The organism is Rhizobium sp. WYJ-E13 (genome assembly GCF_018987265.1).
Taxonomy (GTDB): Bacteria; Pseudomonadota; Alphaproteobacteria; order Rhizobiales; family Rhizobiaceae; genus Rhizobium.
The window spans coordinates 2,633,419-2,688,653 of record NZ_CP076853.1; the positions used below are offsets into that span (position 1 = coordinate 2,633,419).

At 60.0% G+C, this 55,235-nt stretch carries 60 protein-coding genes (2 of these 60 only partly in view); 37 read left to right on the forward strand and 23 right to left on the reverse strand.

The features are described 5' to 3' along the window. On the reverse strand, positions 1-272 hold the 5' portion of the coding sequence (locus KQ933_RS13290) for a neutral zinc metallopeptidase (protein ID WP_216755324.1). It extends 658 nt beyond the left edge of the window; 272 of the gene's 930 nt are visible here — the first part of the coding sequence; its start codon is at positions 270-272; its stop codon lies off the left edge, out of view. A gap of 85 nt (positions 273-357) precedes the next feature. After that, positions 358-846, reverse strand: coding sequence for a DUF2306 domain-containing protein (locus KQ933_RS13295; protein WP_216755325.1), 489 nt, complete (start codon positions 844-846; stop codon positions 358-360). Between the two features lie 85 nt (positions 847-931). On the opposite strand from KQ933_RS13295, the gene KQ933_RS13300 reads away from it, so the two are divergent. From KQ933_RS13300 to KQ933_RS13315, 4 genes are all read left to right on the forward strand, one after another. Next, complete coding sequence (locus KQ933_RS13300) at positions 932-1,699, forward strand: LytTR family DNA-binding domain-containing protein (protein ID WP_216755326.1); 768 nt, start codon at positions 932-934, stop codon at positions 1,697-1,699. Positions 1,700-1,776: 77 nt separating this feature from the next. Next, on the forward strand, positions 1,777-2,805 hold the full coding sequence (locus KQ933_RS13305; RefSeq protein WP_216755327.1) for a zinc-dependent alcohol dehydrogenase family protein: 1,029 nt from the start codon (positions 1,777-1,779) through the stop codon (positions 2,803-2,805). A gap of 173 nt (positions 2,806-2,978) precedes the next feature. Next, positions 2,979-6,464, forward strand: coding sequence for a carbamoyl-phosphate synthase large subunit (gene carB, locus KQ933_RS13310; protein ID WP_216755328.1), 3,486 nt, complete (start codon positions 2,979-2,981; stop codon positions 6,462-6,464). A gap of 122 nt (positions 6,465-6,586) precedes the next feature. Then, positions 6,587-7,777, forward strand: a complete 1,191-nt coding sequence (locus KQ933_RS13315) for a DUF2235 domain-containing protein (protein ID WP_216755329.1) — start codon at positions 6,587-6,589, stop codon at positions 7,775-7,777. Between the two features lie 14 nt (positions 7,778-7,791). On the opposite strand, the gene KQ933_RS13320 is transcribed toward KQ933_RS13315, so the two are convergent. After that, positions 7,792-9,237, reverse strand: a complete 1,446-nt coding sequence (locus tag KQ933_RS13320; RefSeq protein WP_216758906.1) for a UdgX family uracil-DNA binding protein — start codon at positions 9,235-9,237, stop codon at positions 7,792-7,794. Beyond that, entirely contained in the window at positions 9,237-10,469 is a 1,233-nt protein-coding gene (locus KQ933_RS13325; RefSeq protein ID WP_216758907.1) for a putative DNA modification/repair radical SAM protein, read from the reverse strand. Before KQ933_RS13325 ends, KQ933_RS13320 begins: the two co-directional genes overlap by 1 nt. A gap of 250 nt (positions 10,470-10,719) precedes the next feature. Between KQ933_RS13325 and greA the strand changes: the two genes are divergently transcribed. Genes greA through KQ933_RS13340 form a run of 3 tightly spaced genes read left to right on the forward strand, consistent with a single transcriptional unit; the run spans position 10,720 to position 13,124 of the window. Beyond that, positions 10,720-11,196, forward strand: a complete 477-nt coding sequence (gene greA, locus KQ933_RS13330; protein ID WP_183731439.1) for a transcription elongation factor GreA — start codon at positions 10,720-10,722, stop codon at positions 11,194-11,196. A 31-nt stretch (positions 11,197-11,227) separates the two neighbouring features. Then, on the forward strand, positions 11,228-12,277 hold the full coding sequence (locus KQ933_RS13335) for a glycosyltransferase family 4 protein (protein ID WP_216755330.1): 1,050 nt from the start codon (positions 11,228-11,230) through the stop codon (positions 12,275-12,277). Between the two features lie 52 nt (positions 12,278-12,329). Next, complete coding sequence (locus KQ933_RS13340) at positions 12,330-13,124, forward strand: hypothetical protein (RefSeq protein ID WP_216755331.1); 795 nt, start codon at positions 12,330-12,332, stop codon at positions 13,122-13,124. Between the two features lies 1 nt (position 13,125). Here the strand turns inward: KQ933_RS13340 and KQ933_RS13345 are convergent, their stop codons facing one another. Then, positions 13,126-13,593, reverse strand: a complete 468-nt coding sequence (locus KQ933_RS13345) for an Lrp/AsnC family transcriptional regulator (protein WP_007824299.1) — start codon at positions 13,591-13,593, stop codon at positions 13,126-13,128. A gap of 230 nt (positions 13,594-13,823) precedes the next feature. Between KQ933_RS13345 and trxB the strand changes: the two genes are divergently transcribed. Together trxB and KQ933_RS13355 are read left to right on the forward strand one after the other, a co-directional pair. Next, positions 13,824-14,798 (forward strand): thioredoxin-disulfide reductase, encoded by a 975-nt coding sequence (gene trxB / locus KQ933_RS13350; RefSeq protein ID WP_216755332.1) that lies wholly within the window; start codon positions 13,824-13,826, stop codon positions 14,796-14,798. Positions 14,799-14,820: 22 nt separating this feature from the next. Next, on the forward strand, positions 14,821-15,717 hold the full coding sequence (locus KQ933_RS13355; protein ID WP_183731448.1) for a LysR family transcriptional regulator VtlR: 897 nt from the start codon (positions 14,821-14,823) through the stop codon (positions 15,715-15,717). A gap of 28 nt (positions 15,718-15,745) precedes the next feature. Here KQ933_RS13355 and KQ933_RS13360 read toward each other — a convergent pair whose 3' ends face one another. Beyond that, positions 15,746-16,138 carry a hypothetical protein gene (locus KQ933_RS13360; protein WP_216755333.1) on the reverse strand — a complete coding sequence of 131 codons (393 nt, stop codon included), beginning with the start codon at positions 16,136-16,138 and terminating at the stop codon, positions 15,746-15,748. Positions 16,139-16,291: 153 nt separating this feature from the next. On the opposite strand from KQ933_RS13360, the gene KQ933_RS13365 reads away from it, so the two are divergent. From KQ933_RS13365 to KQ933_RS13380, 4 genes are all read left to right on the forward strand, one after another. After that, on the forward strand, positions 16,292-16,585 hold the full coding sequence (locus tag KQ933_RS13365) for a helix-turn-helix transcriptional regulator (RefSeq protein ID WP_113325116.1): 294 nt from the start codon (positions 16,292-16,294) through the stop codon (positions 16,583-16,585). A 3-nt stretch (positions 16,586-16,588) separates the two neighbouring features. Further along, entirely contained in the window at positions 16,589-17,755 is a 1,167-nt protein-coding gene (locus KQ933_RS13370; RefSeq protein WP_216755334.1) for an MFS transporter, read from the forward strand. A gap of 24 nt (positions 17,756-17,779) precedes the next feature. Further along, complete coding sequence (locus tag KQ933_RS13375) at positions 17,780-18,904, forward strand: alkene reductase (RefSeq protein WP_216755335.1); 1,125 nt, start codon at positions 17,780-17,782, stop codon at positions 18,902-18,904. Positions 18,905-18,977: 73 nt separating this feature from the next. After that, positions 18,978-19,775: an aminoglycoside phosphotransferase family protein gene (locus KQ933_RS13380; protein ID WP_216755336.1), complete on the forward strand. Its 798-nt coding sequence runs from the start codon at positions 18,978-18,980 to the stop codon at positions 19,773-19,775. Here KQ933_RS13380 and KQ933_RS13385 read toward each other — a convergent pair. Next, the gene (locus KQ933_RS13385; protein ID WP_216755337.1) at positions 19,772-20,791 is read right to left on the reverse strand and encodes an NAD(P)H-binding protein; all 1,020 of its coding nucleotides are present in this window, start codon (positions 20,789-20,791) and stop codon (positions 19,772-19,774) included. The genes KQ933_RS13380 and KQ933_RS13385 overlap by 4 nt on opposite strands. 89 nt (positions 20,792-20,880) lie before the next feature. Between KQ933_RS13385 and KQ933_RS13390 the strand changes: the two genes are divergently transcribed. Continuing rightward, positions 20,881-21,789 carry a LysR family transcriptional regulator gene (locus tag KQ933_RS13390; protein ID WP_216755338.1) on the forward strand — a complete coding sequence of 303 codons (909 nt, stop codon included), beginning with the start codon at positions 20,881-20,883 and terminating at the stop codon, positions 21,787-21,789. Positions 21,790-21,825: 36 nt separating this feature from the next. Here KQ933_RS13390 and KQ933_RS13395 read toward each other — a convergent pair whose 3' ends face one another. Then, the gene (locus tag KQ933_RS13395) at positions 21,826-22,107 is read right to left on the reverse strand and encodes a DUF2188 domain-containing protein (RefSeq protein WP_007824317.1); all 282 of its coding nucleotides are present in this window, start codon (positions 22,105-22,107) and stop codon (positions 21,826-21,828) included. A 232-nt stretch (positions 22,108-22,339) separates the two neighbouring features. Here KQ933_RS13395 and KQ933_RS13400 point away from each other — a divergent pair, with 232 nt between their 5' ends. After that, positions 22,340-23,440: a calcium:proton antiporter gene (locus tag KQ933_RS13400; protein ID WP_216758908.1), complete on the forward strand. Its 1,101-nt coding sequence runs from the start codon at positions 22,340-22,342 to the stop codon at positions 23,438-23,440. A 124-nt stretch (positions 23,441-23,564) separates the two neighbouring features. Here KQ933_RS13400 and KQ933_RS13405 read toward each other — a convergent pair whose 3' ends face one another. Continuing rightward, a complete protein-coding gene (locus KQ933_RS13405) occupies positions 23,565-24,767 on the reverse strand; it encodes a pyridoxal phosphate-dependent aminotransferase (protein WP_216755339.1) in 1,203 nt (400 codons plus the stop codon). A 385-nt stretch (positions 24,768-25,152) separates the two neighbouring features. Here KQ933_RS13405 and KQ933_RS13410 point away from each other — a divergent pair, with 385 nt between their 5' ends. The 3 genes from KQ933_RS13410 (at position 25,153) to KQ933_RS13420 (ending at position 27,038) form a co-directional block, all read left to right on the forward strand. Continuing rightward, on the forward strand, positions 25,153-25,452 hold the full coding sequence (locus KQ933_RS13410) for a hypothetical protein (RefSeq protein WP_216755340.1): 300 nt from the start codon (positions 25,153-25,155) through the stop codon (positions 25,450-25,452). Then, on the forward strand, positions 25,442-25,774 hold the full coding sequence (locus KQ933_RS13415; RefSeq protein WP_216755341.1) for a sortase: 333 nt from the start codon (positions 25,442-25,444) through the stop codon (positions 25,772-25,774). Before KQ933_RS13410 ends, KQ933_RS13415 begins: the two co-directional genes overlap by 11 nt. Before the next feature lie 109 nt (positions 25,775-25,883). Then, a complete protein-coding gene (locus KQ933_RS13420; RefSeq protein WP_216755342.1) occupies positions 25,884-27,038 on the forward strand; it encodes a PQQ-dependent sugar dehydrogenase in 1,155 nt (384 codons plus the stop codon). Here the strand turns inward: KQ933_RS13420 and KQ933_RS13425 are convergent. Together KQ933_RS13425 and KQ933_RS13430 are read right to left on the reverse strand one after the other, a co-directional pair. Next, on the reverse strand, positions 27,035-27,484 hold the full coding sequence (locus tag KQ933_RS13425; RefSeq protein ID WP_216755343.1) for a DUF3052 domain-containing protein: 450 nt from the start codon (positions 27,482-27,484) through the stop codon (positions 27,035-27,037). The genes KQ933_RS13420 and KQ933_RS13425 overlap by 4 nt on opposite strands. Then, on the reverse strand, positions 27,457-28,143 hold the full coding sequence (locus KQ933_RS13430) for a DUF1176 domain-containing protein (protein WP_216755344.1): 687 nt from the start codon (positions 28,141-28,143) through the stop codon (positions 27,457-27,459). The genes KQ933_RS13425 and KQ933_RS13430 overlap by 28 nt, the downstream gene beginning before the upstream one ends. Between KQ933_RS13430 and KQ933_RS13435 the strand changes: the two genes are divergently transcribed. From KQ933_RS13435 to KQ933_RS13445, 3 genes are all read left to right on the forward strand, one after another. After that, positions 28,129-29,019 carry a DMT family transporter gene (locus tag KQ933_RS13435; RefSeq protein ID WP_216755345.1) on the forward strand — a complete coding sequence of 297 codons (891 nt, stop codon included), beginning with the start codon at positions 28,129-28,131 and terminating at the stop codon, positions 29,017-29,019. The genes KQ933_RS13430 and KQ933_RS13435 overlap by 15 nt on opposite strands. A gap of 488 nt (positions 29,020-29,507) precedes the next feature. After that, on the forward strand, positions 29,508-29,723 hold the full coding sequence (locus tag KQ933_RS13440) for a cold-shock protein (protein WP_007824341.1): 216 nt from the start codon (positions 29,508-29,510) through the stop codon (positions 29,721-29,723). A gap of 144 nt (positions 29,724-29,867) precedes the next feature. Further along, positions 29,868-30,341 carry a BA14K family protein gene (locus tag KQ933_RS13445; protein ID WP_216755346.1) on the forward strand — a complete coding sequence of 158 codons (474 nt, stop codon included), beginning with the start codon at positions 29,868-29,870 and terminating at the stop codon, positions 30,339-30,341. Between the two features lie 63 nt (positions 30,342-30,404). On the opposite strand, the gene KQ933_RS13450 is transcribed toward KQ933_RS13445, so the two are convergent. Next, positions 30,405-31,277, reverse strand: coding sequence for an oxidoreductase (locus KQ933_RS13450; protein WP_216755347.1), 873 nt, complete (start codon positions 31,275-31,277; stop codon positions 30,405-30,407). Between the two features lie 97 nt (positions 31,278-31,374). On the opposite strand from KQ933_RS13450, the gene KQ933_RS13455 reads away from it, so the two are divergent. Next, a complete protein-coding gene (locus tag KQ933_RS13455; protein WP_253958238.1) occupies positions 31,375-31,755 on the forward strand; it encodes a helix-turn-helix domain-containing protein in 381 nt (126 codons plus the stop codon). On the opposite strand, the gene KQ933_RS13460 is transcribed toward KQ933_RS13455, so the two are convergent. Genes KQ933_RS13460 through KQ933_RS13470 form a run of 3 tightly spaced genes read right to left on the reverse strand, consistent with a single transcriptional unit; the run spans position 31,752 to position 34,347 of the window. Further along, on the reverse strand, positions 31,752-33,128 hold the full coding sequence (locus tag KQ933_RS13460) for an ATP-binding protein (protein WP_216755348.1): 1,377 nt from the start codon (positions 33,126-33,128) through the stop codon (positions 31,752-31,754). The two genes, KQ933_RS13455 and KQ933_RS13460, sit on opposite strands and share 4 nt — an antisense overlap. 25 nt (positions 33,129-33,153) lie before the next feature. After that, complete coding sequence (locus tag KQ933_RS13465; protein ID WP_216755349.1) at positions 33,154-33,855, reverse strand: response regulator; 702 nt, start codon at positions 33,853-33,855, stop codon at positions 33,154-33,156. Further along, on the reverse strand, positions 33,856-34,347 hold the full coding sequence (locus KQ933_RS13470) for a MarR family winged helix-turn-helix transcriptional regulator (RefSeq protein WP_216755350.1): 492 nt from the start codon (positions 34,345-34,347) through the stop codon (positions 33,856-33,858). A 750-nt stretch (positions 34,348-35,097) separates the two neighbouring features. Between KQ933_RS13470 and KQ933_RS13475 the strand changes: the two genes are divergently transcribed. Next, positions 35,098-35,430 (forward strand): hypothetical protein, encoded by a 333-nt coding sequence (locus tag KQ933_RS13475; RefSeq protein ID WP_216755351.1) that lies wholly within the window; start codon positions 35,098-35,100, stop codon positions 35,428-35,430. A gap of 82 nt (positions 35,431-35,512) precedes the next feature. Here KQ933_RS13475 and KQ933_RS13480 read toward each other — a convergent pair whose 3' ends face one another. Beyond that, complete coding sequence (locus tag KQ933_RS13480; protein ID WP_216755352.1) at positions 35,513-35,779, reverse strand: hypothetical protein; 267 nt, start codon at positions 35,777-35,779, stop codon at positions 35,513-35,515. Between the two features lie 294 nt (positions 35,780-36,073). Further along, positions 36,074-36,691 carry a DUF1236 domain-containing protein gene (locus KQ933_RS13485; protein WP_216755353.1) on the reverse strand — a complete coding sequence of 206 codons (618 nt, stop codon included), beginning with the start codon at positions 36,689-36,691 and terminating at the stop codon, positions 36,074-36,076. 279 nt (positions 36,692-36,970) lie between these two features. On the opposite strand from KQ933_RS13485, the gene KQ933_RS13490 reads away from it, so the two are divergent. Together KQ933_RS13490 and KQ933_RS13495 are read left to right on the forward strand one after the other, a co-directional pair. Then, positions 36,971-37,615, forward strand: a complete 645-nt coding sequence (locus KQ933_RS13490; protein ID WP_216755354.1) for an MBL fold metallo-hydrolase — start codon at positions 36,971-36,973, stop codon at positions 37,613-37,615. A gap of 2 nt (positions 37,616-37,617) precedes the next feature. Continuing rightward, a complete protein-coding gene (locus KQ933_RS13495; protein ID WP_216755355.1) occupies positions 37,618-38,187 on the forward strand; it encodes a DUF1349 domain-containing protein in 570 nt (189 codons plus the stop codon). Positions 38,188-38,232: 45 nt separating this feature from the next. Here KQ933_RS13495 and KQ933_RS13500 read toward each other — a convergent pair whose 3' ends face one another. The 4 genes from KQ933_RS13500 to KQ933_RS13515 form a co-directional block, all read right to left on the reverse strand. After that, positions 38,233-38,574: a tRNA-binding protein gene (locus tag KQ933_RS13500; RefSeq protein ID WP_216755356.1), complete on the reverse strand. Its 342-nt coding sequence runs from the start codon at positions 38,572-38,574 to the stop codon at positions 38,233-38,235. A 9-nt stretch (positions 38,575-38,583) separates the two neighbouring features. Further along, positions 38,584-39,411 carry a pyrroline-5-carboxylate reductase gene (gene proC, locus KQ933_RS13505; protein WP_216755357.1) on the reverse strand — a complete coding sequence of 276 codons (828 nt, stop codon included), beginning with the start codon at positions 39,409-39,411 and terminating at the stop codon, positions 38,584-38,586. A gap of 3 nt (positions 39,412-39,414) precedes the next feature. Continuing rightward, complete coding sequence (locus KQ933_RS13510) at positions 39,415-39,915, reverse strand: YbjN domain-containing protein (RefSeq protein WP_007824374.1); 501 nt, start codon at positions 39,913-39,915, stop codon at positions 39,415-39,417. A 402-nt stretch (positions 39,916-40,317) separates the two neighbouring features. Further along, positions 40,318-40,578, reverse strand: a complete 261-nt coding sequence (locus KQ933_RS13515; RefSeq protein ID WP_183731544.1) for an accessory factor UbiK family protein — start codon at positions 40,576-40,578, stop codon at positions 40,318-40,320. A 193-nt stretch (positions 40,579-40,771) separates the two neighbouring features. Here KQ933_RS13515 and lgt point away from each other — a divergent pair, with 193 nt between their 5' ends. The 6 genes from lgt to KQ933_RS13545 all read left to right on the forward strand — a co-directional run bounded on the left by lgt (position 40,772) and on the right by KQ933_RS13545 (position 46,783). Next, complete coding sequence (lgt, locus tag KQ933_RS13520) at positions 40,772-41,623, forward strand: prolipoprotein diacylglyceryl transferase (RefSeq protein ID WP_216755358.1); 852 nt, start codon at positions 40,772-40,774, stop codon at positions 41,621-41,623. Between the two features lie 19 nt (positions 41,624-41,642). After that, positions 41,643-42,743: a class I SAM-dependent methyltransferase gene (locus KQ933_RS13525; protein WP_216755359.1), complete on the forward strand. Its 1,101-nt coding sequence runs from the start codon at positions 41,643-41,645 to the stop codon at positions 42,741-42,743. A 104-nt stretch (positions 42,744-42,847) separates the two neighbouring features. Further along, positions 42,848-43,642, forward strand: coding sequence for a peptidoglycan editing factor PgeF (pgeF, locus tag KQ933_RS13530; protein ID WP_216755360.1), 795 nt, complete (start codon positions 42,848-42,850; stop codon positions 43,640-43,642). 5 nt (positions 43,643-43,647) lie between these two features. After that, entirely contained in the window at positions 43,648-44,799 is a 1,152-nt protein-coding gene (locus tag KQ933_RS13535) for a Xaa-Pro peptidase family protein (protein WP_216755361.1), read from the forward strand. Positions 44,800-44,902: 103 nt separating this feature from the next. Next, entirely contained in the window at positions 44,903-45,745 is an 843-nt protein-coding gene (locus tag KQ933_RS13540) for a hypothetical protein (RefSeq protein ID WP_216755362.1), read from the forward strand. 105 nt (positions 45,746-45,850) lie between these two features. Then, entirely contained in the window at positions 45,851-46,783 is a 933-nt protein-coding gene (locus tag KQ933_RS13545) for a ribose-phosphate pyrophosphokinase (RefSeq protein WP_183731561.1), read from the forward strand. 325 nt (positions 46,784-47,108) lie between these two features. On the opposite strand, the gene KQ933_RS13550 is transcribed toward KQ933_RS13545, so the two are convergent. Then, on the reverse strand, positions 47,109-48,680 hold the full coding sequence (locus tag KQ933_RS13550) for a hypothetical protein (protein ID WP_216755363.1): 1,572 nt from the start codon (positions 48,678-48,680) through the stop codon (positions 47,109-47,111). A 647-nt stretch (positions 48,681-49,327) separates the two neighbouring features. Between KQ933_RS13550 and KQ933_RS13560 the strand changes: the two genes are divergently transcribed. From KQ933_RS13560 to KQ933_RS13580, 5 genes are all read left to right on the forward strand, one after another. Next, on the forward strand, positions 49,328-49,939 hold the full coding sequence (locus tag KQ933_RS13560) for a 50S ribosomal protein L25/general stress protein Ctc (RefSeq protein ID WP_216755364.1): 612 nt from the start codon (positions 49,328-49,330) through the stop codon (positions 49,937-49,939). Positions 49,940-50,124: 185 nt separating this feature from the next. Then, the gene (locus tag KQ933_RS13565) at positions 50,125-52,482 is read left to right on the forward strand and encodes an EAL domain-containing protein (protein WP_216755365.1); all 2,358 of its coding nucleotides are present in this window, start codon (positions 50,125-50,127) and stop codon (positions 52,480-52,482) included. 26 nt (positions 52,483-52,508) lie between these two features. Continuing rightward, complete coding sequence (locus KQ933_RS13570; RefSeq protein ID WP_216755366.1) at positions 52,509-53,228, forward strand: ABC transporter substrate-binding protein; 720 nt, start codon at positions 52,509-52,511, stop codon at positions 53,226-53,228. Positions 53,229-53,334: 106 nt separating this feature from the next. Beyond that, the gene (pth, locus tag KQ933_RS13575) at positions 53,335-54,039 is read left to right on the forward strand and encodes an aminoacyl-tRNA hydrolase (RefSeq protein WP_216755367.1); all 705 of its coding nucleotides are present in this window, start codon (positions 53,335-53,337) and stop codon (positions 54,037-54,039) included. A 5-nt stretch (positions 54,040-54,044) separates the two neighbouring features. Further along, complete coding sequence (locus KQ933_RS13580) at positions 54,045-54,500, forward strand: GNAT family N-acetyltransferase (protein ID WP_216755368.1); 456 nt, start codon at positions 54,045-54,047, stop codon at positions 54,498-54,500. A 24-nt stretch (positions 54,501-54,524) separates the two neighbouring features. Here KQ933_RS13580 and clpS read toward each other — a convergent pair whose 3' ends face one another. Continuing rightward, the gene (gene clpS / locus KQ933_RS13585) at positions 54,525-54,836 is read right to left on the reverse strand and encodes an ATP-dependent Clp protease adapter ClpS (protein WP_183731588.1); all 312 of its coding nucleotides are present in this window, start codon (positions 54,834-54,836) and stop codon (positions 54,525-54,527) included. A 227-nt stretch (positions 54,837-55,063) separates the two neighbouring features. Here clpS and ychF point away from each other — a divergent pair, with 227 nt between their 5' ends. Beyond that, a protein-coding gene (gene ychF / locus KQ933_RS13590) for a redox-regulated ATPase YchF (protein ID WP_216755369.1) crosses the window boundary here: on the forward strand, positions 55,064-55,235 show its start. 932 nt of this gene lie beyond the right edge of the window; 172 of the gene's 1,104 nt are visible here — the first part of the coding sequence; it begins with the start codon at positions 55,064-55,066; its stop codon lies beyond the right edge, outside the window.

Consider the following 55,235-nt stretch of genomic DNA (forward strand, 5'->3'; position numbering starts at 1 on the left):
GATTCACTTTGCGTGTAGCCACCCCCGCCCGTCGAGCCGCCGCCATCCATCACCTGTATCAGATCGATGCCCATCGCCTTGAAGATCAGGTAGATGACGACGAGGAAGATGATCGTGCCGATGCTGAGCCCACCGCCGCGACGGCCAACGCCGCCGCCCGATGGAAAGCTGAAGCCGCCACCGCGGCCGAATGGATTGCGTCCCATACCACCGGATGGGTCGCTACGGCGATCCTCGACATTGTCGGACTGACGCCGGCCTTTCCATTCCATGATCGATCTCCCCGGCGATGCGCCTCATGCATGCTCTTAGGAGTCAGTTATATATCCGGTGCGAAGGCAAATTCCAGCCGCCTCATCACGCCGCCCGGCTGCGGCGCGGCCGAAATCGGATGGCGCCAACGATCGCAGCGGCGACCAGCCCGAGCATCGCTGCGGCTAGCCAACTGTTGCCGGAGAAGGCGACAGCACTCATCAACCGGCCCGGCAACAGCGTGGCAAGGCCGGCAACGACGATGCCGCCGAAATACATGCCGAGCACTGCCCGCTTGTGACCGCGGATATCGTGCCGCCGCGCAGCCACTATGGCCCGCCAGCTTCCAGCCAGCACCGCGATGGAAAGAAGGTGGATCGGACTGAAGCCATAAAACAGATTGATCTGGTGAATGAAGAAGCTCGAGAGCGCCGTCATGACCATCAGCGCCATCCAGATCTTGCCGAGTAGCCGGTGCCTTGGCGTGCCCTTCGGCCGGGCGATCAGATAGGCGCCAAGGATTGCTGCCGGCACAACGGCGAGGACGTGGATCTGAATGGCAAGAGGTGCATTGAACAGTGGGTCGAGGGTCATGGTCGGCTCCGGTTGAAATCGCCCCCTGTTTCCGGCATGACTGCATTCCTCTCAACAAAGATGGCGTAAACGGCGAGGAAACTTCGTGGATCACCCATCCTTGCAATCCACGCTTCGCGAATTGCAGCTCTTCTGGCGCTCTTCGCGCTTCTGGGGAACTTTCCTCGCCGTTGTCCTGATCTTTGTAGTGACCGGTCCCTACGGTACGATGGACAGCATGCCGGCCGGTAAGCGCCTCGCCTATTGGCTAATCCTGCATGCCGTCGCATGGTCGATCGCCATCCTGTTTTCGGTGCTGGCCGATGCCCTGCTTCGCAAGGTGCTCAATCGGATGTTTTGGCGCATGATGATCGGCTCGCTGATCGCCGCTTTACCGATCGGCTTTGCGATCGGTCTCGTCGACTATGCCTTCATCGGCGATCCGGTCTCGCTTGGCAGCCTCTACAGGGTCGTCTTCGCGCTGCCGCTCTGCGCACTCTTCTGCTTCCTGACCTATCTCACGATGCATCGCCAGATCGAACAGGCAACAGCAGAGATACCCCCATCGACCTCGATTCTCGACCGGCTGAAGCTGCACAATCGCGGCGCCCTGCTGCGCCTCTCCGTGCAGGATCATTATACCGAGGTCGTCACCAGCCGCGGCCGCGAACTGGTACTGCTACGTTTTTCCGATGCGCTCCGGGAGATCGGCGCAACGCCGGGACTTCAAGTCCACAGGTCGCACTGGGTCGCCGACGCCCATGTCGAGGCCATCAAACGCGACAACGGCAAGATCCTCATCCTCACTCGCGACGGCACACAGATCCCGGTCAGCCGCAGTTTTGCCGAGGAAGCGCGCCGCCGTTTCGGCTGAAGAAATGCCGGTAATTGCTTGACGCGACTCCCGCTTTCCCGCTTCCTGACGGCGAGGAGACCTGGAGGAGTATGCCGATGAAAGCCGTGCGCCTGGAAGCGACGGGAAAACTGTTCCTGCGCGAGGTCGAAAAGCCTATTCCCGGACCGGGCGACCTGCTTGTCCGTATCGAAGCCTGCGGCATCTGCGGCACCGACCGGCATCTCTTGCTCGGCGAATTCCCCTCCCATCCACCGGTGACGCTCGGCCACGAATTTACCGGCATCATCGAAGCCGTCGGCGCCGACGTCATCGGCTTTCGTCCCGGCATGCGTGTGACGGGTGATCCCAACATCGCCTGCGGCCGCTGTGAGCAATGCCATGATGGCCGCGTCAATCTCTGCCGCAACTTGCGGGCAATTGGCATTCACAGCGATGGCGGTTTCGCCGACTATGTCATCCTCCCGCAGAAACAGGCCTTCGCCCTGCCGCTCGAGCTCGATCCGCTGCACGGTGCCTTTTGCGAGCCGCTCGCCTGCTGCCTGCACGGCGTCGATCTCGCCAACATCAAGACAGGCGCTTCCGTCATTGTGCTTGGCGGCGGGGTGATCGGCCTGCTGACCATCCAGCTTGCCCGGCTTGCCGGCGCGACACGTATTCTCCTTGTCACCCGCAATGCCGAAAAACGGGCACTTGCCGAAAGCTTCGGTGCCACCGCCACCTTCGATCCGTCACGGGCGGATGTCGTCAGCGGAATCACCGGCGCGGATGGCTTGCTGCCCGGCGGCGCCGATATCGTCTTCGAATGCGCCGGCGTGCCGGAAACCATGGTGCAGGCGCCGAAGCTTGCCAAACGCGGCGGTACTGCCGTCATCCTCGGCGTCATGCCGCAAGGCGCAAGAATCGAGATCGAACCCTTCGACCTGTTGTTCCGGGAGGTGAACCTCGTCAGCTCCTTTCTCAACCCGTTCACCCATCAGCGCGCCGCCGATCTCATTGCCTCGGGTGCGATCAAGGTTGAGCCACTGATTTCCCGTCGGATCACGCTCGAACAGGCACCGGAAGCGATTGCCAATCCTGCTTTTGGGGGCGAGATTCGAACGCTTGTGATACCTGCCAGGCAATAGGCTTCCAAAGGCCGGTCCGAATTCCTGTCGATTCCGTGATTTATGGGGTTCCGTTTGCAAAAACATTTGCCTATAAGCCGCTTCTAGCCTGAAAAGACCCTCAATGCGCGACCCGACCCGGTGACCTCCCACCCTGGCCGGCTTTTTGCGCAGCCAGACAATGGATATCGCCCATGCCGAAGCGCCAAGACATCAAATCGATCCTCATCATCGGCGCGGGACCGATCGTCATTGGCCAGGCTTGCGAATTCGACTATTCCGGCACCCAGGCCTGCAAGGCGCTGAAGGAGGAAGGCTACCGCGTCATCCTCGTCAATTCCAACCCGGCGACGATCATGACCGATCCGGGTTTGGCCGATGCAACCTATGTCGAGCCGATCACCCCTGAAGTCGTCGCCAAGATCATCGCCAAGGAGCGCCCGGACGCGCTGCTGCCGACCATGGGCGGCCAGACGGCGCTGAACACCGCCCTCTCCTTGAAGCGCATGGGCGTGCTCGACCGCTACAATGTCGAGATGATCGGCGCCAAGCCTGCCGCGATCGACAAGGCCGAAGACCGCGCCCTCTTCCGCGAGGCGATGGCCAAGATCGGCCTCGAAACCCCGCGCTCGATGCTGGCAAACGCCACCGACATCAAAGATACCGACCGCAAGACGCATGAGGCCGAACGCGCCAAGCTGCGCGAAAGCCTCTCCGGCGCCGACCTCGACAAGGCGCTCGACGAACTCGAAAACCAGTGGAACCTCGGCGAGAGCGACCGCAAGCAGCGCTACATGAGCCATGCGATGGCGATCGCCGCCCAGGCGCTCGACCATGTCGGCCTGCCGGCCATCATCCGCCCGTCCTTCACGCTCGGCGGCACCGGCGGCGGCATTGCCTATAACCGCTCGGAATTCTTCGAGATCGTCGGCGGCGGCCTCGATGCCTCGCCGACCACCGAAGTGCTCGTCGAAGAATCCGTTCTCGGCTGGAAGGAATATGAGATGGAGGTCGTCCGCGACAAGGCGGATAACTGCATCATCATCTGCTCCATCGAAAACATCGATCCGATGGGTGTCCATACCGGCGACTCGATCACCGTTGCCCCGGCGCTGACGCTGACGGACAAGGAATACCAGATCATGCGCAACGCCTCGATCGCGGTGCTGCGCGAGATCGGCGTCGAGACCGGCGGCTCGAACGTGCAGTTCGCCGTCAACCCGAAGGACGGCCGCCTCGTCGTCATCGAAATGAACCCGCGCGTGTCGCGCTCGTCTGCACTGGCTTCGAAGGCCACCGGCTTCCCGATCGCCAAGATCGCCGCCAAGCTTGCGATCGGCTATACGCTCGACGAACTCGAAAACGACATTACCGGCGGCGCGACGCCGGCGTCGTTCGAACCGTCGATCGACTATGTCGTCACCAAGATCCCGCGCTTCGCTTTTGAGAAATTCCCCGGCGCCTCGCCGGTGCTGACCACGGCCATGAAGTCGGTCGGCGAAGTCATGGCGATCGGTCGCACCTTCGCCGAATCGCTGCAGAAAGCGCTGCGCGGCCTCGAAACCGGCCTGACCGGCCTCGATGAAATCGAAATCCCCGACTCCGAGGAAGGCGAATCCAGCCACAACGCCATCCGCGCCGCAATTGGCACGCCGACCCCGGATCGCCTGCGCATGGTCGCCCAGGCACTGCGCATGGGCCTCAGCATCGAAGAGGTGCACGAAGGCTGCAAGATCGATCCGTGGTTCATCGCCCAGCTCAAGAACATCGTCGATATGGAAGCCCGCATCCGCGAGCACGGCCTACCTGACGATGCCACCAATCTGCGCATGCTGAAGGCCATGGGCTTCTCCGACGCCCGCCTTGCCACACTGACCGGCAAGCGCCCGAAGGAAGTGGCCGAGCTTCGCAACGGCCTGAACGTCCGCCCGGTCTTCAAGCGTATCGATACCTGCGCTGCCGAATTCGCCTCGCCGACCGCTTATATGTACTCCACCTACGAGACACCCTTCGTCGGCACTGCGCGCTCTGAAGCTCTCGTGTCCGACCGCAAGAAGGTCGTCATCCTCGGCGGCGGCCCGAACCGTATCGGCCAGGGCATTGAGTTCGACTATTGCTGCTGCCACGCCGCCTTCGCGCTGAAGGATGCCGGCTATGAAGCGATCATGATCAACTGCAACCCGGAAACGGTCTCGACCGACTACGACACGTCAGATCGCCTCTATTTCGAGCCACTGACGGCCGAAGATGTGATTGAAATCCTGCGCGCAGAGCAGGAAAAGGGCGAAGTCGTCGGCGTCATCGTCCAGTTTGGCGGCCAGACACCGCTGAAGCTTGCAGAAGCCTTGGAAAAGAACGGCATCCCGATCCTCGGCACCGCGCCCGATATGATCGACCTCGCTGAAGACCGCGACCGCTTCCAGAAGCTGCTGATGAAGCTCGATCTCAACCAGCCGAACAACGGCATCGCCTACTCAGTCGAGCAGGCCCGTCTCGTCGCGGCTGAAATCGGCTTCCCGCTGGTCGTTCGCCCGTCCTACGTGCTCGGCGGTCGCGCCATGCAGATCCTGCATTCCGAAGGCCAGCTCCAGACCTATTTGCTCGATACCGTTCCGGAACTGGTGCCCGAAGATATCAAGGCGCGTTACCCGAACGACAAGACCGGCCAGATCAACACCCTGCTCGGCAAGAACCCGCTGCTGTTCGACAGCTATCTCAGCCACGCCATCGAAGTGGATGTCGACTGCCTGTCCGACGGCACGGACGTCTATGTCGCCGGAATCATGGAACATATCGAGGAAGCCGGTATCCATTCGGGCGATAGTGCCTGCTCGCTGCCACCCCGCACGCTCTCCCGCGAAATGCTCGACGAGCTGGAACGCCAGGCCAAGGCGATGGCGAAAGCGCTCAATGTCGGCGGCCTGATGAACGTACAGTTCGCCATCAAGGACGACACTGTCTACGTTCTCGAAGTCAACCCGCGCGCTTCCCGTACCGTGCCCTTCGTCGCCAAGACCATCGGCGCGCCGATCGCCAAGATCGCCGCGCGCGTCATGGCCGGCGAGAAGCTCGATGCGACCTTCGCAGCCTATGGCGAAAAGCCCGACCCGCGTGCCCTCAAGCACATCGCCGTCAAGGAAGCTGTCTTCCCCTTCGCCCGCTTCCCCGGCGTCGATACGCTGCTCGGACCGGAAATGCGCTCCACCGGCGAAGTCATCGGCCTCGACACCGATTTCGCGCTGGCCTTCGCCAAGTCGCAACTCGGCGCCGGCGTCGAACTGCCGCGTGAAGGCACGGTCTTCGTCTCCGTGCGCGACGCCGACAAGCCGCGCGTCCTGCCGGCAATCCGCATGCTGGTCGAGCAAGGCTTCAAGGTGCTGGCGACCGGTGGCACGGCCCGCTTCCTCGCAGAAAACGGCATCGAAGCGACCAAGATCAACAAGGTTCTGGAAGGCCGTCCGCACATCGAGGATGCCATCCGCAACCGCCAGGTCCAGCTCGTCATCAACACGACCGACGGCAACAAGGCGATCTCGGATTCGAAGTCGCTGCGCCGCGCCACGCTGATGCAGAAGGTACCCTACTACACCACGATGGCCGGCGCCGAAGCCGCCGCCCAGGCCATCAAGGCGCTCAAGGCCGGCAATCTCGAAGTCCGCCCGCTGCAGAGCTACTTCTGATCCCAAGCGAAGGGGCCTCGCCTCTTCGCCCTTACCTCGGCGTCCCAGCAAAACTGCGACCCAAAATTGCAGACATGGATACTTGGTGTTAGCCTGCTCCCCGGCCGTATCGGGGAAGCAGCATGTCGAAGAATATCGTCATTCTGTTCGACGGCACGTCGAACGAGATAACTGCAGACCGCACCAATATTTTGCGTCTGTTCGGAACGCTGAAGCGCTCCGACGAACAGATCGTCTATTACGACCCCGGCGTCGGTACGCTGGGTGCGGCAGATGCCTGGTCGCCCTTCTACCGCAAGTCTATCGAGGTCTGGGGCCTTACCACTGGTTGGGGTCTCGATGAAAATGTCAAAGGTGCCTACCGCTTCCTCGTCGAAAATTACGATGCCGGCACGCCCGACGATCACGGAGGCCATCCCGACCGGGACCGCATCTGTATTTTCGGTTTCAGCCGCGGCGCCTACACGGCCCGCGTTCTCGCAGGTTTTATCCATGCCTTTGGGCTGTGCAGCAAATATCACCTGAACCTGCTCGATTACGCCTACAGAACCTATAAAGGCATTCCCGAACAGGAGCAGCGCGCCGATGGCGGAGATCCGTCATCGGCCTTCAAGAGCATGCGGCTCTATGAGCGCATGCTGCGCAACGACCGTCCGCCGATCAAACTGCTCGGCCTCTTCGATACCGTTGCTTCGGTCATCGAAAAGGGCAAAGGGCGCATTCAGTTCAAGACGCATCCTTTCACCCGAAAGAATCCCAGCGTCGAATTTGTGCGCCACGCAATGGCAATCGACGAGCGAAGAACCATGTTCCAGCCGGAAGTGTGGACGCCGGATCAGGACTATCGCGGCAATCCCTTCAAGCCCGCGACCGCAAAGCAGGATTTCAAGGAGGTCTGGTTTGCCGGTGTCCACGGCGATATCGGCGGCGGTTACCCGGAGGCTGAGAGCGCCCAGATCAAGATACCGCTTGACTGGATGATCCGCGAAACGGGGCCTGCAGGCCTGCTCTACGTTTCGCGTACAATCAACAACATCGTCCTTGGCAAGAGCGACAAGTACTATGTCGAACTCAATGCGGCCGCACCACTGCATGACTCAATGAGCGCAGGCTGGAAACTGCTCGAATATATTCCGCGGCGCGTGCCGGAAAACTCCTGGCGCAAGCGCGGCGACAGAAGGGGCATTTATCTGCCCCGCGAAGACAGGCGTTTCATCCCCGATGGCGCAAACCTGCATGAATCCGTGAGGGTGCGCATGGTGACCGGATATAATCCGCCGAACCTGCCGAAAAATCCGGTCTTCGTTTCCTGAATCGAATTCTGTACTCAGGCAGCCAGAGCCTTGATCTGATTCATGTCTTGCCGGAAACGAGCAAGCTCATGCGCCTTCCTGTCTTCGTCCGGGATTCGCAGCAGATAGGAAGGATGCACCGTCACAAAAAGCAGGCGTCCCTCCTCCATGGCGATCGGCCGACCGCGGACATCCCCCAGCTTCTGCTTCTCCCCGGTGAGCGAATAGAAGGCGGTCGCACCCATCGCCACGATCAGCCTCGGCTTGACGAGATCGAGTTCAAGCTTCAGCCACCAGCGGCATTGCTGCACTTCCCCCAAATTGGGCTTCTGGTGAATGCGGCGCTTACCGCGCGGCGCGTACTTGAAGTGCTTGACGGCATTGGTGACATAAAGCCGCGATCGATCGATGCCAGCCTGCGCAATCGCCTCGTCGAAAACCTTTCCGGCCGGACCGACAAAGGGACGACCGGCAAGATCTTCCTGATCGCCCGGCTGCTCTGCGACGACCATGATCTCGGCATTATGCGGTCCCTCGCCGAAGATGGTCTGCGTCGCCCTGGCATGCAGCGGACAGCGGCAGCAGACAGCGGCCTCCTCGCGCAATGCATTAAGCGTTCCGGCCGGCGCCATTTCCGGAGCCGGCACGCGGGCAGCTGCCTCCTTTATGCGGTTGTGGTAGGGAAGCGGCATCGTCGCCTCACGCTCGGCCATGGCAAGCACCTTGGCTTCCGCATCGGCTATCAGGCCGGGGATGAGATCGGCTTCCGGCAGGTTCTTCCAGTATTTTTTCGGCATCTCGGCCTGCATGGCCTTCACCTTCAACCGCGCTGGGTTGAAGATGCTGGCATAATAAGTGCGCCAGAGATCGTCGGTCGCATCGCTGATATCAGGCTTCTCGCAAGGTACGTTGCTCGTCGTCAGCCGCTCGCCATCCCAGGCGGCCGATCCCTTCGGCGTTGCGATCAGCCAGTCCATGTCGGTGAAGCGGCGCTGGAAAAAGGGCGCCTTGCGCGCGACGATGTAGTGATCCGGCTCAAACCAGGCGATGAATTTCCGCCGCTCCCCGGCAGGTGCCGCCACTTCCTTGAAGCGCACGAAGGCCGTCATCTTGTGAGCGTCGCGATACACGCTCTTCTGCATCAGCCGAAGACGCGAGACCTCTTCGTCGGATGCCAGATCCAGCAGATTCCGATTTTCCAGCAGCCGCCAGAGCAGACTGTAAAGCAGCGAAAAGCGCTTGGCATCGCTATGACAGATCACTACCTCGGCCAACGCCATGAAGGCCGGCGGAACGCTCATCGGCCTGGCGCCGGCGGGAGGATCGGGCGGCAAGGCATCGCGCTGGAAAGCAAAGCCCGGCTCGCTGCTCTTTTCCTGCCAGTCGATTTCGTCAGGCAGAATTCCGGCCGCGGCAAGGGCGCGGGCAGCCTTGCGCCATTCCTCGAAATCCCCCCTGCCCTCCAGAACGACGCGGCGCATCATAGCAGCGACAATTGTTCGGGTTGCGGTTCGAACATGGCGCGCAGATCCGGCCGATCGACAAGGCGACGCGGCGTCCAGCCCTCGGCAGTGATGAAGGCCTGCACCTTGCGAAGGGAGACACCAAGCCGCGGCAGATCCTCAAGCCGCAACCGGCGCTGCCGCCTCTCAGTTAGGATAGCCTTCACCGTTTTGGTACCGAGCCCCGGTACGCGCAGGAGCTTCTCGCGATCGGCGCGATTGATATCGACAGGGAAGTTTTCGCGATGGCCGAGCGCCCAGGCAAGCTTGGGATCGAGATTAAGATCCAGCATGCCGCCCTGCTGCGCCGAGGTAATCTCGTCGATGCCGAAACCATAAAAGCGATAGAGCCAATCCGCCTGATAGAGCCGATGCTCGCGCATCAGCGGCGGCTTGATGAGCGGCAGGTTTTTCGAACTGTCAGGGATCGGGCTGAAGGCTGAATAATAGACACGTTTGAGACCATAGCTGCTGTAAAGCTGACCGCTGGTCGACAGGATGGTCGCATCATTGGCGCCGTCAGCGCCGACGATCATCTGCGTGCTCTGGCCGGCCGGCACGAAGCGCTTGCGCCGCTTGGTCTGCAGCGTCGGCTCTTCTGCCGCTTCGATCTTCAGCCTGAGATCGCCCATCGAGCGGCGGATGCTGGCGGGCTTTTTCTCCGGCGCAAAACGGCTGATGCCGCTATCGGTCGGCAGCTCGATATTGAGCGACAGGCGATCGGCATAGAGTCCCGCCTCCTCGATCAGATGTGGAGACGCCTCCGGAATGGATTTCAGGTGGATATAGCCGCGAAAATGATGCGTGGCGCGCAGTTCGCGCACGATGCGTACCATCTCCTCCATCGTATGGTCGGAAGAGCGGATAATGCCCGAGGAGAGGAACAGGCCCTCGATATAGTTGCGCCGATAGAATTCCAGCGTCAGCCAGACGACTTCCTCCGGCGTGAAGCGGGCGCGCTCGACATTGCTGGACGAGCGGTTGATGCAATAGGCGCAATCGTAGATGCAGAAATTGGTGAGCAGGATTTTGAGCAGCGAAATGCATCGTCCATCCGGCGCATAAGCATGGCAGATGCCTGAGCCTTCGGTCGAGCCGAGCCCACCGGAGGCAGACGAATCCCGTTTGACCGTGCCGCTGGAGGCGCAGGATGCATCATATTTGGCGGCATCGGATAGGATCGCCAACCGTTCTTTAAGCGACTTCTTCATCATCTTGTTCACTAAATGTTCACGGTGGCAAAATCAAGACCGAGCAATGAGCCTCCCTGCAACTTCCCTTCAAAAGCAGGCACTTCTGCTGATCATAAAAAGCGCCGATACGAATTTTATGGAAATTGCGCGTGCCGATCTGCTATAAGCAACGAACTAGGTTTGTAACACGGTTCCGAAGTTCCCCTTCGGGACCTGTTTTCTTTTGTGTCTGCGCGAACTGCGGATGCGGGGAGAGAAGGACGAAAAAATGGTTGATAAGGTACCGATGACACAGGGTGGTTTCGTCAAGTTGCAGGAAGAACTGCGCTGGCGTCAGCAGGAGGAGCGCCCGCGAATCATCGAGGCAATTGCGGAAGCGCGCGCCCATGGCGACCTCTCCGAAAATGCCGAGTACCATGCTGCCAAGGAAGCGCAGAGCCACAATGAAGGCCGCATTACCGAGCTCGAAGACCTGACGGCGCGTGCCGAAATCATCGACCTCTCCAAGATGTCGGGCGACAAGATCAAGTTCGGCGCCAAGGTGAAGCTCATCGACGAGGACACCGAAGAGGAAAAGACCTACCAGATCGTCGGCGATCAGGAAGCCGACGTGAAGCAGGGCCGCATCTCCATCTCCTCCCCGATCGCCCGCGCGCTGATCGGCAAGGAAGTCGGCGATTCCATCGAAGTCAATGCGCCCGGCGGTTCGAAAGCCTACGAAATCCTTTCCGTTTCCTGGGGCTGATCGCCTTCGCCTCTCTCAGCAAGAGCAGCCAGTGCCGGATATCAGCGACGTCGAGATCATCGCGCCCAACCTGAAACGCCGGCTCTCCGGCGTCACGTCGACAATCGTCCAGCTCATCCCCTGCCAGATCCGGCTGGGGATCAGGATCGCCGCACTCGGCCCCGGCCTGCCGCCGGAACTTCCCCGTTTGAAATGGCCGCAGCTTGCCGGCCTCTGGCGTCCGCCGGCCGGCCGGCGCCGCCGCATCTGGCACGCGCGCCGCAACAATGAGATGGCGGCAGGCATCCTCATGCGCCACGTGCTGCGCGTGCCGCTGAAGCTCGTCTTCACCTCGGCCGCCCAACGCCACCATACTTCCTATACGCGTTGGCTGATCCGCCGAATGGATGCGGTGATCGCCACCAGCAGCCGTTCCGGCTCCTTCCTCAAGGTGCCGCACACGGTCATCCAGCACGGCATCGATCTTACCCTCTTCCACCCGCCTGAAGGGCCTGACGATACGATCACTGCCACCGGCCTGCCCGGCCGCTACCTTGTCGGCTGCTTCGGCCGCGTGCGCCATCAGAAGGGCACCGACCTTTTCGTCCAGGCGATGATCGCACTCCTGCCGCAGCATCCGGACTGGACGGCCGTCATTTCCGGCCGCGTCACGCCGGAGCACACGGCATTCGCCGACAAGCTGAAGGCCGATATCGCCGCAGCCGGTCTGACTGACCGCATCGTCTTCATCGGCGAGGTGCCAGATATCAAGGTCTGGTATCGCCGCTTGACGCTTTACATCGCCCCCTCCCGCAATGAAGGCTTCGGCCTGACACCGCTGGAGGCGATGGCTTCGAAAACGGCAGTCGTGGCATCTGACGCCGGTGCCTATGCCGAAATGATCGTGCCCGGCGAAAACGGCATCATCGTGCCCCCCGGCGATGGCGAGGCGCTGACGGCAGCCATCGTCACCTATCTTACCGATCCTGCGCTCGCCATCGCACAGGGCGAGACGGCTCTCCGGCACGTGCGGGAAAATTTCGCACTGGAAAAGGAAGCGACGGCGATCAACCGGATTTACCAGCAACTTCTCGGCGCGTAAGTCGTTCGTCAGACCATGGCAACGGATATATCAGGGAGGTAGGGACACGTAGATGTCGACCGCAAACGACAACGAAAACCTGGTCAACGTGCTTTGTATGAAATGGGGGACGCTCTACGGCGCCGAATACGTCAACAATCTCTACCGCGGCGTCAAACGACACCTGAGGCGCCCGCATCGCTTTGTCTGCTTCACCGACGACACGGTAGGCCTCGAGGAGGGTATCGAAACCTTCCCTCTGCCCGAGCTCGGTCTGCCTTCCGGCTCCAGGGACCGCCGCTGGCAGAAGCTTGGGCTCTTCCGCCGTGAGCTTGCCGATCTCAAAGGCATCGCCCTCTTCCTCGATCTCGACCTCGTCATCGTCGATGATCTGGAACCGCTCTTTCAGCACCCGGGCCAATTCCTCACCATCCGCGACGATGATCTCTTCCAGGCAAAACCGCTGCGCAAGATCAACCCTGCCCGCGACAAGTTCCTGGCCTCGGTCGGCAACAGTTCGGTCTTTCGCTATGAGATCGGCGCCCACCCCTATATTCTCGACACCTATACCGCCGATCCAGTGGCGGCCATGGCGAAATACGAGATCTCCCAGCAATTTCAGAGCGCGCAGCTGCAAGCACATGGACACCTGCAGTACTGGCCGCGCGAATGGTGCGTAAGCTTCAAGAACGCCTGCGTGCCGCGCCATTTCAAGAGCTTCTGGCGCGATCCCGAGCTGCCGCCGGAGGCCAAGATCGTGGTCTTCGCCGGTAGTCCGAAAATGAGCGAGGTTTTTGAAGGCGGCGGCCAGCACTGGTATCGCCGCATCGGCAATACCGACTGGCTCAGCAGGGCCTGGCGCGGCTAGATTACAGTTCTACCAGCCCGAGCTTCTTCACCTGCCGGATCGTCAGCATGGTGCGAACGGTATCGACATGCTCGTTGGCCGTCAGTACTTCAATGACGAAGTCCTGGAAGCGGGTAAGGTTCTGGGCGACACAATGCAGCAGGAAATCGCTGTCGCCGGACACCATCCAGGCCTGACGCACCAGCGGCCATTCGGTGGTGGCCGCGGCAAAGGCCTTTAGATTGGCTTCGGACTGGTGCTTGAGGCCGACCATGCAGAAGGCGACGAGATCGAGCCCGAGCTTCGGGCTGTTCAGCATCGCGTGATAACCTTCGATGACGCCGGCCTCTTCGAGCTTGCGCACACGACGCAGGCAGGGCGGCGCCGATATTCCCACCCGATCGGCAAGCTCCACATTGGTCATGCGGCCGTCTGCCTGCAGTTCTCGCAATATCTTTATGTCGATGACGTCAAGTTCAGCGCGAACCACGCTCAGGCCTTTCTTTAATTCCCCGCGGGCAGCTTCTATATAAAGCCACGGAATACGCAAGAAAGTTTCAGTGAGATGACGGAATCTTGCAAAGCCGGTGCATTTGCCTTGTTGGTAATGCAAGGCTGCCCTTGAATAAAAGCATTGGTCGTTCATAAATGGCGACGGGATCGCGAAACGGCCTTATTCACCTCTTAGCCGCCGCATCCTGCCAGTCGAAAGGAAATTCCATGTCTGCCCGCCATACCAAGGTGCTCATCATCGGCTCCGGACCTGCCGGTTATACGGCCGCGGTCTATGCCGCGCGCGCCATGCTGAAACCGGTTTTGATCGCCGGTCTGGAACAGGGTGGCCAGCTCATGATCACCACCGACGTCGAGAACTATCCGGGCTTTGCCGATCCGATCCAGGGGCCGTGGCTGATGGACCAGATGTTACAGCAAGCCCAGCATGTCGGTGCCGAAATCGTTAACGACCTTGTGACCGAAGTCGATCTCAACCAGCGCCCCTTCGTTGCCCGCACCGATAGCGGCCAGGTCTGGACCGCCGATACGCTTGTTATCGCGACCGGCGCCAAGGCCAAATGGCTCGGCATCGAAAGCGAGCAGCATTTCCAAGGATTCGGTGTATCGGCCTGCGCCACCTGCGATGGCTTCTTCTATCGCAACAAGGATGTGATCGTGGTCGGCGGCGGCAACAGCGCCGTCGAGGAAGCGCTCTATCTCTCCAACATCGCGAAGTCGGTCACCGTCGTGCACCGCCGCGACGGCTTCCGCGCAGAAAAGATCCTGCAGGAACGTCTCTTTTCCAAGGAGAACGTCAAGGTTCTCTGGAACACCGAGGTCGCCGAGATCACGGGTACGCCGGCAAAGCCCCCCATGCCGCCGTCCGTTTCCGGTGCTCGCCTGCGCGATACCCGCACCGGCGCCATCACCGATGTCGCTATTGATGGTGTCTTCGTGGCAATCGGTCACGCGCCCGCAACCGAGCTTTTCAAGGGCAAGCTGAAGCTGAAGGACAATGGCTATCTCTGGACCGCACCGGATTCGACTGCGACCAGCCTGGAGGGAGTCTATGCCGCAGGCGATGTGACGGACGATACGTTCCGCCAGGCGATCACCGCCGCAGGCATGGGATGCATGGCCGCCCTCGAGGCAGAACGTTATCTGACGGGCCATGTGCCCGTTGCCGTAGCAGCGGAGTAATTGTGGCATGAGGGGTGGGGGAATGCCATTGGATTGGGACAAGCTGCGTATTTTCCACGCAGCCGCCGAAGCCGGATCGTTTACGCATGCGGCTGACAAGCTGCATCTGTCCCAGTCGGCCATCAGCCGTCAGGTCAGCGCGCTCGAGCAGGATGTGGGCACCAAGCTCTTCCACCGCCATGCGCGCGGCCTGATCCTCACCGAACAGGGCGAACTGCTTTACCGCACCGCCCATGATGTGCTTCTAAAGCTCGAAACCGTGAAGATGCAGCTGACCGAAACGACGGAAACGCCGTCCGGCAAGCTGCGCGTCACCACGACTGTCGGCCTCGGCCAGGGCTGGCTGACCGACAAGATCCAGGAATTCCTGCAGCTTTATCCCGATGTTCAGATCCAGCTTATCCTCGACAACGAGGAAGTGGATGTGAACATGCGCCATGCCGATTGCGCCATCCGCCTTCGCCAGCCGCAGCAGTCCGACCTGATCCAGCGCAAGCTCTTCACCGTGCATATGCACGTTTATGCGGCCCCCTCCTACATCAACCGCCATGGTGAACCACAAAAGATCGAGGATCTCGACAATCATCGCATCATCACTTTCGGCGAACCCGCACCGAACTATCTGCTCGACGTCAACTGGCTGGAAATCGCCGGCCGCTCGTCGGACAACAAGCGCATTCCGCATCTGCAGATCAACAGCCAGACCTCGATCAAGCGCGCCTGCCTGCTCGGCATCGGCATCGCCTGCCTGCCCGACTATATCGTCGGTCGAGACCCCGGCCTGATTCAGCTTGCGATCAATGCCGATGTTCCCTCCTTCGATACCTACTTCTGCTATCCTGACGAGATAAAGAACGCCGCGAAGTTGAAAGCCTTCCGCGATTTCATCGTCAGCAAGGCCCGCAACTGGAACTTCTGATTTCCATTTTTATGGAAGAGATTTCAAATCATGCAACCTGTGCATGACTGACATGCACAAAAAAGGGTTGCTGTTTGCTCATTAAAACACCACATAGCACATAGCTGATGCACACGGTGGCTTTTCCTCCCAGTTCCACCGCATTAGCTGTTCCCCTCTGGAGGTTTTTGACCTTCACACTTATAAGGGCCCTGGTTTTCCGGTGGCCCTCTTTTTTTGCCCGAATTTTTCTTTTTGCCTGAATTTTTGCCGGCAGATACCGCAATGCGGAAAAATTTGTGCAGCGCATAGCTGACATGCACAAAAAACTATTGAAAGCTGCACAAAGAACCACCATATCGCTCATAGCTGATGCATTTGGTGGTTTCTCTCCCAGTGCCACCGCGTTGGCTGTTCCCCTCTGGAGGTTTTTGACCTTCACACTTATAAGGGCCCTGGTTTTCCAGTGGCCCTCTTTTTTTGCTTAAATTTTAAGCGGAACAAAAAGCACCGCCCTCACGCCTCCGTGATTTGCATATCGAAAATCTTCGAACCATATATCGAGAAAATCCGATTTATAGTTCGATGAACGACGATGGACAAAGACGAGATCCTCAAGGCGCTGGCCAACCCTGCCCGGATGGACATCCTCAACTGGCTGAAAAACCCGGAAGAACATTTTCCGACGCAGGAGCACCCATTTGAGATGGGCGTCTGCGCCAGCCAGTTCGAACGCTGCGGCCTTTCCCAGTCCACCGTGTCCGCGCACCTCGGCACCCTTCATCGTGCCGGCCTCGTCACTAGCAAGCGCGTCGGCCAGTGGATCTTCTACAAGCGCAACGAAGAAACGATCGCTGCCTTCCTCCAGCAGCTGACGCAGGATCTGTAAATTATGCCCCTTGCCCTGCTCGTTCTCGCCTTGAGCTCTTTCGCGATAGGCACCACCGAATTCGTCATCATGGGGCTTCTGCCCGAAGTCGCAGCCGACCTTTCCGTCACGATCCCTGAGGCCGGGTGGCTGGTGACGGGTTACGCGCTGGCCGTCGCCATCGGCGCACCCGTCATGGCGGTTTCGACTGCCAAGCTGAAGCGCCGCTCGGCCCTCATCATGCTGATGGCCTTCTTCATTGCCGGCAACCTGCTCTGCGCCATCGCGCCCAATTACTGGGTACTGATGATCGCCCGCATCGTCACCGCCCTCTGCCACGGCGCCTTCTTTGGCATCGGCTCGGTCGTTGCTGCCAATCTCGTCAGCGAAGACCGCAAGGCCCGCGCCGTCGCCCTGATGTTTACCGGGCTGACGCTCGCGAACGTACTCGGCGTCCCGCTCGGCACCGCCATCGGCCAGGCCTATGGGTGGCGCTCCACCTTCTGGGTTGTCACCGCGATCGGCATCGTCACCATTGCAGGCCTGATCGCCATCCTGCCGAAGGATAGACAAGAAGAGCAGAGCAGCATCCTGCGGGAGATCGCGGCATTGCGGAACGGGCGCCTCTGGATGGCGCTCTCGGTCACCGTCTTCTTCTCGGCTTCGATGTTCACGCTTTTCACCTATATCGCCCCGCTGCTGCGCGACGTGACGGGCATCTCACCTGAAGGCGTCACCTGGACGCTGTTCCTGATGGGTATCGGCCTGACGGTCGGTAACCTCATCGGCGGCAAGCTCGCCGACTGGCGCCTCGGCACTGCCCTTGCCGCGATCTTTGCGGCAATCGCGCTGACCTCGGCGATCTTCTTCTATACAAGCCGCTTCTTCATACCCGCCGAAATCACCCTGTTCCTGTGGGCAGCCGCCACCTTCGCTGCGGTTCCCGCCCTGCAGGTCGGTGTCGTCGGTTTCGGCAGGGATGCACCGAACCTCGTTTCGACCATCAATATCGGCGCCTTCAACACCGGCAATGCCCTCGGCGCCTGGGTCGGCGGCATGGTCATAGACGCCGGCCTCGATCTCAACCGCGTTCCCCTCGCCGCCGCCGCCATGGCCATCATCGGCCTTGCCGCAACTGTTCTCACCTATCTCTCCGGCCGGGCGCAGACCGCTCCCGCTGCCGCCGAGTGATCCCCCAAGCAGAAAGGACCCTCCATGGCCAAGCTTTTCCAGCCGACACAGATCGGCGATATCGCTCTCAAGAACCATATCGTCATGGCGCCGCTCACCCGCAACCGCTCACCGGGCGCAATCCCGAACGACCTCAACGTCGAATACTATCGCCAGCGCGCCACGGCCGGCCTCATCATCACCGAAGCGACCGCCATCACGCATCAGGGTCAGGGTTATGCCAATGTTCCCGGCCTCTACAGCAAGGAAGCCCTTGACGGGTGGAAGCGCGTGACGGATGCCGTTCATGCCGAAGGCGGCAAGATCGTCGTTCAGATGTGGCATGTCGGCCGTATCTCCCACACCGAGCTGCAGCCGAACGGCGGCAAGCCGGTTTCCTCGACCAACCGCATCGCCAAGGCCAAGACCTACCTCGTCAACGCTGACGGTACCGGCGCCTTTACCGACACCTCCGAGCCACGCGCACTCGAAACCTCCGAGATTCCCGGGATCGTCGAGGATTACCGCAAGGCCGCCCGCGCTGCGATCGATGCGGGCTTCGACGGTGTAGAAATCCACGGCGCCAATGGCTACCTGCTCGACCAGTTCATGCGCGACGGCGTCAACGACCGCACCGACGAATATGGCGGTTCGATCGAAAACCGCACGCGTTTCACCTTCCAGGTCGTCGAAGCCGTGACCAGGGAAATCGGCGCCCGCCGCACCGCAATCCGCATTTCGCCGGTCACCCCCTCAGGCGACTCCTACGATTCCAACCCGCAGGCGCTCTTCACGCATGTCGTTGAAGGTCTCGCCAAATACGACCTCGCCTATATCCATGTCGTCGAGGGCCAGACCGGTGGCGAGCGCGATTATCGCCAGGGCGACAACCCGTCCTTCGATTACAAGGCGCTGCGCACTGCCTATGAAAAGGCAGGCGGCAAGGCGGCCTGGATGGTCAATAACGGCTACAACAGAGATATGGCGATCGAGACTGTCGAAAACGGCGCGGCCGATCTCGTCGCCTTCGGCAAACCCTTCATCTCCAATCCCGATCTCGTCGAGCGCCTGGAAAGGAACCTGCCGCTCAACACGCCGGATCAGTCCACCTTCTACGGTGGCAGCGCAAAGGGTTATGTCGATTATCCGACCCTCGAAAAGGTCGCCTGATCGTCTTCAACAAGCAGAAATCCCGCCAACCGGCGGGATTTCCATTTCAGGGCATCGTCGCTAGCATGCGCCCATGTTCTCGCCTTATCTCGAACGCTGGTCGCTGACATCGGACGGCGAACCCATCATCACCCATTCAAGCCGTCTCCTACCGGTCATCTGGCAGGACAAACCCGCCATATTGAAAGTTGCAACCGACAGCAGCGAGCGAGACGGCGCATTGCTGATGAAATGGTGGGACGGCGATGGCGCGGCTCGAGTCTACGCGCAGGAAGATGATGCCGTCCTTCTGGAACGTGCGACGGATAAATGCTCGCTGCTCGACATGGCGTTGAATGGCGAGGACGATGAAGCGAGCCGCATCATGGTGCAGACGGCAGCACGGCTGCATGCGCCCCGCCCCACCCCTCTTGACGATTCCACGACGCTCGAGCGCTGGTTCCGCAGTCTGGAGCCTGCGGCACGCACCTACGGCGGCACCTTTGCCGACAGTTGGAAGATCGCCACCACCCTGCTCGCTGCGCCTCAGCAGCTCACTATTCTCCACGGTGACATCCACCACCGCAACATCCTCGATTTCGGCGAAAGGGGTTGGCTGGCAATCGATCCCAAGCGGATCTATGGCGAACGCGGTTACGACTTCGCCAATATCTTCGCCAACGAAGACCTGCCGACGGTGACAGATCCCGAACGCCTCCAACGTCAGCTGCCGATCGTCTCCAAGGAAGCCGATATCGAGCCAGCAAGGCTGCTCAAATGGATCGCCGCCTATTCCGGCCTCTCCGCCGCCTGGTTCCTTGAAGATGACGACCATGCCTCGGCGGAGAAGCCTCTGACGGTCGCGCGCATCGCACTCGCGGAACTTGCTTAAACCGCCTTTTCGGCGTGCGAAAGAAGCGCCGTCGCACCATGCGGTTCGGGCAGCGAGCCCTGAGCGATGAGCGACGCACGCACGGCCTCATCGATCGGCGTATGCGGCTCGGTCCCGAGTTCGGCCACCAGCCTGTCGTTCTTCATGCGCAACGGTACCTTCCAGAGATAGCGCATCTCCTTCAGCTCCCGCATGACAGTCATGAAGGGAGCAAGCAACGGCACAACGAACCATGGAAAGCGGCCGATCTTCGCCTTGCCGCCGGCGACACGCCGAACCGCCTCCGCCATCTGACGGCCATCACCATCCCAGAAGCCGTTCATGTGATAGCAGGCGAAGGCCGGCAGGCGTTCGGCTCGCTCGACGAGTTGCACCATCGTCTCGGAAACATCGGGCAGATAGGCCCAATGGTGCCCGACGCCGGGCAGTGCCGGGTTCTTGATGGTACCAACCGGCTTGTCCGGCGTAGCAAAAGCGGCGGAGAACCAGCTATTGCCTGTGGCGCCCGGCCCGAAAAAATCCCCGGCGCGGACGATGATGACACCTATGCCGGTCTCAGAGGCAGCTTTCAGGCGCTTCTCCATCTCGACGCGGATCTTGCCCTTCTTCGTCACCGGATGCTGCGGGCTATCCTCCGTCACATCAGGAAAGGCATCCGGCCCGAAATTATAGACGGTACCAGGCAGCAGGATGCGCGCACCGACGGCACGAGCCGCGGCAATCGTATTCTCCAGCATCGGCAGAACCAGCTTCTCCCAGTCACGGTAGCCGGGCGGATTGACGGCGTGGACGATAAGGTTTGTGCCCTCAGCGGCCCTGCGCACGTCGGCCGCGTTCATCGCGTCGCCCTGCACCCACTCGAAACCCTGTTCGCTGCCGGATGCCTTCGCAGCGTTTCGGTTGAGCGCCCTCACCTTCCAGCCGTGCGCCCGCAGCTTGCGGGCGACTGCGCCGCCGATGCCGCCGGTCGCGCCGAGAACGAGCGCCAGTTTCCTGTTCTGATATTCGCTGCTCATGATCGTCTCCTTGTTCGATGAGACGACTATGCCTCCACAGGCAGATAAACAAAATTGACGAAATAAGTTGCATCGCTATACATAAATATATGAACATCGAGCCAAGCTGGGACTTTTACCGCTCCTTTCTCACCGTGTTAAGGCAGGGATCGCTTTCGGCCGCCGCCCGCGAACTCGGTCTGACGCAGCCGACGATCGGCCGCCATATCGACGCTCTGGAGGAGGCCGTCGGCGCGGAGCTTTTCATCCGCTCATCCAACGGCCTGCTGCCGACAGACGTGGCGCTCGATCTCCAGCCCTATGCCGAAACACTGGCAACGACGGCTGCTGCTCTCCTGCGCACCGCATCCAGCCAGCGCGGCAAGGTGGAAGGCACCGTGCGTATCAGTGCCAGCGAAGTGATCGGCATCGAGGTGCTGCCACCGATCATTGCCGATCTGCAGGAAGCCTATCCCGGATTGCAGGTGGAACTTTCGGCCTCCGATGCGCTGGAAGATCTGATGAACCGGGAGGCGGATATTGCCGTGCGCATGGCCGAGCCGCAGCAGGATGCGCTGATGGTGCGTCGCATCGGCGATATCCCGCTCGGCTTTCACGCGCATCGCCGCTATTTGGAACGCCACGGCACGCCGCGGACCATGGCCGAGCTTGCCGGTCATCGCATCATCGGTTTCGACCGGCAGACGGCCTATATCCGCATGATGCGCAAGCTCCACCCGCTGGCCGACGAGCTTGCCTATTCCTTCCGCACCAGCAGCCATCTGGCGCATTACACCGCCATTCGTGCCGGCATCGGCATCGGCATCTGCCAGACGGGGCTTGCCCGTCCAAACCCCGACCTCGTCCATATCATGGCGGATGAATTCGAAATCCCGCTCGGCACATGGGTCGCCATGCACGAGAGCCTCAAGACCTCGCCACGCTGCCGCGTCACCTTCGACGCGCTGGTCAGGGGCCTGTTGAACTATATCAAGTCATGCAAGCAAACGCGCGCCTGACGACGCGCTGAAAGACGATAGGAAATCGGCGGAAGATCAGGGCTCTGGGGAGACCTCCGGCGAACGGCCCTTGGTAAAGCCGTCCACGACCTCAGTCTCGGGACGATCACCACCCTCGGCATATTCCTCGTGCCACTTGCCCTGCGCATCCTGCCAGCTGATCTCGGCGGAATCGCCGCCGACCTGCTGTTCGGCTGCAACGATGCGGGCTGCTTCGAGCGCTTCGGAGTGGCTCGGAAATGCTTCGGAATAGACGTCCCCAAGCTTGTAGGCCCAGCCGCCGTCATGCGGTACGACTTCGTAGACCACCTTGACCATGCATGTGTCTCCTCTTCTTCTCGTTGCGCATCCGTGGGCCTCCGGATCATGTCCGGTTCAGCGCGGGCCGCTTGAGAAGATTTCGAGGACGCCGCGATCTGTTTTCCGGCTGCCGTATGAAAAGCAGTATTCCATTAATCGTCACAGACTGCAAATTCCATCAGTCGCGAGTCTGCTTGCATGGAAAAATCACCGGCTTAGATTGCCCAGGGAATCAAAATCGTCGCTGGTGATGGACATGGCATTGCATCTCAAGGAAGAAAAATTCCTGATCGTGGCGATCGTCGTCGCGGTCATTGCCTATTTGCTGGAACATTCTCTCATGCAGGCCGGCCGGGCCACGGCGCTCGTCGCAGCCGCCGCCCTGATCGTAACCATCGTGCTCGCCTCCATGCGCGTCGCCCATCACGCCGAACTGCTGGCCGTCAAGGTCGGCGACCCCTACGGCACGATGATCCTGACGCTCTCGGCCGTCGCCGTCGAAGTCATCATCCTCGGCATCATGATAAGCGGCGAAGAAAGCTCGCCGACGCTGGTGCGCGACACGATCTATTCGGCACTCATGCTTGACATCAACGGAGTCCTCGGCCTTGCCGCCCTCCTCGGCGGCCTGAAGCACGGCGAGCAGCCCTACAACGACAATTCCGGCAAGACCTATGGCGTAATGATCCTGACGGCCATGGGCATTTCGATGATCGTTCCGGAATTCGTGCCCCACGATAAATGGCATTATTATTCGGGCTTCACCATCATCGCGATGATCGCCCTCTACGGCCTCTTCCTGCGCATGCAAGTCGGCCAGCACAGCTACTTCTTCTCCTACAGCTACCCGCGCTCGGAACGGCAGAAAGAACATCCCGAGGAGCACGATGAAGAGGGTTCGGTTTCGACCTCGATCGCGATTATCCTCATTGGCGTGGTGATCATCGGTGCGCTCGCCGAATTCATGTCGGGCTTCATGAGCGAAGGCCTGCGCGACAGCGGTGCTCCGATTGCCGTAACGGCCATCGTGGTTGCCGCCATCTCCGCAGCACCGGAAATCCTGACAGCCTTGCGGGCGGCCCTGCGCAACCGCATGCAGGCGACCGTCAACATCGCCATGGGTGCCTCTCTCTCGACGGTCATCCTGACAGTGCCGGTCATGGAGGGGATCGCGCTATACACCGGCCAGCCCTTCATCATGGCCATGTCGCCGGTCCAGACGGTCATGGTGTCGATCACCCTGATTGCAGCCGCCATCAACCTTAACGATGGTGAGACGAACGCCATTGAGGGCATGACCCATTTCATCCTCTTCGCTACCTTCATCATGCTGAGCTCGATCGGACTCTGAATCTGAAATCAGCGACTTGGCGGCAAAAGCGGAATCATTTCCGCAGCACGTTGAAGTGAAAAACGAGACAACAAAAAAGCCCGCCATCTCTGGCGAGCTCTTCGAATGGGGCTGATGCCACCGATTACTTGCAGGCGGCGCAGAAGCGCTGAATGCGGCGGCAGGCTTCCTCGAGCAGCTCTTCCGAGGTCGCATAGGAGATGCGGAAGTTCGGGCCGAGGCCGAAGGCCGAGCCGTGCACGACGGCAACACCTTCCGACTCCAGCAGCTCGGAAACGAAATCCTCATCGTTCTCGATCACCTTGCCCGACGGAGCCGTCTTGCCGATCAACCCGGCGCAGGACGGATAAACGTAGAAGGCCCCTTCCGGCACAGGGCAGACGATGCCCTTGGCCTGGTTCAGCATGGAAACGACGAGATCGCGACGGCCTTCGAAGATCTTCTTGTTCTCGGGGATGAAGTCCTGTGTGCCGTTCAGTGCTTCGACAGCCGCCCACTGGGCGATCGAGGTCGCTCCTGAGGTCTGCTGCCCCTGGATCATGTCCATAGCCTTGATCAGCTGGATCGGGCCTGCCGCATAGCCGATGCGCCAGCCAGTCATCGCATAGGCCTTGGAGACGCCGTTCATCGTCAGGGTGCGGTCGTAGAGTTTCGGCTCGACTTCGACCGGCGTGACAAATTTGAAGTCGCCATAGGTCAGATGCTCGTACATGTCGTCGGTCAGCACCCAGACATGCGGATGCTTCATCAGCACGTCGGTCAGCGCCTTCAGCTCGGCATGCGTATAGGCGGCGCCCGTCGGGTTGGACGGCGAGTTGAAGATGAACCATTTGGTCTTCGGGGTGATCGCCTTTTCGAGATCGGCGGGCTGGAGCTTGAAATTATGCTCCTGGGTAGCCGAAACGAAAACCGGCGTGCCGCCGCAAAGTGCCACCATCTCAGGATAGGACACCCAGTAGGGCGCGGGGATCACGACTTCATCGCCGGGGTTCAGCGTCGCCATGAAAGCGTTGAAAAGGATCTGCTTGCCGCCCGTGCCGACGATCGTCTGCTCCCAGGAATATTCCAGACCGTTCTCGCGCTTGAACTTGGCGGCTATCGCCTTGCGCAGCTCGGGGATACCGGATACCGGCGTGTATTTCGTCTCGCCGCGATTGATCGCGTCGATGGCGGCTTTCTTGATATTATCGGGCGTATCGAAATCCGGCTCGCCGGCACCAAGGCCGATGACATCGCGTCCTTTGGCTTTCAGCTCGCGCGCTTTCTGAGAAACAGCGATGGTGGCTGAAGGCTTCACGCGGGAAAGGGCATCGGCAAGGAAAGCCATGATATCGGTCCTACAAGGTTGAAACGGGCAGAAGGCCGGGACCGGAGTTCTGCGCTAAGCTCTATGTCCAATGTATGACAGCATTTCAAGCGCAAAGGCGTGATGGCGGCGATGATTCTTATTGATCTATTGCCGCAGCCGCATCCGGAATTCTGAACCGCGCTTCGGCGAGACGCCGCAATTGGCGGATCCAGCCTCACAGGAAGTTGAATAAGTTTCTGAAGTCGGCCCCGTTTTATTCCTTAAAAACAAGGTTATCGGCCGTTTACCATTTGCCACGAATAAGCCGCAACAAATGCTGCGGCATGCCGCAATTCGGTCGTGAGAGCGCCGAGATCAAACCCGTATTCTATCACCATCGGACATTGGTTATTGAGGGCATGCCATGTTTCTGGAAGACGAGCGCGCAGCGGGACGCTTGCGCACAAGCCGGGTTTGCCTGTCGCTGATGGTGGCAGTCATCGCTTTTGCATGCTGTGTCGTCGCGACGTTCAGCCTCTTTTCAGTCGCCGAAGCAGCACCGGCCGTGGCTTCCAGCGCCCGTGAGGCAACGCATGCCGACCAGACGATCACTCAAGGCCTGACGATGCTTTTTGCCGCCTTTGTCGCAGCAAACGGTTTTGCCATCTGGCTGCGACGCATCAAGGGTCTCGTTGTTTCCGGAGGCAAGCGCGATGCCCGGTAAATCGCAGCGTGCAGGCTGGAACGAGGATGAAGACGCGTTCCAGCCGCTGCCGACCTACATGGAGCTCGCCATGGCTGCCGCCGTGGCCCATGAAGTGCCGCCCGCATCGCCGAGACCCCGCCTCCCCGGACTTTCGATCATCGAAAAATTGGTCGCCGTTGGTATCGTGTGCCTCGCCTTCTACGGCATGGCGCTGATCGGCTGCGGGCTTTTCCTGAAGGCTGAAGCAAAGCGCACTGGTTTCATCACACAACGGATGATGAGCGCCGAGCTGCAACAGGCCGATTTTGACATCCGCTTCCCTGCCCACGTAATCAACTGACCTCTTCTCATTCAACCCGAGAACACAAAACCGTTATGGAGCGCCGACTACCGTTGAAGCGCCCCATGCCCCGCGCCACCTTCCCCTCAAACTGACGACGGGGATTATGATGGACGCCATTTCGACTTTCCGTTTCGCCGTGCTGCTCGCAGGGGCCGCTGCTTTTGCAGGTCCAGTCCTCGCCCAGACTGGGGACGTTGTCAGGACGCAGGAAGTTTCGGTTCGTGTCGAGAAACTCGCCGAAGGACTGGAGCATCCCTGGGCAGTCGAGGTCCTGCCTGATGGCGGCTATATCGTTACGGAGCGGCCGGGACGACTGCGCATCATCCGCGATGGCAAGGTTTCCGACCCGATCGATGGCGTGCCCGAGGTCAGCGCACGAGGTCAGGGTGGCCTGATGGATGTCGCCCTCTCCCCGGATTTCGCGACCAGCCGCAAACTCTATCTGACCGCCGCAACCGCCAACAACAGAGGCTCTGGCACGGAGGCCTTCAGCGCCACGCTGTCATCAGATGAAAAGAGCCTCGAAAACGTCACGCCCATTTTCACCATGCGGCTTTTTACCCGCGGCAACATACAGTACGGCTCGCGCATCGCAATCGCGCCCGGCGGTTCGCTGTTCATCAGCGTCGGCGACCGCGGCAACCGCAATCGTTCGCAGGACTGGAAGGATGACGCCGGCTCCATCGTCCATCTCAATGCCGATGGCAGCATTCCCGCCGACAATCCCTTCAAGAATGGCAGCAAAGCCCTGCCGGAGATCTGGTCCAAGGGCCATCGCAACCCGCAGGGCATCACCTTCGACAGCGCCAACGGCAAGCTCTACACCGTCGAGCATGGCGCACGCGGCGGTGACGAGATCAACAATCCCGAGCCCGGAAAGAACTACGGCTGGCCGATCATCACCTACGGCCGCGACTATTCCGGCGCCAAAATCGGCGAAGGAACAGCCAAGGAGGGCCTGGAACAGCCGCTGCACTATTGGGATCCGTCGATCGCTCCGGGCGCTCTCGTCGTCTATCGCGGCAAGATGTTTCCGGAATGGAACGGCAATTTCATCGTGGCGGCCCTGAAATTCCAATTGCTGTCGCGCATGCAGCGGGATGCAAGCGGCGCCTTTACCGCCGAGGAACGCATGTTCGAAGGCAATTATGGCCGCATCCGCGATGTCATCGTCGCCCCCGATGGCGCACTGCTGATGGTGACCGACGAGGATGACGGCGAACTGCTCCGGGTTTCCCGCGCCGAAAACCGGGCCGGCTAAAGCGCACTTCGCAATTCCCTGCGGATCACGAATTTCAGCCCCGACCATGTCTCGTCGACGGCGCAGACCTTGACGTCGACGAGCCCGGTCGGCAGCAGGATCTCGCGTAGCGCATCCTCGGTGATGCTGGTCGGCACTTTCGAACTCTTCTTCGGCCAGGATATCCAGACCATGCCGTCGGGCCTGATGGCCCGAAGCAGCCCAGTGGCCATCTCTTCCAATGGCGCGCGCTGCGTTTCGAAGACATGAATATAATCGAACTGCCGGCAGGAGCCGGGCGGCAAGTTATGCTCGACCGAAGCAAAACCTTCAAAACCATCAATCTCGGTCAGCCCGTCGGGAACATTGATGAGCAAGGCAGCCTGCCCTGGCTTCAATCCCAATTTCCTGATGAGCGGCGTGCCGAAATATCCTACGGTCACTGGCGCTTCCATATGAGCGGCCATGCCGCCGGGCCGCCGTCACCTCCGGCATCGCATTCTTCCTTGATCCGCACCTCCTCGAGAACAAGAAAATCCTTGCTGCCCGGCTCAGCAGCGCGCCAGACATAGTAGCTGCCACAATCGCCCATGCCTCGCCCTTTCAGGAAGGAGGTAAAACGCCCCTCCACCCTATCGTAACGGATGTTGAAGGCCATATCGCCGGTCGTTTCCGAAAACTTCAGCGGGAAGATCGCCCTGGAAATCTCTTCACCGTAACCGCCATAAAGCGCGAACGGCATATTATAGGCACCTGCCAGGCCGCACGGTAAGATGATCAGCCTCTTTCCTCCGGCATCGACAACTTCGAAGGCATCGCCATAGGCAAGGCGGCTCTCTTCGATATGACACTCGCGATCCTTGGGCTCGATGTCTGCCCGCACCGCCTTTGGGAGATCGGCAAAGTGCAAAATCGGCCGCACGGATGAGGATGTCTCGGCCGACGCTTCCCCGAGCCCCGACACAACGATTACCGTCACAACGGCAACTCTCCGCACCCCCATGCGCACGCCTCCAAACCGTTTGGCAAAACCTCGTCCTTGCTCAAAAGAAATGCAACTGCTAACCCACAAAGCATAACTCCTAGACGCTTCCCCAACATTGAGGGTGAAATGACGCGCGTTCAAGCGAACCTCCTTCTATTGCTTGCAGCCGCCATCTGGGGCGGAGGCTTCGTCGCCCAATCGACGGCAATGAATGCGATCGGCCCCTTCTGGTTCATCGGCCTGCGTTTCGCCATCGCTGCACTCGCCACTCTGCCCTTCACGCTCCTTGAAGCCCGCAAAGTAAAAGTCGCCACCAGCCGCAGACACCTCGGCCTCTATCTGATGATCGGCCTTGCGCTCTTCGGTGGCGCATCGACACAGCAGATCGGCCTGCAGACGACGACCGTCACCAATTCCAGCTTCATCACCGGACTGTATGTGATCTTCGTGCCGTTGATTGCTGTTTTCTTCCTCCGTCGCTCGCCGCACTGGGTCATCTGGCCGGGCGCAATCATGGCCGTATCAGGCATTTATCTTCTCTCGGGCGGCCAGCTCTCGTCGCTCACCGTCGGCGACCTGCTCACAGTCGTCTGCGCCATCTTCTGGTCCGTCCAGATTACGCTTGCTGGAACGACGGTCGCCGAAACCGGCCGGCCTCTTGCCCTGTCCAGCGCCCAGTTCGCGTTTACGGCAGCCTGTGCACTCATCATCGCCATGATACTCGAACCGATCAGGCTGACAGATATCCGCGCAGCAGCGCCCGAAATTCTCTATGTCGGCATCTTCTCCTCCGGCGTCGCCTTCGTGCTGCAGGTCATCGCCCAGCGCTACACCACGCCGTCGCAGGCGGCGATCTTCCTCTCCGCCGAAGCGCTGTTCGGCGCCACGCTCGCCGCACTTCTCTTGGGCGAAAGCATGCCGCCGCTCGGTTATGTCGGTTGCGCACTGATGTTTACCGCTATGCTTGTAGTCGAACTCGTGCCCGAAATGACCCGCCGCCGCGCGCAAATGGCCTGAACACGCGTCCATTTGTGGGGCATTCAGGACCATCTAGAAATTTTTTTATGCTGGTGACAAGACGCGCTATCGTTGCATTTTTGGTAAATTCTGCCCGGAACTTATATTGCAGACGATATAAAACGTTAATCATTTGCTTCTGAGGGAGGATTTTTTGCGTTTTCGTGAAAACAGGCCAGATTTGCGGGTGTGTTCTTAGCAACACGTTAAAAAACTTTTGCTTGCCAAAATCCTTCAAACGCAGCACTCTTCGCGCGTTCGGGCATTTTGCGAGCATGGGAAGTCCTTAAGAATTTGCGCGCCGGAAACGCTAATATTCCGGTCAGCCGGTTCCAAAAAACAGCAGGCGATAAGTCCTGTCTGGAGCCGGCGGAGGTAGAGGGGACCTTTTTCTCACATTTCAAGATCTGCCTGCAGCGTCTTCGCAAGAAGGCAATAGCGTAATGCTGCCCGTGTGGATGGCGGGCGGAGACAAAAGGACCTGAGGCATGGCCGAGACTGGCACTGTAAAATTCTTCAATACCGACAAGGGCTTCGGCTTTATCAAGCCGGACAAGGGCGGCGCCGATATCTTCGTTCACATTTCTGCCGTTCAGGCTTCCGGTCTGGCCGGTCTGACGGAAAATCAGAAGGTAAGCTTCGACACGGAGCCGGATCGCCGCGGCAAGGGTCCGAAGGCCGTCAATCTGCAGATTTCAGGCTGACCCTCGCAATAGGCATGGAATTCGAGTTGAAGCCCGGCAGCGATGCCGGGTTTTGTCGTTCAGACTCCATTCAGCATGGCAGCACTAGGTTCAGAGCCATAGAGAAGGGACCGCTTCCGGTTCCCGATACTGGGATTTTACGCCATGAACAGGCTTGCAAAGACCATTCTTCTGACGGCAACTGCCGCTGCCCTGACCCTCTCGGCCATCGGCGAAGCCTCGGCTGGCGACCGCTACTGGCGTCACGGCCACGACCACGGCAACGATGCACTCGTTGGCGGCGCTGTCGGCCTTGCCACGGGCCTGATCGTCGGCTCTGCCATCGCCAATGCCAATAACGGCCCGGTCTACGAAGAGCGCCGCTACATCGACCCGCCGGTCTATGAGCCGGAATATGCTCCGCCGCCGGTCTATCGCGCGCCGCGTCCCGTCTATTCCGAGCCCGTCTATTCCGAGCCGGTCTATGGTCGCCCTGTCTACGGTCGCTCGGTCGGCGCCATGGAACCCTGGAGCGCTCAATGGCAGCGCTATTGCTCCTACCGCTACCGCAGCTTCGATCCGCAGAGCGGCACCTATGTCGGCAATGACGGTCGCGAGCACTTCTGCGTCGCAAGCTGATAGACAGAAAACACCCTGACGAAAAGCGCCGCCACAGAGCGGCGCTCTTCTTTTGTCGATACCTCAATCTGCCTTCTTCTCCCAGGGCATCAGCTTGGCACCTCCGCCCTGTTCGAAATCGGTCGACTGGCTGATGACGCGCCATGTGCGATCGGCCTCCATTCGCGCGGCATCCGCCTTTTCTACCGCTGCAGCCGCATCGCTGCCGAGCAGCAGTCGCAACGGCGGCGCATCGAGCGAAGCAATGTGCAGCACCACGGCAGCCGCCTTGTCCGGATCGCCGGGCTGGCGGCCATTATAGTTGCGCTGGTAGTCTGCCATGGCACCGACTGTTTCGGCATATTCCGGACGGCCTTCGAAAAGAGCCGTCGAGGAGCCGGCGAAATCCGTGCGGAAGCCGCCGGGCTCGATCACTGTCACCTTGATGCCGAGCGGTCCGACCTCCTTGGAGAGCACTTCGGAAAAACCTTCGACGCCCCATTTCGCCGCCGCATAGGGTGCACGCCCGACAGGCCCGATCCTGCCGCCGACGGACGAGAACTGGATGATATGCCCTGCCCCCTGCCCGCGCATGACCGGGATCGCCGCCTTGGTCATGATGATTGTGCCGAAGAGATTGGTCTCGATCTGCGCCCGGAAATCCGCAAGGCTCGTATCCTCGATCGGCGCAACATTGCCGTAACCTGCATTGTTGACCAGCACGTCGAGCCGGCCGAATGTTTCGACCGCGGTCTTCACCGCAGTCTCAGCCGCCGCCTCATCTGTCACATCAAGCGGCAGCGCAACAACGCGTGGGCCATACGCTTCGACGAGATCGACAAGTTGAGCGGGATCGCGCGCCGTCGCGACCAGCTTGTCACCGGCCTCAAGCACGGCATTGGCCGTCGCCCGCCCGAGGCCGCGCGAGCTTCCTGTAATCAACCAAACCTTCGACATGGAAACCTCCTTTTCGGTTCTCGCTTCATTTAGGATCTATTGTTTCCATTAGAAAGAAGGTACCTTACAGATCTATACACACCTGAAAGTAACTGAGATGAAAGACGACATCTTCGATTTTTGCCGCAACATGAGCGACGAGCAGGATGCGCGGGCGCGGCAAATGCTGGAACGCGCCGCAGCCAAGTGGCCGTTGCGCGTCCTGCACGTGCTTTCGGAGGCCGATGGCCCCTTGCGGTTTTCAAGAGTGCTGGAACGGGTGGAGGATATCAGCCAGAAGGTGCTGACCCAGACGTTGCGTACGCTCGAAAGCGACGGCCTCGTCATCCGCACACTCTATCCGCAGGTGCCGCCGCGCGTCGAATACGAGCTGACACCGCTCGGCCGCGAGCTACTGACACAGGTCGTCTCGCTCTGGCGCTGGATCGTCGTCCACCTGAATGAATTCGATACCGCCAAACCGGCTGCAAAAGGCTAGGCCGGAATACGCACCGTTGCCCTCAATCCACCAAGCGGGCTGTCGCCAAGTGTGATATTACCGCCGTGGCTGCGCGCGATATCCCTCACGATGGCAAGCCCGAGACCGGTGCCCGAAGCATCGAGATTGCGTGCGCTATCCAGCCGGAAGAACGGCTTGAACACATCCTCCCGGTACTTCTCGGGAATGCCCGGACCATTATCGTCGAAAACGATGGTCAGCCACTTTGCGCTGTGCCTGACCTCGACATTGAGCGTGTCGGCATAGCGCCTTGCGTTGGAGGCGAGATTGGTGACGAGCCGCAGGAAGGCGTTTGGCCTCACCGAGACATGATCCTCGCCCTCGATGGAATAGGTCAGCGTCTTGCCGTGCAACTCGAAATCGACTTCAAGCTTCTCGAAGACCTCGCTGAGCTTCAGCTCTCCGACATCCTCCTCCACCTCGCCCTTGGCAAAGGCCATATAGGCCTCCAACATGGTCTGCATGTCGTTGACGTCTTCATTGAGCCCGGCAAGATCAGGATTGTCCCCGGCGAGCGCTAACTGAAGCTTGAAGCGTGTCAGGATGGTCCTGAGGTCATGGCTGACGCCTGAGAGCATCGCCGTGCGCTGCTCGATCTGCCGCTCGATACGCTCACGCATCAGGATGAAGGCAAGACCTGCGCGCCGGACTTCGTCGGCCCCTCGCGGATAGAAATTGTCGGCCTTCTGCCCCTTGCCGAAGCTTTCCGCCGCCCGCGCCAGATTGAGGATCGGCCGGATCTGGCCGCGCAGGAAGAGGATCGAGATCGCGATCAGCACCAGTGACGCGCCGACCATCCAGAGAATGAAGATATGCGTATTCGATGCATAGGCCTGGCTGCGTTTCGTGATGACGCGCAGGATGCGGTTGTCGAGCTTGATGCGGATCTCGATGAGGTTGGAATTGCCGACCGTATCGATCCAGAACGGACGGCGGATTTCCTCGGTGATCTCGTCGCTCAGAATGCCGTCGAGAATCGAGAAAAACGGCTTTTCGCGCGGCGGCGGCAGATCTCCATCCGGCTCGATTGAAATCTGCAGGTTGAGCTGATCGCGGGCAATGCGGGTTATATCGCTATAATCGGTATCCTGCGGAAAGGTGTCGATGATCTCGATGATGGCGGCGATATCCCGGGTCACGGCTAGCGACAGCCGCTCCGTCACCATCTGCCAGTGACGCTCCATGAAAACAGCGGCAATGACCGACTGCAAAAGCACCATCGGAATGATGATGATGAGCAGCGAACGCGTATAAAGGCCTGTCGGCAATCGCCGGCGCAGCCAGCGCACAAACCAGCGCCAGCCGGGTGCAGGGGAGCGGTCTTCCCGCCGCAAGCTGTCGAATGTCACCATTTGCGCCGGTCCCGAACCTGTCGTTTCAGTCGATGCTCAGCCTATATCCGATGCCGCGCACCGTCTGCAGCCAAACCGGATTGGCAGGATCGTCCTCGATCTTGCGGCGCAGGCGGTTGATCTGAACGTCGATGGTGCGTTCGCCGACTTCCGCATCGTCTCCGATCAGCTCGTGCCGTGGGATCGTGTCGCCGGCCCGGCGGGCAAAAAGCAGCATGATCTCCTGCTCGCGATCCGTCAGGCGGATCACTTCCGCCGCCTTCTTCAGCTCCTTGCGCGTCAGCGAGAAGGTGTAAGGCCCGAACATGATCTGCTCGATCTTCAGCGTATCACCGCCGCTGTTGCGCCGCAGGATGTTGTTGACACGCAGAACGAGTTCGCGCGGATCGAAAGGCTTGGGAAGATAATCGTCGGCGCCGGCTTCAAGCCCAGCAATACGGCTGTCGGATTCGGCAAGCGCCGTCAGCATGATGATCGGCACGTTCTTCACGGCCCTGAGCCCGCGTGTCACCTCGATGCCGGATTCGCCCGGCATCATCACGTCCATGATGATAAGGTCGAAATCGAGCCCCGCGAGCTTGCGCTGCGCCTCCGCCCCATCGGAGGCAATGGTCACACGAAAACCGTTTTCCGTCAGGTAGCGGTTCAGGAGCGCGCGGATACGGGTGTCGTCGTCGACGACGAGAAGATGCGCCGCGTCATCGGAAATGCCTGTTTTCACCGCCATTCAATCCGCCTTCTGTCTGTCTCGCATGCCTCTGAGGAATGCCTTTACGCCCTCCCGCGCCTCCGGGGAAGCTTCCTCGAATGCCCGTTCAATACGGCGTGATTGCGGCTCGGCAAGCGCCAGTGCCAGATCCCTGCCCGATTTGGTAGGATAGAGTTTGCGCTGGCGGCGATCCTCCGGGCCTGCCACCTGCCGAATATAGCCTGAATCGATCAGTTGTTTCAGCACTCTTGCGAGGCTCTGCTTGGTGATCTTCAGCGTATCGAGCAGATCGGCGACCGTCATGCCCGGATTGCGGTTGACAAAGTGCACGACACGGTGATGCGCCCGTCCGAAGCCACTCTTTTCGAGAATGGCGTCGGGATCGGATACGAAGTCGCGATAGGCGAAGAAGAACAGCTCGATGATCTCGAAATCGATGATGCCGACATCCTCCATCGGCGTGGCCAGCGGCTCAGGTTTGCCTGCTTTCGAGCTGGTCTGTCGTGGCACTCGGCATTTCCTCTCTCTTGGCGCGATGTCAGCAACGTTTTCATAAAAATATGCCAGCCTTGGTGACATGAATTTACGTCGCCGATAGCTTCCCTGAACTTTGGGGGAGCCCCCGCACGGACTGTTCTTTTCCCGAAAACTAAAGCCCGCCCGACAAATCTCCAACGCAACGCGCAGTCTCCCCTTGCGACAGTGGATAGAACGTAATGGGGACAACAATCAACAGACATGGTGCAAACGCGCCGGAGGAGCAAGGTCTCCAAACTCACCGAACACAATCAGCGCCTGCGCAAGTCGCCGAGATCCTCGGCTTCAAGATGCCCTTACTCCGTCGTGAAGCTGGACACGGCAACGATCAAACGCCTGAAGCGCCAGCCCTTCCCACGCTCACGTGCAGCCGATCGCGAAGCGCGCCAGCAAGATGATGGATGTTTCCTCCCAGGCGAACTGCATCAACATGGCAATTGCCATTTAACAGTGGGACAATGACTTCAACCCGGCCGAAAAGCCGAAGAGCATCCGCCTCGATATGGCGAGTGTCGACGTTTCGATCCAAAGACGGTGCCGAGTTTCTCCAAGGCCGCCGGTCTCTACATTATCGCACCATCTGCAAGCATGCGGCCGAAGCCAAAGGCTACAGCGCCGCGCGTCTTTTAAGAGGCGCAAAGGACGCTGTAACACTTTGAGTTTCTGCATAATTTTGTCCTTAAATCGATTCCGATTTAAGGAATTATGCAGTAGGCAGATGCAATGATGCTCGACTATCGCGGTCAAGTGGCCGAGGCGACCGGCGCCAATTTCTCCTTCGTCAAGGACGGCGTCCTTCATACGCCACCCCGAATTGCCTCTCAGCAGCATCGCCGCCGGATCGAACTCACCAAGCACCATGGCGTTGAAGTCGTCGAACGGGAAATCTTCCTGAAAGAAGTGAGAGCCTCTGCGAGTGCTTCCCGACCGGCCTGGCCGCGGAAGTCACCCTATATCCGAAATCAACCGTATCGCCTCACGTCGGAGACGATCTCGGGAACGCTGACGAACGACCACATGGGGGAAATCTATCCGGCCTCTGCAACCGCCGAATAAGACCTCAGCCAATCATGCCACCGGCCAGGCGCTTACGTCTACCGGGGCGTTTCGTTGTCCAGCGTCCAGAGCGCTCGAACCTTCAGCGTGCCTTGGCCATGACCAGCCCGGCGAGCGTCGAAAGGATGCCGCCGCCGATCAGCCCGCCGATGCCATCGGCGATCAGCCCGGTCATTGCCGCTTCGCCACCGAGCATGCTGAGCAGCATGCCGCCGCCGATACCGCCGATAGCGCCCGCGACCGTGCGGGCAACGACGTTGATGGCCTGCTGCTTGAGAGCAGCACTTGCGATATTGCCCCCGACAGCACCCGCAATCAATTGTGTGATGAGCGGAAGTAGCGCTTCCATAATTTCCTCCTATGGCGATCTCCCCGATCGCCGACTCATGCCATCACCAGATGACATATTGGAATATTATCATATTCAGGAGGAGAAGTGGAGAATTCGGGCAACCCAGGCGAGAGCTTGTAGGATCGGCCGGGCGGATACGCCAGCTTTCTTCGTCGTGCCCGGTCTTGTCCCGAGCAGCTGCCATCGCCGATCCGCAGCAGATATCAGGCACGAGGCAGAGGATGACGCCAAGTGGAGGGCGAGGCCTTCGACAAACCGAAGGCGGCCGCATGGCCGCCTCTCCCCTTCAGCTTATTGATAGACGTAGACGATGCGGCGCGTACCCGGATCGACCAGCACCGGCCGGTCGTTGATGCGGACATAACGATACTGGTAATCCGGGATCGTCTGGAAGGTCACGTCGGCGGGCACTTGGGCACCGACGACGACATCACCGCCAAGCTGCACGGCCTGTGTCGGGGTTGTGTCGATATAGGTGCGGACTTCGTCCGGCGGCGTGATGGCCTCAACTGAGCCGACCGGGCCGATCAACTCGTCGCCTGGTGCGGGCATGGGCTCTGCCGGCACGACGCTGGAGGTCGTTTCATAAGTCACGACAGGCACACCGAGATCGACGCGATGCTGCTCGACGATGACGGGCGAGCCGCCCTGATCGACCTGCAGATATTCGGCGTAGACCCAGCCGCGCACGCCATTCACGTCGACACGGCACCAGCGGCTGCCTTCGATACAGCCATCGAGCACGGCGGTCGAGCCGCGCGTGGCAAGACCGACGGAAGGATATTGCGGGCCGGGGCCGGAGCGGATGTTGAGGTCGTTGATGGACGTCGCCACCATGTCCGCCTGGGCGAAGCCGGCACTTGCGGCCAGAAAGGCGCCGGCCAGCAGAAGGTTTGTCTTCGAGGTCATTATAAGGTCTCCCTTGTTGTGATGGGCTGACAACGCGTAGGTTGCGAGGATGTTCCGCGGCACACGAACGGGCTGGCGAACGGCACGAGGAAATCCTCGATAAGCATCTGAAAAAATGGAATAAACCCGCCGGAGAGCATCACGACCCACCCTCTGAAAAGCCGATAAATTCCTGTTGCGGCTTGTCTTTTTCGCGTGAGTCTGCCGAAAATTCCGGCTGCCTTCGATTGCGTTTGCGCCTATAGAGACAGGGCATTGAAGACGCGAAGCGAGGCATTCATGGGCATGCTCCAGGCCGGTATCATTCCGGTGACACCCTTCCAGCAGAACTGCACCATTCTCTTCGATCCCGATACGAAGGAAGGCGTGGTCGTCGACCCCGGCGGCGATGTCTCGCTCATTGCGGGCGTGATCGAGGAGCACGGCCTCAAGATCAAGGAAATCTGGCTGACCCACGGCCATCTCGATCATGCGGGCGGGGCCAAGGAGCTCAAGGAAAAGCTCGGCATCGACATCGTCGGCCCGCATGAGGACGATCTGCCGCTCCTGCAGCGCATCGAGACTCAGGCCGAGAGATATGGCGTGCAGGGCCTTCAGAACGTCACTCCCGACCGCTGGCTGAAGGATGGTGACAAGGTCTCCTTCGGCTCGCACGAATTCGAGGTCTATCACACGCCGGGCCATGCGCCCGGCCACGTCATCTATTTCAACCGCGCCCAGAACTTTGCCCATCTCGGCGACGTGCTCTTCAATGGCTCGATCGGCCGCACCGACCTGCCGGGCGGCAATCATCGCCAGCTTCTCGATTCCATCCGGGACAAGGTCCTGCCGCTCGGCGACGACGTCGGCTTCATCTGCGGACACGGCCCCGGCAGCCGGATCGGCGATGAACGCCGTAATAATCCCTTCCTGCGGGAGATCTGAGCATGAAACACATGGCCTGGCTGAACGCGCCGCCCTTGTTCGAGGAACGCGACGGCGCCCTTCACGTCCGCTCCGGCGAGAAGACCGATTTCTGGCAGGGCACCTATTACGGCTTTCACCGCGACGACGGCCACTTCCTGCATGAAAGCCGAAAGGGCGACTTCACTGCCGAGGTCACCTTCTCCGGCAATTACGAAGCGCTCTACGATCAGGCTGGCCTGATGATCCGCGCCCATGAGAAGCACTGGATAAAATGCGGCATCGAATATACCGATGGGGCCAGGCATTTCAGCACCGTGGTCACCAACGGCAATTCCGACTGGTCGGCTTTCCGTATCGGCCATGATTTCGATGCGATCTCAGTGCGCGCCACGCGCAATGGCGATGCTATCTTTATCCAGTATAGCACGGATACGATGGACGAATGGCGCATGGCCCGCCTCGCCTGGTTCGATCCCGCTTTCGAGATCGTGCTGGTCGGCCCCGTCTTCTGTTCACCACAACGCGCCGGTTTCGAAGCCGTCTTCCACAATTTTACGCTGACCGATCCGCTGTCTCGCGATATCCACTGAGTCCTTGCCTACGGCGCGCGCCGACGATGACTCGCGTCGGCTTGCCTACATCAGCCTCTGACCGTTCGGTACCGGACGTTCGACCGCTGCAAGCACGATGTCGCACTTCTCGTCAGCAAAACCGAGTGTGAGCACTTCCGAGCGGAACGGCCCGATCTGGCGCGGCGGAAAGTTGAGGACGGCGAGGACCTGCCGTCCGACGAGCCGCTCCGGTGAATAGTGGACCGTGATCTGCGCCGAGGATTTCTTCACACCGATTTCGGAGCCGAAATCGATCAGCAGCTTGATTGCCGGCTTGCGGGCTTCTGGAAAGGGATTTGCTTCGATGATCGTGCCGACACGGATATCGACGCGCTCGAAATCGGCAAAGGTAATCTCTTCGGCCATGGTCGTCTCTCAGCCGGCGAGTTCTTCGGCGCGCTTGCGAGCTGCCGCGAGCGCCTGGTCGAACAGCGGCTGCATGCCATCTTCCGCCATCAGCACGGAAAGCGCAGCCGCAGTCGTGCCGCCCGGGGAGGTCACGTTCTGGCGCAGGCGCGCAGCGTCGTCGGGGGACTGGTGCAGCAGCTCACCAGCCCCCGCGACAGTTTCCCGCGCAAGACGCATGGCAAGGTCCGCCTGCAGGCCAAGTTTACGGCCCGCTTCTGCCATACACTCGACGAGATAGAACACATAAGCCGGCCCGCTGCCCGAGAGCGCCGTCACGGAATCGATATCGGATTCGGCGGGCACCCATTCGACAGGGCCGGAAACACGAAGAAGAGCATTGACGCCGTCACGCTGTTTAGCGCTCACACGCGAATTGGCAAAGGCGCCGGTCACACCACGCCCCACCATGGCAGGCGTGTTCGGCATCGCGCGCACCATGGCCGCTTCGCCGAGATGTTTTTCGAGGAAGGCCAGCGTCTTGCCGGCAGCGACCGAAACCACCACCGTCTGAGGTCCCACCACGCTTTTGACCGCCGGAAGCACGGCTTCCATCACCTGCGGCTTTACGGCAAGGAACAGCACGCCAGCCTTGAGACCGGCAGGAGCAGTCGTGACATGGGAGGCACCCGCATCGGCAATCGTCGCCAGCATCGCCGGCGACGGACCGGGATCGACCACGACCACGGAGGAGCCCGGAACACCGCTCTTCAGCCAGCCGGAAAGCATCGCTCCGCCCATATTGCCGGCACCGATGAGAACGACCGGATTGGCGGCGGAAAAGGCATTCGCAGGCATGTTTTACGCCTCACCGACGGTTTCAAAGAGGACCGCTTCCATCGCCTTGTTGGCTTCCATACCGGACCAGACGACGAACTGGAAAGCTTGATAATAAGCTTCGCAGGTATCGAGCGCGCTGGAAAGCAGAACTTCCACCTGGCGGTTGGTGGGCTCGGCACCGCCGGCAAGCAGCAGCGACTGGCGGAAGATGACGACATCTTCCTGGCGCCACAGGTCGAAATGCCCCATCAGCACCTGGCCGTTGATCGCCGAGAGCAGCTTCACCACCTCGTTGACCCTGATTTCGGGAACCTTGATGTCGAAGGCGCAGCCGAGATGCAGCGCCTCGAATTCCTCCATCCACGAGAAAGAGACGTGATAATCGGCCCAGCGGCCCTCGACCGTCATCGCAATCTCGTCTTCGCCGGAGCGCTCGAATGCCCAGTCATTGTTTGAAGCCACGTACTCGATCATGTCGACCGGGTTCGACTGACGTTCGACTTCCAATTCCATAAGGCTCATGCAGCACCTTCTTGACCGGCATAAATGCGGCCTAACTTCGTGAAGAACACAAAACGAGACACACGCAATACCGGAAACCACCACTTGGATGATCGCTGAACCGCTGCCAGACTAACGCAGTGAACCTGCCTGGAGCTTACCAATTCGCTTCGAATCATCATTTAAAATCAGTCTATAATGCCCCTTGCGGCCTGCCAGCCCCCTTCTCGGAAATTTGGCCGGGCCCGCTGTGGAAAGCACTTATGGAATCAGATTCAGCGGGGGAGGTAAAAGACTCTGCCCATTGGCTTTTTTGGCAGTGTCCACAGGCAGAAAATCACACCCGATTTTTTTCATCCAGGATGCGGCATGTAACATATGGGCCACGCCGCACCTTATACAGCATCTTGTGTAACGCAGCGCTTACTTGCCCTTTGCGGCAAGCTTGGCTTCGAGCGCGGCGATGCGGGCGGCAAGAGCCTCGTTTTCGTCACGCGCCTTGATCGCCATTTCGCGCACGGCTTCGAATTCCTCGCGCTTGACGATATCCATGCTGTTCAGCCAGCGTTCGGCATGAGCATTGAACGCCGTCTCGATCTCTTTGCGCACGCCCTGCGCAGCACCGGCGGCATCGGTCATCAACTTGGCGAATTCATCCATGATGCGGTTCGTTCCGGTCGTCATGGCGTATTTCTCCCTTCGCACGATGTGAATGTCAGGCATTGCGGCCACTGAAAATGGAGGTAGGGCTTCGCCGTTAAGGATGCAAGCGCTTTGCATGGGATAAGCCCCTTCGCACTGGCCCGTGGCGAACAATGCACTTGACCGTCGGAGATCGCGGAGCCATGTTCCGCGCATCTCAACGGGTGGGAAAACCTTGCCGATAGCTGCTGATCTTCTTGCTATAATGCCTTTCCCTAATATCGACCCGATCGCTTTTTCGATCGGCCCGCTGGCGATTCACTGGTATGGCCTGGCCTATGTCGCCGGCATCCTGCTCGGCTGGGTCTATGCGCGCCGCATCGCTGCAAACGATGCGCTCTGGCCGAACAATACCTCGCCCATCACGAGAGCACAGCTCGACGATTTCATCGTCTGGGCAGCCCTTGGCATCGTCCTTGGTGGCCGCATCGGCTACATCCTCTTCTACGATCTCGGCGCCATCATCGAAAACCCGATCCGTGCCATCCAGATCTGGAATGGAGGCATGTCCTTCCATGGCGGCCTGACCGGCACGGCGATCGCCATGATCCTCTTTGCCCGCCGCAACCGTATCCCGATCTGGAATCTCTTCGATATCGTTGCGACGGTCGTGCCCTGCGGCCTGTTCTTCGGCCGCATCGCCAATTTCATCAATGGTGAACTCTGGGGCCGGCTGACGGATATGCCATGGGCAGTCGTCTTTCCGACTGGAGGCCCCTTCGCCCGCCATCCAAGCCAGCTCTACGAAGCCGGCCTTGAAGGCATCGTGCTGCTCCTCGTCCTTGCCGCCCTCGTCTATGGCGCCAAGGCGCTGAAAAGTCCGGGCCTCATCACTGGCGTCTTCGTCTGCGGCTACGCGCTCTCGCGCATCTTCGTGGAATTCTTCCGCGAGCCGGATGCGCAGCTTGGCTATCTGCTCGGCACCAACTGGCTGACGATGGGCATGGTCCTGTCCTCCCCAATGATCCTGCTCGGCCTTTGGGCGATCTTCCGCGCCCGCCGTCAGGCGGCTGCCTTGCAGCACTGAAGCTACCGGAACGGCTGCCATGACCACCGCTTTGGGCGAAAAGATCAAGACGATCATCCAGGCAAACGGGCCGATCAGCGTCACCGACTATTTCTCGCTGTGCCTTGCCGATCCCGAACACGGCTATTACCGCACCCGCGAGCCATTCGGCCGCTCCGGCGATTTCGTCACTGCGCCTGAGGTCAGCCAGCTTTTCGGCGAAATGATCGGCGTTTTCGTCGTCCATGCCTGGCAGCGCCACGGCACACCGGCCGGCGTTCGCCTCGTCGAGATCGGCCCGGGCCGCGGCACGATGATGGCCGACATGCTGCGCGTGATTTCGCGCATCGCCCCGCCGCTCTTCGACAACGTGACGATCCATCTCGTCGAGACCAGCGAACGCTTGCGCGATGTCCAGAGCCAGACGCTCGAAGCCTATAACGGCAAGGTAAGCTGGCATGCCGGCTTCGACGAAGTACCGCCGGGCTTCACGCTGATCGTCGCCAACGAACTCTTCGACGCGATCCCGATCCGCCAGTTCGTGCGCACGCCGACCGGTTTCCGCGAACGCATGGTCGGCCTCGGTGCCGATGAAGAACTGACCTTTGCGGCGGGTGTTGCCGGCATCGATCCGGCGCTGCTGCCGGAGCCCGCGCAGAACGTGCCCGTCGGTACACTGTTCGAGATCTCGCCTGCGCGCCAGGCAGTCATGAGTGCCATCTGCGAAAGGCTGCGGGCCTTCAGCGGCACAGCACTTGCGATCGACTACGGCCACCTTGTCACCGGCTTCGGTGATACGCTGCAGGCTGTGCGCATGCATGAGTTCGATCCGCCGCTTGCCCATCCCGGCGAGGCTGACCTGACGAGCCATGTCGACTTCCAGCAGCTTGCGGAAACGGCGGCCTCCAGCGGCCTCCATATCAACGGCGCGCTGCATCAGGGTGATTTCCTGACCGGTCTCGGCATTCTGGAGCGCGCTGCCGCGCTCGGCCGCGACCGTGAGCCGCATACACAACAGATCATCCAGGCTGCGGTCGACCGACTCGCCGGTGCGGGCGAAGGCCGCATGGGCGAACTCTTCAAGGTGCTGGCCGTCTCGCATCCGGCGATCGACCTGATGCCGTTTCGCCCGGTGGATTGACAGACAGCGTCGCGCTCGACAACATCGCCACAGCTGACACTGCTTCGCCGGACGAGATCTGGTCAGGATGATGTCGATGCCTCTCCAAAAGCCTGGAATATCACATGACAGACGCGGCCTCTCCAGCACCGATCGAAAGCGCGCTGCTGAACGAAGCAGCCGGCGGCGCGATCCGCCATGGCTATTTCACCCGCGCCGGCGGTGTATCTGAAGGCATCTATCGCGGCCTCAATGTCGGCCTTGGCTCAAATGACGAGCGCGACAATGTGCAGGAGAACCGCAGGCGCGTCGCCGCTTGGTTCGATCTGCCGATCGAACGGCTTGCGACCGTCCATCAGGTCCATTCGCCTGACGTCGTCACCATCGGGCCGGACTATGACGGCCGGCGGCCGGCGGCCGATGCAATGGTCACGGCAACACCGGGCATCGCGCTTGGTGTGCTGGCAGCCGACTGCGGTCCGATCCTATTCGCAGATCCCGAAAACCGCGTGATCGGCGCTGCCCATGCGGGCTGGAAAGGCGCGCTGATGGGTGTGCTCGAAAATACGATTGACGCCATGGAGGCACTTGGCGCGGCCAGGGACAACATCGTAGCCTGCCTCGGCCCCTCGATCAGCCAGGCAAGTTATGAGGTCGGCCCGGAATTCGTCGAGCGCTTCCTTGCCTATGATCCGGCCTACGAACGTTACTTCATGCCCTCCCCGTCAGTGGGCCACGCGATGTTCGACCTGCCGGGACTGACCGTCGAGCGGCTGAAAAACGCCGGCGTGCGCGCCGAAAGCCTCGGCCTCTGCACTTATCCCGATAGTGAGCGCTTTTTTTCCTATCGGCGAACCACACATAAAAAGGAGCCGGATTACGGCCGCCAGATTTCGGCGATCAGCATCAGGGAGATGTGAGCAGCATGGCACTTCATTTCGAACGGGCTGAATTCGCAAGCCGGCTTGCCCGCCTGACGGACAAGATGAAGGAAGAAAAGCTCGATGCCCTGCTGCTCTTCGCGCAGGAGAGCATGTACTGGCTGACCGGCTACGACACGTTCGGCTACTGCTTCTTCCAGACGCTGGTCGTCAAGGCTGACGGCACCATGGCGCTGATCACCCGCTCGGCCGACCTGCGTCAGGCGCGGCATACCTCTGTTATCGAGGATATCCATGTCTGGGTCGACCGCGTCAATGCCGACCCGACGATGGACCTCAAGAACCTGCTCATCGAAATGGACCTGCTCGGCGCCCGCATCGGCGTCGAATACGACACGCACGGTATGACCGGCCGCGTCGCCCGGCTGCTCGACGCGCAACTGACGACCTTCGGCCAGATCAGCGACGCCTCTTACCTCGTCAGCCGCCTGCGCCTCATCAAGAGCCCGACCGAGGTCGCCTATGTCGAGCACGCCGCCGTGCTGGCGGACGATGCGCTGGACGCAGCAATCCGCCTGACCAAGCCTGGTGCCGATGAAGCCGATATCCTCGCTGCCATGCAGGGCGCCATCTTCACCGGCGGCGGCGACTATCCGGCCAACGAATTTATCATCGGCTCAGGCGCAGATGCCCTGCTCTGCCGCTACAAGGCCGGCCGCCGCAAGCTCGACGCCAATGACCAACTGACGCTCGAATGGGCTGGCGCTTACGCGCATTATCATGCCGCCATGATGCGCACGATCGTCATCGGCGAGCCGACGCATCGCCACCGCGAGCTCTACAATGCCTGCCTCGAGACGATCCAGGCGATCGAGACGGTGCTGAAGCCCGGCCATACCTTCGGCGACGTCTTCGACATGCATGCCAGGATCATGGACGAACGCGGCCTCGCCCGCCATCGCCTGAATGCCTGCGGCTATTCGCTCGGCGCGCGCTTCTCGCCGTCCTGGATGGAGCACCAGATGTTCCATGCCGGCAACCTGCAACCGATCGAGCCGAACATGTCGCTCTTCGTGCACATGATTATTGCCGATTCCGATACCGGCACCGCCATGACGCTCGGTCAGACCTATCTCACGACCGGAGAAGCGCCGCGGGCGCTCTCGCGACATAAGCTGGATTTCATCGGCGTCTAAGCCTCTGCAATCACCGGCAAGAATCCGGAATTGACAGACAGGTCCCCCCAACCCCATAAATTCGCACGGGGCTGACGCTGACGTGGGAAGGACGAACCGAGGGATGACGCGAGTTGCGACTGCGCCCATGCTCCTGATCTGTCTTGCCTTGCTTTCTGCTTGCAACACGACTGACGCGTTGACGCTTACGCCGCCGATGGAAATCGGCGACTCCTCGATGAATCAGCGCTCGTCCGCACCGGTGACGCAAGGCGAAGCCGAGCGCATGGCCGGTGCGCCGCAACAAACTTTCCCGGCGGCACCCCGCCGGAACGGCTATACGCCAGCCTACAGCCAGCAGGCCTATCCGACCCAGCCGAACTACCAGGCGCAGGCCTACCGGCCCGGCACCGGTGCTCCGCCCACGACCATGCAGGCCCAGGCCGACGCTCTTTCCCGCGATGGTTCTTCGCCCGCCGCTTCCGGCCCCATCGAAAGCGAGTCACTGCCGCCACCGGCCGCCGCCGAGCAACCGGCGCCGCAGCAACCGACGCAGACAGCGGCGCTGGATCCCTCGGTTTCCTCATCGACCTCCGTGCGCGGCAACACCGTGCGCTTCCTGCCGATCATCGGTGCGCCCGTGCAGGCTGTCACACCGCTGTCGCGCCAGCTCGGCACGGAGGCCCGCGCGCACGGCCTTGCCATCAAGAGCTCGAACGACACCAGCAGCGACTATATTCTGAAGGGCTATCTCTCCGCTTTCAGCGACGAGGGCAAGGTCACCGTGGTCTACGTCTGGGACGTGCTCGACAATGCCGGCGCCCGGCTGCACCGCATTCAGGGACAGGAAAGTGTGCCGACGGCGGCGGCCGATCCCTGGGCCGGTGTGCCCGCTTCCGTGATGCAGCAGATCGCCTCCAAGACGATCTCGGAATTTACATCCTGGCGGCAAAGCCAGGGCGGTTAGTCACAAGCTTTTTATAAATATAAAAGTATGTGACGCCTTAGCCCTTGCATTCACCGGGAAGCTGGCTAAAAAGCGCGGCTATCAGCGCATAACAGGCGGACCAAAATGAAGGTTTTCGCAGGCAATTCGAACCGGCAACTCGCCGAAGCGATCTGCAACTATCTCAATGTTCCCTTGGGGAAAGCCAGTGTCCGAAGGTTTGCCGATCAGGAAATCTTCGTGGAAATCCAGGAAAATGTGCGCGGTGAGGACGTTTTCCTCGTACAGCCGACCGCCTTTCCTGCCAACGACCACCTGATGGAACTGCTGATCATGATCGACGCGATGCGTCGTTCGTCAGCCCGCCGCATAACGGCCGTGCTCCCTTATTTCGGCTATGCCCGTCAGGACCGTCGCGCCTCCGGCCGCACGCCGATCTCCGCCAAGCTGGTCGCAAACCTGATTACCGAAGCCGGTGCCGACCGCGTTATGACGCTCGACCTCCATGCCGGTCAGATCCAGGGCTTCTTCGATATACCCACAGACAATCTCTTTGCCCTGCCCGTTCTGACGCGCGACATCAAAAGCCATTATGACCTCAGCAACGTCATGGTCGTCTCGCCCGACGTCGGCGGCGTGGTGCGCGCCCGCGCACTCGCCAAGCGCCTGGACTGTCTTCTGGCCATCGTCGACAAGCGTCGCGATCGGCCGGGTGAATCCGAAGTCATGAACATCATCGGCGACGTCACCGGCAAAGACTGCCTGCTGATCGACGACATCGTCGATTCCGGCGGTACGCTTTGCAACGCGGCTGATGCCATGCTTGCCAAGGGCGCTTCCAGCGTCACCGCCTACATCACCCACGGCGTCCTCTCCGGCGGCGCGGTCACCCGCGTCACCTCCTCGAAGCTGCGCGAACTCGTCATCACGGACTCGATCCAGCCGACCACGGCCGTGCTCTCCGCCCACAACATCCGCGTCGTGACGACCGCTCCGTTGATCGGCGAAGCCATCAGCCGCACGGCCCAGGAAGAATCCGTCTCCAGCCTCTTCGACTAACAGAGCCGGCATTCGACCGGCTCTTTCGATTTAGAACTGAAAAGGCCGGCGCAGAAATCGTCGGCATCTTTCTGCCGCCTCTCCATTCCTTGGGCCGCAGTGGTTGCCGAGCAATAAAAGGCTCGTTACCGCAACAATTTTTAGACGCATCTACGAAATATCCCCATCCGCTGAAGTTGCGCGCATGGCGGAACATGAAGCTCGATGTCAATCACCCCGCATCGATAAAAGCTTTTGAAAACAAACTCTAATAGAGCCGTCTAGCGGGAAGAAAAAAGCCGGCACGAGGCCGGCTTCCTTTATCTTTGATCGCCTTTGAGAAAGCTCAAGGCTGCTTAGGAGGCGCCGGGTCCTGCCCTTGATCTGGTTCCTGACCCTGATCCGGTTCCTGCTCCTGGTCTGGCTCCAGCCCCTGATCCTGCCCCTGATCCGGCTCCTCGGCATCCGGTCCCTTGATCTGCTGACCGTTGATCGCCACCGAACCGTCACCGCCGACGCTGATATCCCAACGCGAGCGGCCATCCGGATCGGTCTTCGCAAAACCCTTGGCCATCATCATGCCGAAGGAGACCTGCTGGAGGTTCGGGTCGCTCTTGGCAAGCTCCTGAATTGCGGCGATCGACTTGTCGAGATCGCGCGCCAGGACCGAAGCCTGAAGCGAATAATCCTTCTGCGTGTCGACGCGGCCCTGCAGCTTGCCGGTGACGTCGATATCGTAGACGTCGGAGACGGCGGTAAACTTCGGCAGGTCCACGACGACGACACCGTCATGAAAGAGCTTCTCGGCAGCCTGCTTGCCGCTTTCCTCCGAGTTGTTGCCAGACGAGAAATCGATCTTCATGAACTCGTCGCCGAAGGCGGCAAAATCCATGTCGGGAACGGCAATCTGCATATCGATGCTCTTCGGCAGGAAGGCATGGTAGTTCGCTGGTACGACAGGGCTGTCAAGTGTGACGCCTGCAGCGTTCATGCCGAAGGCAAACCGGACGGCGTCGCTCTGCCCATCGACGGAGAAATTATAGCCGAGGGTCTTGGCGCCGCCGTTTCCGGCGGCAGTGCCGACCGTCAGGTTGTTCGCCGTGATCGTTTCGTTGATCGAGGAGAACAGCGGGAAGGATGCCTTAAGGACCGATTTCAGCTTCTCGCCGTCTTCCTTGCTGAGCTCCTTCTCATCCGCGTGCTCCAGGATGAAGAAGACGATATCGCGGATTTCCTTCGCCGGCAGGCTCGCGACGTCGGCGTCGAAGTCGATCGAATCCGCCTTGATGTTGACCGGCGGCATCTGCGGACTGGTGACCGTCTCCGACAGCGCGGAAAGTGAACCGTTCGCCTTGAAATCGAGGCGACCGTTGCCGTTGGCGCTGTCGGTCGAATCTAGCCTGTAGTTCATGCCGGCAAATGTCGCATCGACCTGGTCCATATCGGACTTCGAGGTAATCCGGATGTCGCTGGCCTTGAAATTGCCGGAACGCAGATAGGCGATCGCAGGATCGAAAACGCCATCGTAGACCATCGAGGCGATGGAATAGGTGAAATCCGTCGCCTTGTCGTCCGGGTCCTTGAAGTTGCCGGATATGTGGAAGCTGTTATTGCCTTCGAGATTCCAGAGGCCGCTGTCCAGCGGCGTGGCGAAGACCGACAAAGGCGTCAGTCCGTTCACGACAACCTTGGTCGGATCCACCTTGCTGAGCAGCTTGGCAAGGTCATAAATGACCTCGTAGCGGTTGCCCGCCGGGTTGACGGCTACAAAACCGCTCTTTGCAAAATCGTCAGGCAACACTTTCGTCAGGCTGTCGCGAAGCTTGTTGGCTCCATCTTGATTGATCTCGGCACCATGCGCTGCCCCGAACAGCGATAGGGCAACAAGGCTCGTTGTCGTGACAAGTTTCAAACGCATCCGCACTCTCCTCAGCCGCTTTGAATGCGGCCATAGGAAGATCGGATATCTTCCGGTGTCAACCCGGCACGTTTGGGACAAATGTTATTTTGCGATCACGGCTGAGAAAGCGAACGTACCCTGCCGGGCACTGCCTCACGCGCGCTTCCGATCCTGATCTCGCTCCGCCTCAGGCCGTAGTATTGAAGGCAACCGATTGCTGTTCCATTCGCGCCGGGCGACCGAAATAGTAGCCCTGGGCCTCGTCGCAGCCTTCGGATGTCAATAGTTTGGGTTGGCTCAGCGTTTCGACGCCTTCGATAAGCACGGGGATCGATAGGCCTCTTTTCAAGACTGAGATCGGTCCGGCTGCGTTAAAGAATGGATAATCCGGCGCCTTTGCAGGTAAAGTGGAACAGTCTGTTCGACCTTGTGATTAACGCCCAGACAACGAGGGATTATCAGCGGTTAGTGCCGGCGAGGCAGGATCGATCGGAAGCCACTGCCGCACCGCTTGCGTTTGCATGACACTTATATTATAGGCCACGCGTCCGCGTAGACACCCTTGGAGGCAACGCGGATGAGGATGGGCATGCCCGCCTCCGGTCCGACGGCACAAGGCTTCAAGCCCGCCGCGGGCTCTCCAAATAACCTCGAAAGGACTAGCCATGAGCCACGAAACTTACGAGCTCAAGGCCGAGGCGCGCGAACGGGTTGGTAAGGGGTCCGCCCGTGAACTCCGCCGCAACGGCTTTATTCCCGCTGTCATCTATGGTGACAAGCAGGCCCCGATTTCCATCGCTATCAGCACTAATGAGGTGACGAAGCGTATTCATGCCGGTGGCTTCATGACCACCGTAGCGACCATCGACGTCGACGGCAAGAAGTACAAGGTTCTGCCAAAGGACTACCAGCTCGATCCGGTGCGCGACTTCACGATGCATGTCGATTTCCTGCGCGTGTCCGGCAACACCCAGGTTACCGTTGAAATCCCGGTTCACTTCGTCAACGAAGAAAAGTCCCCGGGCCTGAAGGTCGGCGGCGTTCTGAACATCGTCCGTCACGAAGTCGAAGTTCACTGCCCGGCTGACGCGATCCCGGAATTCTTCACGGTTGACCTCTCCGGCCACAAGATCGGCGACAGCATCCATATCTCGGAAGTCACGCTGCCGAAGGGTGTCACGCCTGTGATCACCGACCGCGACTTCACCATTGCAACGATCATTGCTCCGGCTGCCGGCGTTGATGAGTCTGCTGCCGAAGGCGAAGCAGAAGCCTGATAGCTTCTACCAATTTGTAAAGCATAAGGCCCGTTTTCCGCGAGGAAAGCGGGCTTTTTCATTACCGGAAAGCCGCATTTCAGCAACATTTAACACATTCATGGAAGCATGCTCCGGCTGGTTACGAAGTTCCCGCCCTGCCACGTGACCGCAGAATATTCCGACCCCGTGGAGCAAACGGAACCATGAATAATTCCGTTGAGAACAGATTTTTTGCGATTGTTTGCGGAGCACTGCTTGTTTTTGTAGCTCCTCTTTTTGTTCTTTTTCTTTTCCTTTCCTCCGAACGCGCTGACAAGGAAATACGTGACCATATTTCCGTTCTTCTTGTGGCCAATGCCCAGGCACTCGCCAAGCCGCTCTGGGATCTTGACGCCGATAGTGTCACCCAGATCAGCGCGACGGTCGTTTCGCAAGGCGCCATCGTCAAGGTGGAAGTCCGCGACCAGTCTGGCGAGCTCGACGTCAGCCAGTCCACCATTCCGCGGTCCTTCGACGGCAAGCTGGTCCAGGTTTCCCGCGCCATCATCTACAACACTGTCGATGGTCCGAAGAACCTCGGCAGTATTTCCGTCTTCTATCCGGCACTCGGTCTCTTTTCCGGCCTGAAGCAAGAAGAGATCGTCTTCATCTCGATCTTCATTTTTGCGGTGCTCGCCGTTTTCGCGACAGCGCTGATCGGTAACCGTATCTTCGTCATCCAACCTCTGATGCGCCTGACGGCCGCGATCGAGGCGACCCGCCAGCTTGGCTCCCGCCACCATGTCGACTGGCAATCGAATGATGAGATGGGTCGCCTCGCCCAGAGCTTCAACGAAATGCAGACGATGCTCGAAAACGAGGAGACCGAGCTGAAGCTCGCGCATCGCCGCACGACCGACATCTACAATCTGACGCCGGCCATGCTCTTCTCACTCGATGAAGAAGACCGCATCACCGCCGTCAGCGACTACTGGCTGCTTGCGACCGGCTATCATCGTGCTGCCGTCATCGGCCGGAATTTCTCCGATCTCGTCACGCCCTTCACCCGCGACAAGTTCATTAAGCGCAAGAGCCAGCGTGAGAACAGCACCGGCGACGTGACCGTCAAGTTCGTCTGCATGGACGGCCGTATCATGGATGTCCTCATCATCGAATCGGCGCTCACGGCCCACGGGCAGGAAGGTCAGTCTCTCTCCGTCATGACCGACGTGACCGAGCTGAAGGCCTCCGAAGACCGCAACCATCGCCAGGCGATCACGGACCATCTGACCGGCCTATTGAACCGCCAGGGCTTCGAAGCCGTGCTCGACAGCAAGATCGCAGCCGCCGATGCCGCCGATCAGGAACTCGCCTGCCTCTTCGTCGACCTCGACCGCTTCAAGTGGATCAACGACAACATGGGCCACGCCGCAGGCGATACCGCGCTCATCGAACTCGTGGAGCGGCTGAAGACTCTGCTTGCGCCCTCCGATGAAGCCGCCCGTCTCGGCGGCGATGAATTCGCCATCCTGTTGCCGGCCAAGAATGCCGAGAAGCGCGCCCGCGCCATGTGCGACCAGATCGCTTCGATCTTCGAGACGCCTTTCGGCCCGGACATGCATCTCAGCGCCTCTGTCGGTATCGCCATCTATCCGCGCCACGCTGCAACCGCCGCCGAACTGCTGCAGAAGTCCGACATGGCCATGTATGCCAAGAAGCGCGACGGTAAGAACGGCGCGCAGATCTTCGATAACGGCATGCTCGATCACGCCCGCCGCCGCGCCGAGATCGAAGCCCATATCGAAGCCGGCCTCGCCGACGACTGGTTCGAGGCTTATCTCCAGCCGATCGTCAATCTGAACGGCCGCGGCATCGCCGGCTTCGAAGCGCTGATGCGTCTCAACCACCCGCAGAAAGGCCTCATGCCGCCTGCCGAGATCATCAGCGTCGCCGAAGAGACCGCCAAGATCGTCCGCGTCGGCAATGTCATCATGGAAAAGGCGATCGCCAATCTGGCGAAGATCTCCCGCCTGCCAGGCATGCAGGACACCTATCTCGCGATCAATTTCTCGCCGCTGCAGTTCGAGCCGGCGCTCGCCGCCCGCCTTGCAGCCATTTTGGGTCGCCATGGCATCCTGCCGGATCGTATCGTCGTCGAGATCACGGAAGCCGTGCTGATGCACGACAACCCGCAGATCCGCATGATCGTGACAGAACTGCGTCGTTTCGGCTGCCGCATCGCGCTCGACGATTTCGGTACCGGCTACTCGTCGCTGAGTTATCTCAATCGCTTCCCGGTCGACATCATCAAGATCGACCAGTCCTTCACCCGCGCCATCAATGATGCTGACGATGACGTGCGCCACAAGAGCCGTATGCTGATCGAAGGCATCACCACGCTGTCACACAAGATGAACTGCACCGTGATTGCCGAAGGCATCGAGACGGAGGAGGAGTGCAGCACGCTGCATCAGATGGGCCTCGACTATGGTCAGGGCTATCTGTTCAACCGTCCGCAGAATGCCGCCAAGCTGATCGAAGAACTGAGCAGTTCGCTCTCGGATGTAGCGCGCGCTTCATGAACTGACGAGATATGGGAGGTATCGCGATGAAAAAGCTGCTTTTTGCTCTTCTTACCCTACCCTGCCTTGCCGTGTCTGCCTCAGCCCAGACGGTAGCCTTCGTGACCGAGGAATACGCCCCCTTCAACTACCGCGACGGAAAGGTCATCAAGGGCGCAACCGTCGAGCAGGTCGAGAAGGTCATGGCCGATATCGGTATCGATTATACGCTCGACGTGATGCCCTGGGCTCGCGCCTTCAGCCTGGCTCGCTCGACGCCGATGACCTGTATCTTCGCAACCGCCCACAACGCCTCGCGCGACGGCCTGTTCAAATGGGTCGAGCCGCTTCTCATCGACCGCAACATCCTGATCACCCGCAAGGGATCAGGCGTCTCTGCTGCAGATCTCGAAGACGCGAAGAAATATGTCATCGGCACGCAACGCGACGACTACACCGAAGTGATCCTCAAGGAGAAGGGCTTCACCAAACTCGATGTCGCAAGCGATTTCAACGCGACGCTGCGCAAGCTGCTCGGCGGCCGCATCGACATGATGCCGATCTCCGAACTCTACTTCGACAAGTTGAAGACCGACCAGCCGCTGGAAATGGTGACCATTCTCTCCTCTCAGCCGATGAGCATTGCCTGCGAAAAGAGCTTCCCTGACGATCTTCTGGCCCGTATGCAGGCCTCGCTGGACAAGCTGATCGCCCGCGGCGAACAGAAGCAGATCTTCCTGAAATACGGTCTTCATCTGCTGAAATGATCGGCCGCCTGCGTTCACGCCCGTCTTTGCCAATTGACTTTGCCACTTGACTTTACCGCCATTTCGCGGTGGTGAACGCCAACAGCTCTTGCAAGGAAGGCAGGCCATGCTGATCATCGCGGGTCTCGGCAATCCCGGCGCGAAATATGCCGGTAACCGACACAATATTGGCTTCATGGCGGTGGATGCCATCTACCGCCGTCACAGCTTTTCGCCCTGGTCGAAGAAATTCAAGGCGGAGATATCAGAAGGCGAGCTGGCAGGCGAGAAGGTACTCCTGATCAAGCCGCAGACCTTCATGAACCTGTCGGGCGAGGCGGTCGGTGAAGCCATGCGCTTCTACAAGCTGCAGCCTTCCGATCTCGTGGCGATCTATGACGAGCTCGATCTGCCGGCTGGCAAGGCGCGGCTGAAGACCGGCGGCGGCCATGGCGGCCATAACGGCATCAAGTCGCTCGATGCCCATTGCGGCAAGGAATACCGCCGTCTGCGCATCGGCATCGGCCATCCCGGCGTCAAGGAACTCGTGCATAACCACGTGCTCGGCGATTTCGCCAAAGCTGACAATGCCTGGCTGGAGCCGCTGCTCGATACGCTTGCCGACAATGCCGAGATGCTGGTTCGCAACGAAGATTCCCAGCTCATGAACAAGATCACATTGGCGCTTGGCGGCAAGGTGGAAGAGGAAAAGCCGAAGCCGGCGGGAAAGTCTCCTATCCATCAGGCCCGCAGTCAGAGCCAGCCGAAGCTTCCGGCCAGCGGCCCCATGGCCGAGATGCTGAAGAAGATGTTCGGTAACAAGGGCGACTGAGCACGATGGCAAGCGGGAATTTTACCATCCGCCCAGTGACCTCCACCGACCTGCAGAACCTGATTACCCTTTACGGACACTTCAACTCCACCGATCGACCACTTGCTCCTGAGCTGGCGGAAGAACGTTTCTCCGCCATTCTGGCCCAACCGGGCATGACGGTCTTTATTGGCTTTACCGACGAGACCGCAGCTACGACCGCAACGCTGATCGTTATACCCAACCTGACGCGCAACGGCGCCTCCTATGCGCTCATCGAAAACGTCATCACCCACGCCGATCATCGCAAACGGGGCTATGCCGGCAAAGTCATCCAGCATGCGATTGCTCAAGCCTGGAAAGCCGGCTGCTACAAGGTCATGCTGCTGACGGGATCGAAAGATCCGGCAACACTGCGTTTCTATGAAAATTGCGGTTTCGTGCAGGATAAGACCGGCTACCAGATCCGCCGGCAATCTTGAGACGCCCGCCTTTTCCTCGGGAGCCTATTCCTCGGGCTCGGTAGTAAACATCAGCGGGAAGCCCATCTCCTTGGCAAGGTCGATGGCCTCCTTGGCTTTGGTCTCCGCTATATCCTTGGTACAGACCACGACCACGCAAGAGCCGAGCTTGTGCGCCGTCATCATCACACGATAGCCGGTATCCTCGCTCATGCGGAAGACGGCTCTCAGCACCATGATGACGAATTCGCGCGGCGTATAATCGTCATTGACGAGAATGACTTTGTAGAGCTTCGGCTTGTCCAGCTTGAGCTTCGTTCTGGTCTTGGGTTTTAAGGCAATGTCGTTGTCAACCATCGGAAATCCGCCCGTTGATGACATGGGAAGGGGTTTCGATCTAACTAGAATTTTTCGATTGCAGAATTTCGACACCAAGTGTCCGGGAAATCCCGCCAGGATAAGAATAAGGCCACGACGCCCTGTCGGCAAGGGAGCTGCGAGAAAAGCGCTCCAAGACTTGACCGCTCCCCTCCTTTATCCCATAGCCACGGCCAAGGAATTCTTGAGAACAGCGGGTTTCAGCCATGGGCTTCAAATGCGGTATCGTCGGTCTGCCGAATGTCGGCAAATCGACCCTTTTCAATGCGCTCACCAAGACGGCCGCCGCGCAGGCCGCAAACTATCCGTTCTGCACGATCGAACCGAACACTGGTGAAGTAGCCGTTCCCGATGAACGCATGCGGAGGCTTGCGGACG

Excerpts from the sequence above, each read along its gene's own strand:
- KQ933_RS13375 (WP_216755335.1), top strand. The coding sequence starts at position 17,780 with ATGGCCAAGCTTTTCCAGCCGACACAGATCGGCGATATCGCTCTCAAG.
- KQ933_RS13410 (WP_216755340.1), top strand. The coding sequence starts at position 25,153 with ATGTTTCTGGAAGACGAGCGCGCAGCGGGACGCTTGCGCACAAGCCGG.
- KQ933_RS13400 (WP_216758908.1), top strand. The coding sequence starts at position 22,340 with ATGGACATGGCATTGCATCTCAAGGAAGAAAAATTCCTGATCGTGGCG.
- greA (WP_183731439.1), top strand. The coding sequence starts at position 10,720 with ATGGTTGATAAGGTACCGATGACACAGGGTGGTTTCGTCAAGTTGCAG.
- pgeF (WP_216755360.1), top strand. The coding sequence starts at position 42,848 with ATGACAGACGCGGCCTCTCCAGCACCGATCGAAAGCGCGCTGCTGAAC.
- KQ933_RS13525 (WP_216755359.1), top strand. The coding sequence starts at position 41,643 with ATGACCACCGCTTTGGGCGAAAAGATCAAGACGATCATCCAGGCAAAC.
- KQ933_RS13435 (WP_216755345.1), top strand. The coding sequence starts at position 28,129 with ATGACGCGCGTTCAAGCGAACCTCCTTCTATTGCTTGCAGCCGCCATC.
- KQ933_RS13405 (WP_216755339.1), bottom strand. The coding sequence starts at position 24,767 with ATGGCTTTCCTTGCCGATGCCCTTTCCCGCGTGAAGCCTTCAGCCACC.
- KQ933_RS13450 (WP_216755347.1), bottom strand. The coding sequence starts at position 31,277 with ATGTCGAAGGTTTGGTTGATTACAGGAAGCTCGCGCGGCCTCGGGCGG.
- KQ933_RS13540 (WP_216755362.1), top strand. The coding sequence starts at position 44,903 with ATGACGCGAGTTGCGACTGCGCCCATGCTCCTGATCTGTCTTGCCTTG.
- KQ933_RS13515 (WP_183731544.1), bottom strand. The coding sequence starts at position 40,578 with ATGACGACCGGAACGAACCGCATCATGGATGAATTCGCCAAGTTGATG.
- KQ933_RS13415 (WP_216755341.1), top strand. The coding sequence starts at position 25,442 with ATGCCCGGTAAATCGCAGCGTGCAGGCTGGAACGAGGATGAAGACGCG.
- KQ933_RS13390 (WP_216755338.1), top strand. The coding sequence starts at position 20,881 with ATGAACATCGAGCCAAGCTGGGACTTTTACCGCTCCTTTCTCACCGTG.
- KQ933_RS13485 (WP_216755353.1), bottom strand. The coding sequence starts at position 36,691 with ATGACCTCGAAGACAAACCTTCTGCTGGCCGGCGCCTTTCTGGCCGCA.
- KQ933_RS13460 (WP_216755348.1), bottom strand. The coding sequence starts at position 33,128 with ATGGTGACATTCGACAGCTTGCGGCGGGAAGACCGCTCCCCTGCACCC.
- KQ933_RS13385 (WP_216755337.1), bottom strand. The coding sequence starts at position 20,791 with ATGAGCAGCGAATATCAGAACAGGAAACTGGCGCTCGTTCTCGGCGCG.
- KQ933_RS13380 (WP_216755336.1), top strand. The coding sequence starts at position 18,978 with ATGTTCTCGCCTTATCTCGAACGCTGGTCGCTGACATCGGACGGCGAA.
- KQ933_RS13455 (WP_253958238.1), top strand. The coding sequence starts at position 31,375 with ATGAAAGACGACATCTTCGATTTTTGCCGCAACATGAGCGACGAGCAG.
- KQ933_RS13440 (WP_007824341.1), top strand. The coding sequence starts at position 29,508 with ATGGCCGAGACTGGCACTGTAAAATTCTTCAATACCGACAAGGGCTTC.
- KQ933_RS13395 (WP_007824317.1), bottom strand. The coding sequence starts at position 22,107 with ATGGTCAAGGTGGTCTACGAAGTCGTACCGCATGACGGCGGCTGGGCC.
- KQ933_RS13465 (WP_216755349.1), bottom strand. The coding sequence starts at position 33,855 with ATGGCGGTGAAAACAGGCATTTCCGATGACGCGGCGCATCTTCTCGTC.
- KQ933_RS13320 (WP_216758906.1), bottom strand. The coding sequence starts at position 9,237 with ATGCGCCGCGTCGTTCTGGAGGGCAGGGGGGATTTCGAGGAATGGCGC.
- KQ933_RS13580 (WP_216755368.1), top strand. The coding sequence starts at position 54,045 with ATGGCAAGCGGGAATTTTACCATCCGCCCAGTGACCTCCACCGACCTG.
- KQ933_RS13510 (WP_007824374.1), bottom strand. The coding sequence starts at position 39,915 with ATGAGCCTTATGGAATTGGAAGTCGAACGTCAGTCGAACCCGGTCGAC.
- KQ933_RS13560 (WP_216755364.1), top strand. The coding sequence starts at position 49,328 with ATGAGCCACGAAACTTACGAGCTCAAGGCCGAGGCGCGCGAACGGGTT.
- KQ933_RS13535 (WP_216755361.1), top strand. The coding sequence starts at position 43,648 with ATGGCACTTCATTTCGAACGGGCTGAATTCGCAAGCCGGCTTGCCCGC.
- KQ933_RS13445 (WP_216755346.1), top strand. The coding sequence starts at position 29,868 with ATGAACAGGCTTGCAAAGACCATTCTTCTGACGGCAACTGCCGCTGCC.
- KQ933_RS13355 (WP_183731448.1), top strand. The coding sequence starts at position 14,821 with ATGCCATTGGATTGGGACAAGCTGCGTATTTTCCACGCAGCCGCCGAA.
- KQ933_RS13475 (WP_216755351.1), top strand. The coding sequence starts at position 35,098 with ATGATGCTCGACTATCGCGGTCAAGTGGCCGAGGCGACCGGCGCCAAT.
- clpS (WP_183731588.1), bottom strand. The coding sequence starts at position 54,836 with ATGGTTGACAACGACATTGCCTTAAAACCCAAGACCAGAACGAAGCTC.
- KQ933_RS13325 (WP_216758907.1), bottom strand. The coding sequence starts at position 10,469 with ATGAAGAAGTCGCTTAAAGAACGGTTGGCGATCCTATCCGATGCCGCC.
- KQ933_RS13425 (WP_216755343.1), bottom strand. The coding sequence starts at position 27,484 with ATGGCCGCTCATATGGAAGCGCCAGTGACCGTAGGATATTTCGGCACG.
- KQ933_RS13490 (WP_216755354.1), top strand. The coding sequence starts at position 36,971 with ATGGGCATGCTCCAGGCCGGTATCATTCCGGTGACACCCTTCCAGCAG.
- KQ933_RS13550 (WP_216755363.1), bottom strand. The coding sequence starts at position 48,680 with ATGCGTTTGAAACTTGTCACGACAACGAGCCTTGTTGCCCTATCGCTG.
- KQ933_RS13370 (WP_216755334.1), top strand. The coding sequence starts at position 16,589 with ATGCCCCTTGCCCTGCTCGTTCTCGCCTTGAGCTCTTTCGCGATAGGC.
- proC (WP_216755357.1), bottom strand. The coding sequence starts at position 39,411 with ATGCCTGCGAATGCCTTTTCCGCCGCCAATCCGGTCGTTCTCATCGGT.
- KQ933_RS13315 (WP_216755329.1), top strand. The coding sequence starts at position 6,587 with ATGTCGAAGAATATCGTCATTCTGTTCGACGGCACGTCGAACGAGATA.
- KQ933_RS13365 (WP_113325116.1), top strand. The coding sequence starts at position 16,292 with ATGGACAAAGACGAGATCCTCAAGGCGCTGGCCAACCCTGCCCGGATG.
- KQ933_RS13295 (WP_216755325.1), bottom strand. The coding sequence starts at position 846 with ATGACCCTCGACCCACTGTTCAATGCACCTCTTGCCATTCAGATCCAC.
- KQ933_RS13570 (WP_216755366.1), top strand. The coding sequence starts at position 52,509 with ATGAAAAAGCTGCTTTTTGCTCTTCTTACCCTACCCTGCCTTGCCGTG.
- KQ933_RS13495 (WP_216755355.1), top strand. The coding sequence starts at position 37,618 with ATGAAACACATGGCCTGGCTGAACGCGCCGCCCTTGTTCGAGGAACGC.
- KQ933_RS13305 (WP_216755327.1), top strand. The coding sequence starts at position 1,777 with ATGAAAGCCGTGCGCCTGGAAGCGACGGGAAAACTGTTCCTGCGCGAG.
- KQ933_RS13340 (WP_216755331.1), top strand. The coding sequence starts at position 12,330 with ATGTCGACCGCAAACGACAACGAAAACCTGGTCAACGTGCTTTGTATG.
- KQ933_RS13500 (WP_216755356.1), bottom strand. The coding sequence starts at position 38,574 with ATGGCCGAAGAGATTACCTTTGCCGATTTCGAGCGCGTCGATATCCGT.
- pth (WP_216755367.1), top strand. The coding sequence starts at position 53,335 with ATGCTGATCATCGCGGGTCTCGGCAATCCCGGCGCGAAATATGCCGGT.
- KQ933_RS13565 (WP_216755365.1), top strand. The coding sequence starts at position 50,125 with ATGAATAATTCCGTTGAGAACAGATTTTTTGCGATTGTTTGCGGAGCA.
- carB (WP_216755328.1), top strand. The coding sequence starts at position 2,979 with ATGCCGAAGCGCCAAGACATCAAATCGATCCTCATCATCGGCGCGGGA.
- KQ933_RS13420 (WP_216755342.1), top strand. The coding sequence starts at position 25,884 with ATGGACGCCATTTCGACTTTCCGTTTCGCCGTGCTGCTCGCAGGGGCC.
- KQ933_RS13545 (WP_183731561.1), top strand. The coding sequence starts at position 45,851 with ATGAAGGTTTTCGCAGGCAATTCGAACCGGCAACTCGCCGAAGCGATC.
- KQ933_RS13480 (WP_216755352.1), bottom strand. The coding sequence starts at position 35,779 with ATGGAAGCGCTACTTCCGCTCATCACACAATTGATTGCGGGTGCTGTC.
- trxB (WP_216755332.1), top strand. The coding sequence starts at position 13,824 with ATGTCTGCCCGCCATACCAAGGTGCTCATCATCGGCTCCGGACCTGCC.